The organism is Streptosporangium sp. NPDC004379 (assembly GCF_042873875.1).
Taxonomy (GTDB): Bacteria; Actinomycetota; Actinomycetes; order Streptosporangiales; family Streptosporangiaceae; genus Streptosporangium.
In genome coordinates this window covers 56147-111659 of record NZ_JBIAMC010000022.1, presented here as the reverse complement: position 1 = coordinate 111659, position 55513 = coordinate 56147, and the positions used below count along the sequence as shown (strand labels likewise).

The window sequence follows — 55513 nt, the reverse complement described above, 5'->3', positions numbered from 1 at the left end:
TCCCGGGAGATCGCCCGCATGGCCTGCTCGTGCGCCCATCCGGCGTCGCGGCCGGGCAGCCCGAGTAACACGTCGCCCGCGAGGCTGTCCATGATCCGGCAGATCCGCCCGGCGAAGTCCTCCGGGTCGTCCAGCGGGCGGAACACCCCCTCCCCCGCCCCCCGGACCGCGAGGGCGGCCAGTTCGCGGACCCAGGTGCCGGTGAAGGAGGCGATCCGGGTCAGCGTCTCCTCGTCCCGGGGCGGCTGGGCGACGATCTGGGCCCACAGCCGCCAGCGGACGTCGCCCGCGCCGCCGGGGAGGTACAGCTCCACCAGCCGCCGGACCGCCTCGACCGGGTCGGCGACGGCCGTGAGCTCGGCCGTGCGGCGCTCGGCCAGCTCGTCCTCGCTGAGCAGGAGGGTCGAGACGATCAGCCGGTCGCGCCTGCCGAAGTAGTACATGACGTGGCCGCTGCTCATGCCGGCCCGCTCGGCGATGTCGCGGACCCGCAGCCGCTCCGGCCCCACCTCGTCGATCGCCTGCAGCGCCGCCCGGAGCACGTGGGCTCGCACGTCGGGGCGCGCCGGCTTCGCAGTCATGGCTCATCACCGTACCTGTTTAGAATGCCGTTCTAAGTTTGAAATCCGTTCTAAGGGAGATCGCGTGCGGCTGACACCGACGGAACGCGACCGGCTCCTGCTGTTCACCGCGGCGGAGCTGGCGCGGGCGAGGAAGGCCAGGGGCCTGCGGCTCAACGTGCCCGAGGCCACCGCGCTGGTCGCCGACGCGGTCTGCGAGGCCGCCCGCGACGGCGCCCGGCTGGCCGAGGCCGTCGCGGCGGGCCGCGCCGTGCTGGGCCCGGACGACGTGCTGCCCGGGGTGGCCGACGTCGTCACCGAGGTGATGGTCGAGGCGGTCTTCGACGACGGCACCCGGCTGGCCGTGGTGACGGACCCGTTCGGCGGCGGCTCCCTCGGGGACGCCGCCCCCGGCGCGGTCATCGAGGCGCCCCGGGAGGCGCCGGCGGAGGAGGACGCCGTCGAGGTCGAGGTGGTCAACACCGCGACCGTGCCGATCAGCGTCACCTCGCACTTCCACTTCTTCGAGGTGAACCCGCGGCTGCGGTTCGACCGGGCGGCGGCCTACGGGCGGCGCCTGGCCGTCCCCGCGGGCTCGACCGTGCGCTTCGACCCGGGCGAGGGCCGTACGGTCCGGCTGACGCCCATCGGCGGCGCGCGGGTGGCGATCGGGTTCGCCGGGCTGGTGGACGGGCCGCTGGACGCGCCCGGCGCCTTCGAGCGGGCCATGGACAAGGCGCGGGCCTGCGGGTATCTCGGCGGCGAGGAGACGGGCGGGGCCGGCGGCCCCGCACACCCCCGGCCGGCCGGACCGGCGGGAACGGGCGAGGGGGGCGGCAGGTGAGCGTGTACGGCCCGCGCAGGGGCGACCGGGTCAGGCTGGGCGACTCCGGCCTGGTGGTGGAGGTCGAGCACGACGCCCACCGGCCGGGGGACGAGTTCATCGCCGGATTCGCCAAGACCGCGCGCGACGGGCTGCACCTGAAGGCCGCCTCGGTCCGCGACACCTGCGACCTGGTGATCAGCAACGTCCTGATCCTGGACCCGTTCCTGGGCGTGCGGACCGCCTCGATCGGCGTCCGGGAGGGGCGGATCCACGCGATCGGCCGGGCCGGCAACCCCGACACCCTCGACGGCGTGGACGTGGTGGTCGGCACCGGCACCGCGATCGTGTCCGGCGAGGGGCTGATCGCCACGGCCGGGGCGATCGACACCCACGTGCACCTGCTCAGCCCGCGCATCATGGAGGCGTCCCTGGCCTCCGGCGTCACCACGATCATCGGCCAGGAGTTCGGGCCGGTCTGGGGCGTCGGGGTGAACTCGCCGTGGGCGCTGCGCCACGCGTTCAACGCCTTCGACGCCTGGCCGGTGAACATCGGGTTCCTGGCGCGCGGCTCGTCCTCCGGCGCGGCCCCGCTGGTGGAGGCCCTCGCCGAGGGCGGCGCGAGCGGATTCAAGGTGCACGAGGACATGGGGGCGCACACCCGGGCGCTGGACACCGCGCTGCGGGTCGCCGAGGAGCACGACGTGCAGGTGGCCCTGCACACCGACGGCCTGAACGAGTGCCTGTCGGTGGAGGACACCCTGGCCGTGCTCGACGGGCGCACGATCCACGCCTTCCACATCGAGGGCTGCGGCGGCGGCCACGTGCCGAACGTGCTGCGGCTGGCCGGCGTTCCCAACGTCATCGGCTCCTCCACCAACCCGACGCTGCCCTTCGGCCGCGACGCGGTCGCCGAGCACCACGGGATGATCGTCTCGGTGCACGGCCTGCGGCCCGAGCTGCCGGGGGACGCCGCGCTGGCCAGGGACCGGATCCGGGCCGGCACGATGGGGGCCGAGGACGTGCTGCACGACCTCGGGGTCATCGGCATCACCTCCTCCGACGCCCAGGGCATGGGCCGGGCGGGCGAGACGGTGCGCCGGACGTTCGCCATGGCGGGGAAGATGAAGGCCGAGCTGGGCGCCCCGGAGCGGCACGACAACGAACGGGTGCTGCGCTACCTCGCCAAGCTGACGATCAACCCGGCCATCGCGCACGGCCTGGCGCACGAGGTCGGCTCGCTGGAGCCGGGCAAGCTGGCCGACATCGTGCTGTGGCGGCCGGACCACTTCGGCGCCAAGCCGCAGCTCGTGCTGAAGGCCGGCTTCCCCGCCTACGGCGTCACCGGCGACCCGAACGCCTCCACCGACATCTGTGAGCCGCTGGTGCTGGGCCCGCAGTTCGGTGCGCACGGCGCGACCGCCGCCGACCTGTCGGTGGCGTTCGTCAGCCGGGCCGCGGTCGAGTCCGGCGACGACCGCATGACCACCCGCCGCCGCCGGGTCGCCGTGCGCGGCACCCGCGGCATCGGCCCCGCCGACCTGGTGCGCAACGCGCGCCTGGGCGAGGTGCGGGTGGACGCGGCCGGCCTGGTCACCCTCGACGGCGACCCGGTGCGCTCGGAACCCGCCGAGTCGGTCTCGCTGAGCCGCCTGTACTTCCTCTGACCGCCCCGGCCCTCCCGTCCCGTCCCGTCCCGTCCGGGAGGGTCCGGGAGGGTCCGGACACGCGATCCCACGCCCCCCTCCCCGCCCTGGAAGGAGCCCCACGTTGTTCTTCATGCCGCCGGAGTGGCACCCGCACGAGCGCACCTGGATGTCCTGGCCGGTCCCCGGCTACACCCTCGACGCCGGACCTGAGGCCGCGCACCGCGCCTGGTCCGCCGTGGCCAACACGATCGTCCGCTACGAGCCCGTCACGATGGTCGTCGATCCCGGCGAGCGGGACTCCGCCGCCCGGTGGCTGGCGCCGGAGGTCGAGGTGATGGAACAGCCGCTGGACGACTGCTGGATGCGCGACAACGGCCCGACCTTCCTGGTGGACGGCGCCGGCGGCCTGGCCGGGGTCGACTGGACGTTCAACGGCTGGGGATGGCACGCCCACGCCAAGGACGACCTGGTGGCGGCGGCCGTACTGGAGCGGGTGGGCGCGCGGCGGTTCCGCTCGGAGATGGTCAACGAGGGCGGCGGCATCCACGTCGACGGGGAGGGCACGGTCATCGTCACCGAGACCGTCCAGCTCGACGAGAGGCGCAACCCCGGCTGGACCAGGGAGCGGGTGGAGGCCGAGCTGCGCGACCGGATCGGCGCGCGGAAGGTGATCTGGCTGCCGCGCGGCCTGACCGCCGACTACGGCCGGTACGGCACCGGCGGGCACGTGGACCTGCTGGCCTGCTTCGCCCGGCCCGGCCTGGTGCTCTGCCACGTCCAGCCCGACCCGGACCACCCCGACCACGAGGTGACCCGGGAGAACCTGCGGGTCCTGCGGTCGGCGACCGACGCCCGGGGCCGGGCGCTGGAGGTCGTCGAGCTGCCCGCCCCGGAGACCCGCGAGGTGGACGGCGAGCCGGTCGACTACTCCTACATCAACCACTACCTGGCCAACGGCCTGGCGCTGCTGTGCTCGTTCGGCGATCCGCGCGACGCCGCGGCGGCGGAGGTGTTCGCCCGGCTCTTCCCCGGGCGCGCCATCGAGACCGTGGACGCCCGGCCCATCTTCGCCCTCGGCGGCGGGATCCACTGCATCACCCAGCAGCAGCCGCGCCCGTGAGCCGTGGAACCTTCCAGGGGCCTTTTGTCCAGTGAGTGTCCTGATCCGGCCACCATAAGAAAAAGATCTTGTCAGCCTCGGTGATCAGTGCGAATACTTGCGGTTTGTTCTTGGTATCGAGGAAGGCCCCGCGCAATGAAACTCATCATTGTTCACAAGCCCGGCACAGTGGCGCTGACGGGGGCCGCGAGCCCCAAGCACGTAGGCTGACGCCGGAAAAATCCGAAAAAACGTGGAACCGGCGCCCAGAGACGGGTGCCGGTTCCCGAAGAACGCGCAGAGGAGAACGGTGAGCCGGGGACAGTCACCGCCGGAGAACACGCCCCTTCCGCCATTGCTCCTGCCCCCCGTCGACGCCGACCGGCGCCTGCGCGGGCCGTACACCGCCGGGGGCGCGATCGTCGCCGCGCTGGTGCCCGCCGCCCGGCCGGAGCTGGTCGCCCGCTACGACATCGAGCTGCGGGCCATGGCGCCCGACATGGGCGAGCTGATCCCGGAGAGGCGCCGGTCGCTCGCCGCCCACCTGCCGCGGGCCGAGCGGATCCTGGTCCACGCCCCCCGGCGCACGCTGCGGCTGGCCAACGGGTTCGCCGAGTTCGTCCGCGAGCACCTGGCGGAGACCGGGCCGCGCACGCTGGTGGTGGAGAACGTCCACCTGGCCGACCCCACCGATCGGGAGCTGCTGGCGGTGCTGCGGCGGCGGATCGACCCGGGATCGCTGACCGTCATGACCGGCGAGCCCCCCGGACCCGCGGAGCCGACCGGGCCCGGGGATCCCAGGGATCCCGGGGATCCCTGGAAGGCCCTCACCCCCGCCGAGCACGACGCCATCGCCGACGAGCTGGAGCGGGAGGGCACCGTCGGCGCCCGCCTCGGCGCGATCCCCTACCACCGCGAGCGCGGCGCCGACCCGCGCCGGGCGGTGGAGGCGCTGCGGTTCGCGGTCCGATGGTGCCTGGACGCCGGCTGCCACGACGCGGTGGCCGAACTGGGAACCCGCGCGCTGGCGCTGACCGACCCGGCCGCCGAGCCGGAGGTCTGGTGGCGCTTCCTGCACAGCACCGCGACCGCGCTCGGCGCGCTGAACCGCGAGGAGGAGGCCGAGGCCCTGTTCGACCGGGCCAGACGTGAGAGCGTCTCCCCCGCCGTCCACGCCGCCGCCGCCTACTCCACCGCGATGCTGAAGGTCCGCCACCACGACCCGGCGCGCCGCGACCCGGAGGCCGCGCTGGCCTGGGTCAACCAGGCGATCGCCATCTCCACGCTGCTGCCCGACCCGCGCGAGCGGGCTTTCAAGCTCGGCTTCGACCTCAACGGCAGGGCCCTGGTGGAGGTACGGCTCGGCCGCCCGGCCAGGGCCCTGGAGCTGGTCCAGGAGGCCGTCGAACTGGCCGGGCGCGACCTGGGGCCGGACGAGCACCCGATCCACCGGCTGGTGCTGCTGGCCAACCGGGCGCAGCTCGCCGTGATGCTGGGCCGCCCGGAGGAGGCGCTCAGGGACCTCGACGCGGTGATCGCGGCCGACCCCGGCTACCCCGACTACTACATCGACCGGGGCAACCTGCTGCACCGGCTGGGCCGGGAGGAGGAGGCGGTCGCCGACTACGAGACGGCGATGCGGGCCGGCCCGCCGTTCCCCGAGCCCTACTACAACCGGGCCGAGATCCGCTTCGCCGCCGGCGACCACCGCGGCGCCCTCGACGATCTGGACCACGCGCTGGAGCTGGACCCGGGGTTCGTGGACGCGCTGGCCAACCGGGCCGGGCTGCTGGCCGCGCTCGGCGAGTACGGCGGGGCCCGCGCCGATATCGAGGCCGGGCTCGCGATCGATCCGGGCAACCCGTACCTGCTGTGCGCGCTGGGGCAGGTCGAGGCGGCCGGGGGACGGCCGGACCGGGCGCGGGCCGCGTTCGACGGCGCCCTGGAGCGGGCGCCGTCGCTGGCGGCGGCGTGGGCCGGGCGGGGGGCTCTGGCGTTCGAGACCGGCGACCCCGCGGGCGCGATCGCCGACTTCACCCGCGCGCTGGAGTCGGGGGACGACCCCGCGCTGCTGTACAACCGGGCGATGGCGCTGCGCGCCGCGGGCCGTGCCGGGGAGGCGTCCGCCGACCTGCGGCGCGCCCTCGAACTGGCGCCGGACGACGAGGACGTCCGCCGGGAGCTGGAGGACTGACGGCCCGGCAGGGGCCACACCGTCATGGAGCGGCCCGCCACGGACCGGCCCGCCACGGTGGGGCCGGGCCGTGACGGCCCGCGGCGGTCAGGCGAGCGTGCCGCCGAGGTAGCGTTCGGCCAGCTCGCAGGTCCCCCGGGTGTAGCCCGCACCCAGTTCGGCGGCGATGTCCACGCCGGAGTGGGTGCCGATCCAGGCGACCAGCAGCAGGCGGCGGAACATGACGAAGGTCCAGGCCTCCGCCTCGTCCTCGGCCGGCAGGCGCAGCACGTCCCGGTAGCCGCGCAGCCAGGAGGCGATCATCTCGGGGACCAGCGGGTCGTGCTCAATGAAGCTCAGCGCGGCGGCCAGGTCGTACAGGTACCAGCCGAAGCCGCAGTCGTCGAAGTCGATGACGCTGGGCGGCCCGTCGCCGGTCACCAGCAGGTTGGCCAGGCGCAGGTCGGCGTGGATCAGGCCGTAGCGGTCCGGGCCCCGGCCGAACCGGCGCAGCCTGCGGCGCAGCTCCGCGTCGAGCCGCCCCAGCACGGCGCGCGCCTCGGCGTCCACGCCGGGGCCGTCCTGCCAGCGGCCCCAGCGCGACCCGGCGCCCAGCGCGGCGGCGTGGTCCCAGTGGAAGCGGGTGAAGCCCGCCGGGCGCCGCCAGGCGCGCGCGTGCCGGTGCATCCGCGCGGTGACCGCGCCGAGCCGCCCGAACCCGGCCACCAGGCGGTCCCGCGGCGGCTCGGCGCCGGGCAGGAACTCGAACCGCACGCAGGCGCGGGGCGGCGCGCCGGGGACGGTCAGCACCCGGGAGCCGTCGGGGGCGGGCAGCACCCGGGGGGTGCGGACCCCCGCCTCCTCGCGGAGCGCCTCCAGCCAGGCCAGCTCGGAGCGGATCGCCGCGACGGAGTGGTAGCCGGATCGGTGCACCCGCAGGATCGACCGCTCCCCGGTGTCCGGGTCGTCCAGCCGGAAGGTGGCGTTCTCCGACACGTTGATCAGCGTGACCCCGGCGCGGGGCATCCCGTGGAGCCGCGCCGCCTCGCGGGCGGCCCGGTGCGCGGCGGCCAGCGCACCGTCGCCGGCCGACAGGTCGTGGACCCGCTCCGGCCGGTCCGGGTACGGCGGGCGGCCGTCGTGCATGGATCCTCCGTAGGTCCTGTTCTGTGGATCTTTCGCCTACCGCGGTCGCCCAGGCGGCCCCTCGCCACGGCGAAGATCCACGAAACAGGACCTGGCGGTGCGCGGGAGCCGCGCTGCGAAGGCTTCGGATCCCGTATGGGATCTTGCACCGCCGGGCGGTGGCGGATACAAACCGAATTGTCCCGCAAAAGGGTGCCACGGCCGAAGGAGCCCGGTGAACATCGAACTCGCGCTGCGGATGTGTGAGGCGTCGGTTCGGCAGGCGGGGCGTGAGGGCGCCCTCGTCTCGGTGGCCGTGGTGGACGCGGGCGGCCACCTGGTGGCCTTCCAGCGCATGGACGGGGCGGAGATCGCCGGGGTGACGCTGGCCCCGGGCAAGGCGTACACCGCGGTGGCCCACCGGATGACCACCGCCGACCTGGCCCGCCTGGTCCGGCCCGGCGGGGAGCTGTACGGCCTCCCCGGGGACAGGTACGTCTGCTTCGGCGGCGGCGTGCCGCTGCGCCACCCCGGCGAGGAGCGGCGGGTGGCCGGGGCGGTCGGCGTCAGCGGAGGCACCGTCGCCCAGGACGTGGCGTGCGCCGAGGCCGCCGCCGCGCTCTGGGAGGACACCCCCCTGTTCCGAAAAAGGGATATATAGCCATTAATAGCTTCCAGGGCTTTTTAGGAAACTGATTAGCGATACAAGCGGAAGCCCTTTATGTCGTCCTACTTTTGTCATTAGATTAACTCTCACGCACTGCCCCTGACGAATAGCCGGGTAAGCCCCGGATCGGCCGTCCGTCCGGAACGGACGGCGGCGGGCGCAGAGGCCGCCGCCTCCGGACGGCCCGGCCCGGGAAAATTCACGGGAGAACGGCCGTATTCCGCGCGCCTTCCCCGCTCATCCGCTGATGCGGCGCGAAGCCGCCATTCAGCCATGCGCTAATTCCTCGGGAGGAATCGTGCGGTACTCACCACGACGCGCGCTGCTGGCAGCCGCCCTGAGCACCATGGGCGCCTTCGCCACGGTGTCCGGCGCCGCCGCGGCGGCACAGGACGACACCCGTTCCGGCGCCGCTCCCGCGCCCGGCGGGGCGTACTGTCTGCCCGCGACCGGCCGGCCGGCGCCGGCGGGCGGGACGGCCGCTTCGGCCCCCGGCGTCCCGTGCGCGGACCCGGTCGCGGCTCCGCGCTCCGGACCGGCCACGGACACCATGTCCCCGGCCTCGGTCCCGGCCGTCCCGCCCGCCGCCCCGGCCGGGGCGGCCGCGCCGCGGGCGGACCGGGCTCCGGTGACCGTGCCGGCGCCGCGGACGGACGCCGTCCAGGCCCCACCGGCCGTCGCCGGCGCGAACGCCGCCGGCACCGGCACCTGGCCCGTACCGCCGCCCCACACCAGGCCCGGCGTCAGGCCCGGACCGCCGCCCGGACCACCGCCGGGCCCGCAGCCGCGACAGCTCTGTGGCCCGCCGTACATCGCCGACAAGCCGGAACTGGGGCCGGTGTACCTGCCCAGGAGAGGGCTGCTCGGCAGCATCCTGCGCGGCTACACCCCGCTGGGCGGGCTGCCGCCGTGGAAGTTCCTCTACCGCTACCAGGACGAGACGACCGGGTTCTACCGCTACCCACCGTACTTCGGCTTCGCCACCTCCGGCGGCTGGCCCAACGGCAGGCCGCTGGTCACGACCGTGACGCTGCCCGTGGGCCGGAAGCTCGACCGCTTCGGCGGCGAGGGCGGCTCGTTCCTCGCGCCCTTCGGCGGCTCCTACGTCGGGCGCGCGCTGCCCCCGAGCAACCTCAACACCTTCCCGGCGGCGCCGGAGTACCCGTGCAGCTACCACGCCTACCAGGTGCTGAAGGCGTTCCGGGTGGACGCGGGCCCGGCGGCCCCGGCGTTCCAGCTGCGGGGCGGGGGGATCCAGTACCACCTGCTCAGCAAGTACATCCCCGAGGCGCCGCAGGACCCTGCGGAGCTGCCGGTGAGCTGGCTGGTCGCCAACGGCTACCTGGAGCGGATCTACGTGCCGGCGTGACCCGGGGCCGCGAAACCGGATGAGACGGCGCGGCCGGACCGGGTGAGACCGGTCATGCGGGGCCGGATGAGGCGGAACCACGTCGGGCCGCCAGGACCGGAGCCCCGGCCGCGGCGTCAGGAACGCAGGTAGGCCAGCACCGCCAGGACGCGGCGGTGCTGGTCGCCGTCCTCGGCGTACAGGCCGAGCTTGGCGAAGATGTTGCGGATGTGCTTCTCCACCGCCCCCTCGCTGATCACGAGGTGCCGTCCGATGGCGGGGTTGGATCTCCCCTCCGCCATCAGGGACAGCACCTCGCGCTCGCGGGGGGTGAGGGAGCCGAGCGGGTCGTCGCGGCGGCGCCGCACCATCAGCTGGGACACCACCTGCGGGTCGAAGACCGTCCCGCCGGACGCCACCGCGCGCAGGCCGCCCATGAAGTCGTCCACGTCCACGACGCGGTCCTTGAGCAGGTATCCCACCGCTCCCCTGGCGTCGGCGAGCAGGTCGTCGGCGTAGGACACCTCGACGTACTGCGACAGGATCAGCACCGGCGCGCCGGGCACCCGGCGGCGGGCCTCGACCGCCGCCCGCAGTCCCTCGTCGGTGAAGCCGGGCGGCATCCGGACGTCCACCACCGAGACGTCCGGCCGGTGCTCCACGACGGCCCGCACGAGGGCGTCGCCGTCCCCCACCGCGGCGACGACCTCGCAGCCGAACTCCTCCAGCAGCCGGATCAGGCCCTCCCTGATGAGCACCGCGTCATCGGCCACCACTACCCGCACGGAACCTCCGCCACGATCACCGTCGGCCCGCCCACCGGTGAGTCCACCGTCAGTTCCCCGTCCACCGCCCTCAGGCGGTCGGCGAGGCCGGACAGGCCGTGCCCCTTGGCGACGTGTGCGCCGCCCACCCCATCATCCCCGATCGTGAGCATCAGGACGCCGCCGGTCCGCGCCAGCGTGACCGAGCACACCGTGGCGTGGCTGTGCTTGGCGGCGTTGGCAAGGGACTCGGCGACCACGAAGTAGACGGTGTTCTCGATGGCGGCGGCGAAGCGCCCGGTCACCTGGACGTCCAGCTCGACGGGGATCGTGCAGCGGCCGGCCAGCGCCGCCAGCGCCGGGGCCAGGCCCCGGTCGGTGAGGATCGGCGGCGCGATGCCGCGCGACAGGGCGCGCAGCTCGTCGAGGGTCTCGCGGGTGGAGGTGATGGCCTGGCCGAGCATCTGCTCGACCGCCTGGGGGTCGCGCCTGAGCTGGCGCTGTGCCCGGGACAGGTCCATGGCCAGGGAGACCAGGCGCTGCTGCGGCCCGTCGTGGATGTCGCGCTCCAGCCGCCGCAGCGCGTTGGCCTCCGCCGACACCGCCGCGGCCCGCCCCTCGGCCAGGTCGTCGATGCGCTCGTGCAGTTCGGCGACGCTGACCAGCATCGCCCGGCCCAGCCCGGCCCGGACCAGCGCGCAGCCGCGCAGGACGAGCGGCAGGGTGAGGGCGAACAGCACGCCGATGCCGGTGTTGAACGCCACCTCCAGCCAGATGGCGTCGCCCAGCCCGAGCAGGTAGGGCAGTCCCTCGTTGCCCGGGATGGCGGCGATGACCCACCCGTAGATCGGATAGGTCAGGCCGAGGATGGTCCCGGCCCACCAGGTCACCGTGAAGACGAAGGTCACGATCGCGATGGGGAAGGACACGATGCCGTAGAGCAGGTCCAGCCATGACTGCCCGCTGGTCAGCGGGTTGACGATCCGGCGGAGCCGCCCGGCGCCCTCCGGGGCGGGCCGGTAGCGGGGCCGGGCCAGCGGGCGGCCGAGCACCTCCGGCAGCATCCTCCGCTCGGTGTCGGCCAGCCCGCGCGCCGCCAGCAGCGTCGTGGCGAGGATCGGCACGCCGATCCACACCACCGCGGTGCCCACCCCCGCGGCGAAGCCCGCGACCATGAGGGAGAAGAAGACGATCGAAATGGGGAAGCCGGCGAGCAGGTAGCGGGTGTCGGCGCCGGCCCGGCGCAGGAGCGGTCTCATACGGCCAACGGTAGGTGCGGGGGGCATGGCCGATCGAGCCGGTGTGCAGGTGTACGGGGGTGGGGCCTGCCCTACCCCCGGCGCGGAGGCGGCCCGCACCCGAAGACTGCTGCGGGCGTCACTGCGCCGGGCGGGGGCCGCGCGGGAGGGTCGGGACATCCCCTTTTCGAGGAATCGAGGCCCTCCCTTGACCGCCGTGATCCCCCTCCTCGCGGGCCGTACGGCGCCGCGGACCGCCCCGGCGACGGCACCCGCGGCCGCGCCGGTGACCGCGCCGGCCGGTCGTCCCGCACCCGGTCCGGTGCCGCCCCGGCGCACGGCGTCCGGGCCGCCGCCCGGTCGCCCCGCGCCCGGCGCGGAGCCCGGCCGCGACCTGTTCGTCGACGTGCTGCGCCTGCTCGGCATGGCGCTGGTGGTGCTGCAGCACTGGAGCATGCCGGTGCTGTCCTTCGGCGACGGCAGGATCACCACCGGCAACGCGCTCGCGTCCGGGAACATGTGGCTGGTCACCTGGGTCAGCCAGGTCATGCCGCTGATCTTCTTCGCCGGGGGCGCGGCCGGTGCGATCTCCTTCGGCCGCGCGGCGCGGCGCGGTCTTCCGGCCCCCGCCTGGGTCGCCGCCCGGCTGCGCCGCCTGGTCCTGCCGGTGGTGCCGCTGGCCGCGGTCTGGCTGCCGCTGCCCCACCTGCTGCTCGCGATGGGCCTGCCGGAGCAGCCGGTGCTGACGGCCGCGCGGCTGGCCGGGCAGCTGCTGTGGTTCCTGGCGGTGTACGTGGCCGTGGTGGCGCTGACCCCGCTGCTGGTCAGGCTGGACGCGGCGTACGGGCTCCGGGTGCCCGCGGCGATGGCGGCGGGGGCCGTCGTGGTGGACCTCGTGCGCTTCGCCGGCGGCCTGGAGGCGGCCGGGTACCTCAACATCGCGTTCGTCTGGCCCGCGATCCACCAGCTCGGCCTGCGGTACGCCGCGGGCCGCCCGCGCCGCCCCTGGCTGATCGCCCTGGCCGGGTACGGCGCGGCCGCGGTGCTGGTGGCCGCCGGCCCCTACCCCGGCAGCATGATCGGGATGCCGGGCGCGGCCGTCTCCAACATGGCGCCGCCCACCCTCGCGCTGCTGGCGGTGGGCGCCGGGCAGGTCGGCCTGACCCTGGCCCTGCGTCCCTGCGCGATGGCGTTCGCCCGCCTCCCCGCGGTGTCCAGGGTGCTCGCCTGGACCGGCCCGCGGATGATGACGGTCTACCTGTGGCACATGAGCGCCCTGTGCGTCGTCACGGCGATGGTCGTGGTGGGCCTGGGGATCTCCACCCCGGAGCCGGGCGGCCCGGCCTGGCTGGCGGGCTGGCCCCACTGGCTGCTGCTGCTCGTCCTGGCGCTGTGGCCGCTGCTGCGCGCCTTCTCCCGGTTCGAGACGCCACGGCCGGCCACGCCGTACACCGGGGGGACGGTCCGGATCGCGGTGGCGGCGGGGCTGGCCACCGCGGGCCTGCTCCTGTTCACCGCGTTCGGCTTCGTGCCGGGACCGGCGCCGCTGGCCGGCGCGGGGCTGCTGCTCTCGGCGCTGCTGCTCGGCCGTACGGCCGCGCCCGCCCGGCGGAACGCGGCGCCCGCCCCCGGGACCCGGCGGTGATCCGCGGGGCCCGTACGGCCGGCGTTCCCGCCGAAACGTGACCCGATCCGCCCCCCACTGGTCCGACCACCGCCGGTTCTTCGGCAGTATTGAACCGTGAGCCTTGTAGATCGCCTGCCAGAAGAGATCGACGCCGACCCCGACACCATCTTCGACGCGTTCGTCGCGTGGAACTCCGAGCGGGGGCTCACCCTCTATCCCGCCCAGGAGGAGGCGCTGATCGAGGTCGTCTCCGGGAACAACCTGATCCTGGCCACGCCCACCGGGTCGGGCAAGAGCCTGGTGGCGGCCGGCGCCCACTTCACCGCCCTCACCCGGGACGTGCGCACCTTCTACACCGCGCCGATCAAGGCGCTGGTGTCGGAGAAGTTCTTCGACCTGTGCGCGGTGTTCGGCACCGAGAACGTCGGCATGATGACCGGCGACGCGAGCGTCAACCCGGGCGCGCCGATCATCTGCTGCACCGCGGAGATCCTCGCCAACGTCGCGCTGCGCGACGGCGCGGCGGCCGACATCGGCCAGGTCGTGATGGACGAGTTCCACTTCTACGCCGAGCCCGACCGGGGCTGGGCCTGGCAGGTGCCGCTGCTGGAGCTGCCGCACGTGCAGTTCATCCTGATGTCGGCGACGCTGGGCGACGTCAGCATGTTCGAGGAGGACCTCACCCGGCGCACCGGCAGGCCCACCGCGGTCGTCAAGAACGCCGAGCGGCCGGTCCCGCTGGTGTACTCCTACCGCCTCACCCCCCTGCACGAGACGCTGGAGGAGATGCTCGCGACCGGCCAGGCCCCGGTCTACGTCGTCCACTTCACCCAGGCCTCGGCCATGGAGCGGGCGCAGGCGCTGATGAGCATCAACATGTGCTCCAAGGCCGAGAAAGAGGCCATCGCCGCGCTGATCGGCAACTTCCGCTTCACCACCCGCTTCGGCCGCGCCCTGTCCCGCCTGGTACGGCACGGCATCGGCGTCCACCACGCCGGGATGCTGCCGAAGTACCGCCGGCTGGTGGAGCGGCTCGCCCAGGCGGGCATGCTGAAGGTCATCTGCGGCACCGACACCCTCGGCGTCGGCGTCAACGTGCCGATCAGGACCGTGCTGTTCACCGCGCTGAGCAAGTACGACGGCACGAAGGTGCGCCGGCTGCGCGCCCGGGAGTTCCACCAGATCGCCGGGCGGGCCGGCCGGGCGGGCTTCGACACGATCGGCTACGTCGTCTGCCAGGCCCCCGAGCACGTCATCGAGAACGAGAAGGCGCTGGCCAAGATCGGCGACGACCCGAAGAGGCGGCGCGGCTACGCCCGCAAGAAGCCGCCGGAGGGCTTCGTCGGCTGGAGCGAGGAGACGTTCGAGAAGCTCCAGCAGGCCGAGCCGGAGCCGCTCGGCTCCCGTTTCAAGGTCACCAACGCGATGCTGCTCGCGGTGATCAACCGCCCCGGCGACTGCTTCGCGGCGATGAAGCACCTGCTCACCGACAACCACGAGGACCGCAGGTGGCAGCGGCGGCACATCAGCCAGGCCATCGCGATCTACCGGTCGCTGCTGGCCGGCGGCGTGGTCGAGCAGTTCGCCGAGCCCGACGAGCAGGGCCGCCGGGCGCGTCTGACCGTCGACCTGCAGGAGGACTTCGCGCTGAACCAGGCGCTGTCCACCTTCGCGCTGGCCGCCCTCGACCTGCTGGACCTCGAGTCGCCGACCTACGCGCTGGAGGCGGTCTCGGTCATCGAGTCCATCCTCGACGACCCCCGCCAGATCCTGTCGGCGCAGCTCAACAAGGCCCGCGGCGAGGCCGTGGCGCAGATGAAGGCCGACGGCATCGAGTACGAGGAGCGGATGGAGCTGCTCGCCGAGATCACCCACCCGATGCCGCTGGCCGACGAGCTGCTGGGCGCCTACGAGACCTACCGCCGGGGCCACCCCTGGGTCGGCGACTACACGGTCAGCCCGAAGAGCGTCGTGCGCGACATGTACGAGCGGGCGATGACCTTCTCCGACTACGTGCAGTTCTACGACCTGTCCCGCTCCGAGGGCACGATCCTGCGCTACCTCGCCGACGCCTACCGCACGCTGTCACGGACCATCCCCGAGCACCTCAAGACCGAGGACCTCGTCGACCTCATCGAGTGGCTGGGCGAGCTGGTCCGCCAGGTCGACTCCAGCCTGATCGACGAGTGGGAGAAGCTGGCCAACCCCACCACCGAGGAGGGCGCGGAGCAGGAGATCGAGACGAAGCCGCGGCCGGTCACCGCCAACCCGCGTGCGTTCCGGGTGCTGGTCCGCAACGCGATGTTCCGCCTGGTCGAGCTGGTCGCCCTGGAGAAGGAGGAGGAGCTGGCCGAGCTCGCCCCCGACGTCGACTGGCCGGCCGCCCTCGACGCCTACTACGACGACCACGAGGAGGTCGGCACCGGCCCCGACGCCCGCGGCCCGGCGCTGCTGCGCATCGAGGAGGAGAAGGAGCTGTGGCGGGTCCGCCAGGTCATCGCCGACCCGGCGGGCGACGGTGACTGGGGCATCGACGCCCAGGTGGACCTCGCCGCCTCCGACGAGGAGGGCCGCGCCGTCGTCCACGTCACCGGCCTCAACCGGCTCTGACCCGGCCCTGACCGTCTCCGGCGGCCGGTCCCGGTCCTCCGCGTGGGTCCTCCGGCCGTTCCGGGGCGGCCGGAAACACCCGGCGGGGCCGAGAGAATAGGGGCATGAGTGACGACGCGATCAGGCAGGTGCTGGGCCTGCTCTACCAGGAGGACACGCTGCGGACGCTGGCGGCGCTGACGCTGAACGGCGAACCCGAGGATTCGGGACTCGGCAAGGAGGCGTTACGCCGGGCGCTGGACCGGCTGGAACGCGGGGGCCTGGCCGTACGGGACGACGACGGCCGGTGGACGGTGCGCAGGGAGCGGTTCCGCGAGCTGCTGCACACCACGGCCAGGCCCGCCGAGCCGTCCTCCCCCGAGGAGAAGGTGCTGCGGTCGTTCCTGGTGGACGGGCGGCTGCGGGCGATCCCCACCAAGCGCGACAAGCAGATCATCGTGCTCGACTACATCGCCCAGGTCTTCGAGCCGGGGGTCCGCTACCCGGAGAAGGAGGTGGACGTCGCGCTGCGCGCCTTCCACGACGACTTCGCGGCGCTGCGCCGCTACCTGGTCGACGAGGGGATGCTGGGCAGGGAGAACAACGTCTACTGGCGCACCGGCGGCTCGGTCGAGCCCTGAGCGGCGTCCGGCGGCTCCGCCGTACGGCCGGCCGGTCCCCGCACCCGGCCGGTCACGCCTCCTCCGCGGAGGCTCGCACCCCGGCCGGGTCCTGCGGGGGCGTCCCCGCCTCCGCAGGACCCGGCCCGCAGGGCCCGTCCCCGCCGGACCCGTCCCCGCCGGACCCCGCGGGGACGCGCAGCCGGTCGGCCAGCCGCCGCATCCGGCCGATGAGCTCGGGCGGCTCGTGAACGGTGAAGTCCAGGTCCAGCAGGCCGATGACCAGGGCCAGCCACTCCAGTGAGTCGCCCCCGGTGCGCAGCAGGCAGCTGTGCTCGTCGATCGCCTCCAGCCGTACGTGCTCGGAGGGCCACATCCGCTCGGCGGCGACGGCCAGGGGCGCGTACAGGGTGACCACCGCCCGGTGGCGGCTGATCGGCGCGACGACGGAACGCTCGACGTAACCCTCGGGCGGCTCCCGCGGGGTGAAGCGGACGCCGACCGCCCGCGCGCCGCTCATCCGGTCCACCCGGAAGGTCCGCCAGTCCTCCCGCCCGGCGTCCCAGGCGACGAGGTACCAGCGCCGCCCGGTGGACACCAGCCGGTACGGCTCGGCCAGGCGGGCGCTCTCGGCGCCGTCGCGGCCCCGGTAGCCGAAGCGCAGGCGCTCGCGGTCCCGGGCGGCCTGCGCCAGGACGGCGAGGGTCTCGGCGTCGACGGTCGGCCAGGGACGGGGCAGCGCGCCGGGCAGCGCCACGGTCTGGGTGTGCAGGGCGGCGACCCGGCGGCGCAGCCGGGAGGGCAGCACCTGCTCCAGCTTGGCCAGGGCGCGGGCCGAGGTCTCCTCGATCCCGGCCACCGTACCGGCCGCCGCGGTCCGCAGGCCCACCGCGATGGCCACCGCCTCCTCGTCGTCGAGCAGCAGCGGCGGCATCGCGGTCCCGGCCTCCAGCCGATACCCCCCGGCGGGGCCGCTGACGGAGCGGACCGGATACCCCAGCTCCCGCAGCCGGTCCACGTCGCGGCGCAGCGTGCGCGGGCTGACCCCGAGCCGCCCGGCGAGCTCGGCCCCGGGCCACTCCCGGTGCGCCTGGAGCAGTGACAGCAGCCGGAGCGTCCGTCCCGTGGTGTCGCTCATGCCTCCACGATCCCACCGATCGCGGCCGGAATCTGACCGCGACCCCTCGTAGCGTCGTCCGCATGAGTCACATCGAGATCACCGGCGCCCGGCAGAACAACCTGCGGAACGTCTCCCTGAAGATCCCGAAGCAGCGGATCACGGTCTTCACCGGCGTCTCGGGGTCGGGCAAGTCGTCTCTCGTGTTCGGCACGATCGCCGCGGAGTCGCAGCGGCAGCTCAACGAGACCTTCCCCGCGTTCGTCCGCAACCGCCTGCCGAAGTACGGCAGGCCGGACGCCGACCACATCGAGGGCCTGTCGGCCGCCGTCGTCATCGGCCAGCAGCGCATCGGCGGCAGCTCCCGCTCCACCGTCGGAACGGTCACCGACATCCACCCCCTGCTGCGCCTGCTGTACTCCCGGATCGGCACGCCGCCCGCGGGCTACTCCAACGCGTTCTCCTTCAACGACCCGGCCGGGATGTGCCCGGAGTGCGAGGGCGTCGGCCGGAAGGTGGCGCTGGACCTCGACCGGGCGCTGGACCGGACGAGGTCCCTCAACGAGGGCGCGATCCTCCTGCCGGGCTTCGGAGTCGGCACGTGGTACTGGAAGACCTACACCGCCTCCGGCCTGTTCGACAACGACAGGCCGCTGACCGGCTACACCCCCGAGGAGTGGGACCGGTTCCTGTACGGCGGCGGGACGACGGTCTCCATGGAGATGCGGAGCGGCACGGCCCCGCAGAGGTTCGAGGGACTGGTCGTCAAGTTCGACCGCCTCTACGTCAACCGGGACGGGGAGCAGACCTCCAGGCGGGAGGAGGTGATGGCGTTCACCTCCTCCCGGCCGTGCCCGGCGTGCCGGGGCGCCCGGCTCAACCCGGCGGCGCTGGCCTGCCGGATCGACGGCCGCAACATCGCCGAGCTGTCCGCGATGGAGGTCCGCCACCTCGCCGGGGTCATCGAGAGGATCGACGGCCCCGTCGCGGCGGCGGTGGTCCCGCCCCTTCTGGACCGGCTGCGGCACATGGCCGGCATCGGTCTGGGCTACCTCACCCTGGACCGGCCCACCGCGACCCTCTCCGGCGGGGAGTCGCAGCGGATCAAGATGGTCAAGCACCTCGGAAGCAGCCTCACCGACATGACGTACGTCTTCGACGAGCCCACCATCGGGCTGCACCCGCGCGACGTGGCGAACATGAGCGCGTTGCTGCGCGCGCTGCGGGACAAGGGCAACACCGTCCTCGTCGTGGAGCACGACCGCGACGTCATCGAGATCGCCGACCACGTGGTGGACGTCGGCCCGCGCGCGGGGACGCACGGCGGCGAGATCGTCTACGAGGGCGGCGTCACGGGCCTGCGCGAGGCGGACACCGTCACCGGACGGCACCTGCGCCGCGTCCGGCCGCTCAAGGAGAGGTTCCGCGCGCCGACCGGCGAGCTGACCGTCACCGGCGCGAACGTGAACAACCTGAGGGACGTCACCGTCTCCTTCCCCGCCGGGGTGCTCACCGTCGTCACCGGCGTCGCCGGGTCCGGCAAGAGCAGCCTGGTCAACGAGGCGTTCCTGACCGCGCACCCGAAGGCGGTGGTCGTCGACCAGTCCGCGGTCGGCACGTCGGTCCGCTCCACCCCGGCCACCTACACCGGTCTGATGACCGAGATCCGCAGGCTGTTCGCCGCCGCGAACGGGGTGAGCCCGGCGCTGTTCAGCTTCAACTCCGAAGGCGCCTGCCCGGCGTGCCGGGGCCTCGGCGTCGTCCACGTCGACCTGGCGTTCATGGACGGCGTCACGTCGGTGTGCGAGACCTGCCACGGGCGGCGCTTCCAGGAGGAGGTGCTGCGGCACACCCTGCGCGGCAGGTCGATCTCGGACGTGCTGGAGATGACGGTGAGCGAGGCCGCGGGGTTCCTCACCGAGCCGAAGCCGCGGCGGGTGCTGCGCTCGGTCGAGGAGGTCGGGCTGGGCCACCTCACGCTCGGCCGGCCGCTCAGCACCCTGTCCGGCGGCGAGTGCCAGCGGATCAAACTCGCCGGGGAACTCAGCAGGAGCGGCGGTGTCTACGTGATGGACGAGCCCACCACCGGCCTGCACATGGCGGACGTGGACCGGCTGATCGGAATCGTCGACGGGCTGGTGGACGCGGGCAACACGGTCATCGTCATCGAGCACGACCTCGACGTGGTCAAGAGCGCCGACTGGGTCGTCGACCTCGGGCCCGGCGGCGGCGACCAGGGCGGCGCCGTCGTGTTCGAGGGCACGCCCCGGGCGCTGCTGGAGGCGACCGGCTCCGTCACCGCGGAGGAGCTGCGCCGCGACCTGGCCCGATCGCGCTGACGCGCCGCCGCCCGCGGGTGCGGGCCGTACACCGGACCGGCCGGCCCGCCGTACCGCGAGCCGCCCGCCGTGGGTACGGCCCGCCGTACCGTGGGCCGGTCAGCCGTAGTACTTCTTCGCGCCGTCGTGCAGCGGCACGGGGTCGGTCTTCGGGGCGTTCTCCCGGGTGATGGCCTTGGCGGCCGGGTGGACCCTCTCCAGGTCGGCCTTGTGGTCGAACAGCAGCCTGGCCAGGTCTCCCGCCAGCTTGGCGTCCATCTTCTCGTTCACCACGAGGAGGTTCGGCACGACGATCGTGGACACGTCGGCCGGGGTGGCATAGACGTCCTTGGCGATGGTGCCCGCGGCGTAGACCGGGCCGTGCTCGGCCCGCATCGGCTCCAGCACGGAGTCCAGCGGGACGAAGACGACCTCGCCCTTCATACTGGTCAGCAGGTCGGTGATGCCGGGGGTGGGCAGCCCGCCGGACCAGACCAGGGCGTCGAGGGTGCCGTCCTTGATGCCCTGCACGCTCTCGGGCAGGCCCAGCGACTGGCGGGTGACGTCCGCCTCGGGATCGAGGCCCGCCGCCTTGAGCATGCGCAACGCGATGACCTCGGTGCCGGAGTTGGGCGATCCGGTGGAGACCCGCTTGCCCTTGAGGTCGGCGACGGACTTCACCCCGGAGTCGGTGGTGGCCACGACCTGCGTGTAGTTGTCGTACAGGCGGGCGAGCGCGCGGATCGGCTGGGGGGAGGTGAACGCCCCCTTACCCGCCACCGCGTCGGCGGCCGAGTCGGCGAGACTGAAGGCGATGTCGGAGTCGCCCTTGACCACCCGCTGGATGTTCTCCACCGAGGCGCCGGTCGCCTCGGCCGTCGCCTGGTAGCCGGGGAGGTTCTTGCCGATCTGGTCGGCCAGTCCGCCACCCAGGACGTAGTAGACGCCGGTGGTGTTGCCGGTGGCGATCGACAGCCGCCCGCCCTGGGCGGCGGTCCCGCCCGTCCCCCGCTCGGCCGACCGGTCGCCGCCGCAGCCGCCGAGCGTCAGCGCCAGCGTCCCGGCGGCCAGCACGGCCGCCACCCGTCTGAATGTCATGATCGTCTCTCCCGTGCTCGTGTGACGAGATGCAGTGCGATGGCGAGAGCGAGGACGCCCGCCCCGGCCAGGGCCGGGAGAGGCGACAGGAACAGCAGCAGGACCGCGGCCACCCCGCACAGCGCCCGTTCGACCGGCCCGGCTGGACCGGCCAGCCAGCCGCCGGTGGCGGCGGCCAGCGCGGCCACGGCGAGCGCCGAGACCGCCGCGGCGGCCAGGATCTCCCCTGCTTCGCCCTGGGCGAGCAGCGCCGAACCCGCCGGGGTCAGCACGAACGCGAACGGCACCAGGAACGCCGGAAGCGTGTACTTCCAGGTGGCCAGCATGGTCCGGTGCGCGTTGCCGCCGGTGATCGCCGAGGCCGCGAAGGCCGACAGCGCCGTGGGCGGGCTGACCTCCGACAGCACCGCGTAGTAGAAGATGAACATGTACGCCTCGGCCGGGGTGACCCCGAGGCCGGTCAGCGCGGGCCCGATGATCACCGCCGCGATGACGAACGACGCGGTCACCGGCACGGCCAGACCCAGGATCAGCACCGCCAGCGCGCACAGCAGCGCGGTGAGGAGGAGCTGCCCGCCGGAGGCGCCGACGATCAGCGAGCCGGCCTTGAGGCCCAGCCCGGTCAGGGTGACGACGGCGACGATCAGCCCGGCCGCGGCGCAGGTGGCCGCGACCGGCAGCACCCCCGTGGTGCCCGCGGCCAGCGCGTCGGCCGCCCGGCGCGGGGTCAGCCGGTGCTCGCGGTCCAGGAACGACAGCGCGAACGCCAGCAGGGTGGCGTAGACGACGGCGCGGAACGGCGACTGGCCCAGCGCCATCAGCACGACGATCACGAACAGCGAGCTGAAGTGGTAGCCGAAGCGGCGCAGCAGCGGCCACAGCCGGGGCGCGTCCACCTCGACCGTCCGCGTGCCGTACCTGCGGGCGTCGATCTCGATGGCCAGGAAGATGCCGAGGTAGTACAGGAGCGTGGGGATCGTCGCGTAGACCAGCACGGTCAGGTAGCTCACCCGCAGGTACTCGGCGATGATGAACGCCGCCGCGCCCAGCGTGGGCGGCGACAGGATCGCGCCGATGCCCGCCGCGGCGAGCACACCCCCGCCCTGCTCCGGCGGGTAGCCCGCCCGGCGCAGAATAGGCCAGGCGACGCTGCCCACGCTCACCGTCGTCGCGACGCCCGAGCCGCTGACCGTGCCGAGCAGGAACCCGGCGAGGGTGACCGTACGGCCCGGCGCCGAGCGGGAGCGGCGGAAGGCGGCCAGGGAGACGTCCACGAAGAACCTTCCCGCGCCGGAGTGGTCGAGGACGGCCCCGTAGATCGTGAACAGGATGATGTAGGTGGCCGCCACGTCCAGCGGCACGCCGTACACGCCGTCGGTGCCCATCACGGAGGCGACGATGATCCGGTCGATGTCGTAGCCGCGGTGCCCGACGACCCAGTCGATCGGCAGGTAGCCGCCGTAGTAGGCGTAGGCCAGGAAGAGCAGGCAGACGACCGGCAGGATCCAGCCGACGGTGCGCCGGCACGCCTCCAGCACCAGCAGCACGACGACCGCGCCCACCGCCACGTCGAGGCTCGTGGGGTCGGCGGCCCGCCGGATGAACCCGTCGAACACGACCAGCGGGTAGAGGCAGGCGGCGAGCGACAGCGCGGCGAGCGTCCAGTCGGCGATCCCCGGGCGGGCCCCGCCGCGCCGCCCCGGCCGGTAGCAGACGAAGGTCAGCGGCAGCGCGACCGCGAGGAAGAGCATCCGGTACGGCAGGACCTGCCCGGGACGGAACACCTGGTACAGCGCGTAGAGCGACAGGCAGAGCGCGACGACCGTGACGGCCGCGGCCAATCGGCCGGTCAGGCGCCGGGCGGGCCGCTCGGCGTCGAATTCGGCGATCAGGTCGTCGGTCGTGCCGGTCCCCGTGGGCGTGGTCTCCGTCAAACGCCGTCTCCAGCCGTGAGCCGCCGGGTCACTGACAGTGGATACCCGGGGAGCCGACGGCGGCCAGTCAAGGGAAGATCACATTATGATCACTTCCTCCGTCCGCGGCACGGCGAGGACCTTCGGCCGGCGGCTTCGTACGGCGGGCGGACGGTCGCACGCGCGCGAACGGGGAGGCAGGGGACGGAGCCGGGCGGACCCGGGGAAGGCGGGCGGTCGGTCAGCCGCCGGAGGTGTCGGTCTCCGCGTCGGCGCAGGGGACCGCCATCTCGTACGGGTCGTCCAGCCAGCCCGCGGGCAGGTGGACCCGGTCGCGCGGGTTGGTCTTGCCGCGCGGGGTGTCGGCCCCGTCGGGCCAGGGCTGGGCGGCGTCGAGCCCGGCCAGCCCCTCGCGCAGACCGGCGAGGGTGGAGGAGGTGGCCAGGCTGCGGCGCAGGTCGGCGCCGACGACGAATCCCTTGAGGTACCAGCCGACGTGCTTGCGGAAGTCCGCCACGGCGTGCTGCTCGTTGCCGAACGCCTCGGCCAGCAGGGTCGCGTGCCGGTCCATGGTCGCGGCCACCTCGCCCAGCGCGGGCCGGACGCGGTCGTCGCGGCCCTCGCAGGCCGCCGCCAGGTCCGCGAACAGCCACGGACGGCCCAGGCAGCCCCGGCCGACGACGACGCCGTCGCACCCGGTCTCGGCCATCATCCGCATCGCGTCGCCGGCGCTCCAGATGTCACCGTTGCCGAGCACCGGGATCTCCGGAACCGCCTCCTTCAGGCGGGCGATGGCCGACCAGTCGGCCGTCCCGCCGTAGTGCTGGACCGCGGTGCGGCCGTGCAGCGCGATCGCCGCGACGCCCTCCTCAACGGCGATCCGCCCGGCGTCGAGGTAGGTCAGGTGGTCGTCGTCGATGCCCTTGCGCATCTTCATGGTCACCGGGAGCGTCCCGGCGTTGCGCACCGCCTCGCGCAGGATGGCCCGCAGCAGGTTGCGCTTGTACGGCAGCGCCGAGCCGCCGCCCCGCCGGGTCACCTTGGGCACGGGGCAGCCGAAGTTGAGGTCGACGTGGTCGGCCAGGTCCTCGTCGGCGATCATGCGGACGGCCCGCCCGACGGTCACCGGGTCGACCCCGTACAGCTGGATGCTGCGGGGCTTCTCCCGCGGGCCGAACCGGATCATCTTGAGCGTCTTGGCGTTGCGCTCCACCAGCGCCCGCGTCGTGATCATCTCGCAGACGAACAGCCCGCCGCCCTGCTCACGACAGAGCGTGCGGAACGGCGCGTTCGTGATCCCCGCCATGGGCGCGAGCACCACCGGCGGCCAGACCTCGAGCGCTCCCAGCTTCAACGACTCCACCTCGTGTTTCTACCGTACGGCGCGCGGCGGTACGAATCGGCTCCGTTCTCTGCCCGGCCGCGACGGCTCCCGGCCGGGCAGAGGCCGGCCGGGAGCCGTGGGATGACGGTTACGCAACCACTCGGAAAACCCGCTAGAGTTCTCTCGTCGCCGCGGGGCGGAGAGCCCCGGCGGAAACACGCGGAAGTGGCTCAGTGGTAGAGCATCACCTTGCCAAGGTGAGGGTCGCGGGTTCGAATCCCGTCTTCCGCTCGGAAGCCTCCCCCTCCGGGGGCGAGGCGGCGGATCCGGGAGACCGCCCGATGTTCCGACCACGGCACGGACGATTAGCTCAGCGGGAGAGCGCTTCCCTGACACGGAAGAGGTCACTGGTTCAATCCCAGTATCGTCCACTCAAGAAATCCCAGGCCGATGGCCTGGGATTCTCTGTTTTCCCGGCCGATCCGCCAGGTCTCCCGGCCGGTCCGCCACGGCGACCGGCCGGCTCGACGCTCCCCTCGTACCGGCGGGCGACCGGCCGCTTCGGCGGCCCGCTCACACCGGCGGGCGACCGGCCGGCTCGGTGGACCGTCCGGAGTCCCATCGCCCGGCGAACCACCGGAGCGCGATGTTCCACGAGTAGCCGCGGCGGATCCGGTCGGCCACGTCGGCCGGCAGCGTGTCGAGGCCGTGGTGCAGCAGCCGCACCTCGGTGCCGTCTTCGACGGGATGGAAGGTCACCTCGATCTCCATCCGCCCGCCGGGGTTGACCAGGTCCGCCCACACGAGGCGATGCGGCGGCTCCCAGGCCACGAGCCTGCCGAGGTCGACGTGTCCGCCGTCCGACCACAGCTCGCGCAGGAAACCGTCCTCGAAACGGATGCCGACCGCCCGGCCGGGATCGACCCAGCTGTGCGGTCCGCGGACGTACCAGCCGTCGATCTCCTCGGTGAAGATCCGGAACGCCGCGGCCCGGTCCACCGGCACGGTGACCCCGGCCTGGACGGAGCCACTCACCGGCCGCCCCCCGCGCCGTCTTCCGCCCTGTCCTTCACGCCGTCCTCCGCGTCACCTTCCACGCCGTCCTCCGCGCTGTCCTCCGTGTCGTCTCCGGCCGGATTGGGCCGCCCGGCGGGCTCACAGCGCCCACCCGACTCGCCGGGCGAACGCCCATCCGGGAGGTACTCGGTCGAGGAGCGCTCGGCCGAGGAGGCGACGCGCTCCACATGATCCCGGAACGAACCGAGTTGCTCGGCCCAGAAGGCCTGCACCTGGTCCAGCCATGACTGCAGGTCCGTGAACGGCTCGCGGCGCAGCGCGTACAGCCGCACCCGGGCGTCCGCGTCACCGGACTCGGCGTGTACCAGGCCGCTCGCCCGCAGCACCCGCAGGTGCCTGCTGAGGGCGGGCGCGCTCATCCGGACGGCCTGCGCCAGTTCCCCGGCGGGCCGGGGCCTCTCACGCAGCAACTCGATCACCTTGCGCCTGGTCGGGTCGGCCAGCGCCGCCAGGGTGGCGTCCAATTGGTTCACGGTACTGTTAATTATTGCCCACTTTCGTTAATCTGTTAACAGTTAACGACAACGACGATTATCACGGAGGCCGGCACATGGCCGTCGAACTGGGGTACTACACGCTGTCCGTCACGGACCTCGACCGGGGAGCGGCCTTCTACGGCCCGCTGTTCGGCTGGGAGTTCAGGCGGGAACACGAAACGTACCTGCACGTCACCAACACCGCGGTCCCGATGGGCCTCAACGCGAACGGACCCTCATCGCAGCCCAACCTGTACTACTCCGTCGAGGACGTCGAGGCGGCCGTGGAGATGGTCCGTAAGCTCGGCGGCACCGCCGAGGAGATCTTCGACAGTAAGTCGGGGCGGGGCTGCGCCATCACCGACGACCAGGGCACCGTGATCAGCCTCTGGCAGTCCGCCCCCGGCTTCGGCTGAGCCGGACCCCACGGCCCGGCGGACGCCCGCCGGACACCCACCCGTCCCCGGGCCGCACCGGACCGGACCGAGCCGGACGGCCAGCGCGCCGAACGGGTCGTGAGCAGGCCCGCGCGGGGGCACGAGCCGTATCATTCACAGCGTGCCCCCAGCCAGCGGTCCCTCGGTCCCCCACCACGGCGACGCCGACGAACGCGCGCCCGGCGGGCCCGTACCCGGCCGCCCCGGTGGACCGGGACCCGATGCTTCCGGTGGACCGGTGCCCGGCGGTTCCGGCGCTCCCGGTGGACCCGTGCCCGGTGGGTCCGGCAGGCGGAACATGCCCGGCGGGCCCGCGCCGCGGATCACCCCGCTGAGCTTCGCGTGGGCGTTCGCCCCGCTGTACACCTGCGGGCTCGCGACCCCCTTCGTCATCGGCCACGCCGCCGTCAGGCTCCGGAGCCGCACGGCGGCCCTCGCCGCGGGCGCGTACGGCCTGCTGCTGTTCGTCTACGTCGTCGCCGCGGGCCTCCCCGGCAGCGGAGGCTCCCGGTACGTCCTGGCCACGGCGATCTGGGTCCTCGTGGGCTGGCTGGGCGGCACGGCGCACGCGCTGGTCCTCCGGCCCGCCGTCTTCGCGCCCGGCCCGGCTCCCACGGCTATCCGGCGACGTCCGCCGGGTTCCCGCCCCTCGGGTCCGGCACGCTTCGAACCTCCGGGCCGTCCTGGACAGGCCGGCCGCCCCGGGCAGCCCGGACAGCCTGATCTCTCCCGGCCCCTCGACGACTCCGGGCATCTCAGCCGCCCCGGATCCGCGGCGCGTCGCCCCGCGCATCCCGGCCAGACGTATCCTCCGCCACCGCGCCGGCCTCGTCCCCCGTCGCCGCAGGCCCAGACACCGCAGGCCAAGACACCGCAGCCTCCGCGGGCACAGCCCCAAGCACCCCGACCGCCGTCGGCGCGGCCCCAAGCGCCCCAACCGCCGTCGCCGGCGCCCCGGGCATCCGCCGTCCCGCCTCCGATGGCTTCCCTGGCTCAGGCCGCTCCGGCGCCTCCGCCGGCTTCCTCACCTTCGCCGGCTCCTCCGCCTCCGATGGCTCCCCCGGCTCAGGCTGCTCCCGCGCCTCCCCCGGCCTCCCCGGCTCCGCCTCCGCAAAGCGCACCCTTGCCGCCGCAAAGCGCGCCCGGCGGTCCGGTGCACGCCCCGTTCCCGCCGATCGGGCCGTACCTGCCGACGCGGCTGCTCGGCTCGGGCGGCCAGGGCTCCGTCTACCTGGCGAAGGGCCCGAACGGCGGGCCTGTGGCGGTCAAGGTCCTGCACGGCAGGCTGGTCGGCGGCCCGGACCAGCGCGAACGCTTCCTCCGGGAGGCGGAGATGGCCAGGCGGGTGCGCCCCTTCGCGACCGCGCGGATCCTCGACGCCGGGGTCATGGACGATCTGGTCTACATCGTCACCGAGTACGTGCCCGGCCCCTCCCTCGCCAAGCTGGTCTACGAGCAGGGCCCCCGGAACGGCGACAGCCTGACCCGGCTGGCGATCGGGACGATCGCGGCGCTCAAGGGGATCCACGCCGCGGGCATCGTGCACCGGGACTTCAAGCCGGCCAACGTCCTGCTCGGCCCGGACGGCCCCCGGGTGATCGACTTCGGCTTCGCCGGGGCGCTGGACCGGATGGCGATGGCCTCGGCGGACAACCTCAGAGGCACCCTGCCGTACATGTCGCCGGAGCAGATCTCCGGCGAGCGGGTCGGTCCGGCCTCCGACATCTTCAGCTGGGCCTCGACCATGCTCTACGGCGCCACCGGGCGGGACGCCTTCGAAGGCGGGTCGCTGCCGCAGGTCCACCGGATGCTCGTCAGCCACCATCCGGACCTGTCGGTGCTGCCTTTGGCCCTGCGCGGCGCGGTGGAGCGGTGCCTGGCGAAGGACCCACGGCAACGGCCGACGGCGGCCGAGGTGATGATGGCGATCACCAGCTGACCCGGAGCGTCCTCGGGCCGCGTCTCACACCGCCGCGGCGGCTACTCGGCGTCGGCCTCCTCGGCCCAGTAGGTGGTGGTCCATGCGGCGCCGCACCGGCAGCGCGACAGCCGGACCAGTTCTCCCTCCTCGCTCATGGACAGTCCATGACTGAGGCGGACGTGAACGTGTGTGCTCATGACGGATCGACTTCCGGTTGGTCATTGGACACCCCGGCCGGGCGCGGGTTCCTCCGTGCCTTCGGCGGATGCCGGACCACGGATACGGGCTCTTCCACGCCTGTCGGCGGATGCTGGGCGGTGGCCGTGGGCCGGACGGGGGAAGCTGCCTCTCCTGTCTACCTCATTCATGGGTCGAAAGTCACATTCACCTGGGCATTCAGCCTCTGGCCGGGGGCTACGGAGGCGTCGGGGAGGATTCCGCATTACGGCGCGCCCGGTTCCGGCTCACCTTCCCATGGGAAGAAGGCCCCGCACCGGAACCGTCACGACGCCTTCCGCGGGACGAGCCGTCTGATCAGCGGCCAGGCCAGGAGGACCACGAGAACGACGTAGATCGCGATGGACAGCGGGCCGCCGACCAGACCCGACAGGTCGCCGCCGGACAGTTGCAGCGACCGGCGGCCCTGGAGCTCCGCACGCGGACCGAGGATCACGCCGACGATCAACGGCAGCACCGGCAGCCCGAAGCGCCGCATCGCGAAGCCGAGCAGGCCCAGGAGGAGCAGCAGGACGAGGTCCAGCGGCTGGGAGTTGACCGCGTAGGCCCCCATGGACGCGAAGAACAGGATGCCCGCGTACAGGTAGGGCCGGGGGACGCGCAGCAGCTTCGCCCAGGCCGGCGCGAGCGGCAGGTTCAGGACGAGCAGCAGTAGGTTGCCGACGAACAGGCTCGCGATCAGCGTCCAGACCAGAGCCGGCTGCCGCTCCAGCAGCAGCGGCCCGGGCTGGATGCCGTACGACTCGAAGGCCGCGAGCATGACCGCGGCCGTCGCCGTGGTCGGCAGGCCGATGGCCAGCATCGGCACCAGCGTTCCCGCGGCGGAGGCGTTGTTGGCCGCCTCGGGCCCGGCGACGCCTTCGATGGCGCCGTGACCGAACTCCTCGGGCCGCCTGGCGAGCCTCTTCTCCGTCACGTACGAGAGGAAGGTCGGGATCTCCGCCCCGGCGCCGGGCAACGCCCCGAAGGGGAATCCCAGCGCGGTGCCGCGCAGCCAGGGCTTCCACGATCTGCGCCAGTCCTCGGCGCCCAGCCAGGGCCGGCCGACGGGGATGACCGGCATGTCCGTGCGCCGCATGTGCGCGGCCACCCACAGCGCCTCTCCCACGGCGAAGATCCCGACCGCGACGACGACCACGTCGATGCCGTCCGCGAGCTGCGGGATGCCCAGCGTGAGCCGCTGCCGGCCGGTGACCCCGTCGATGCCGATCAGGCCGATCACGAGCCCCAGCAGCAGCGAGGCGAAGCCGCGCACGCGCGAGGAGCCGAGCGTCACCGACACCGCGACGAAGGCCAGCAGCATGATCGCGAAGTAGTCGGGCGCGCCGAGGCCGATGGCGAACGCGACCACCAGCGGCGTCACGAACACGAGCAGCAGCGTGGCGATGGTGCCGGCGACGAACGAGCCGATGGCCGCGGTCGCGAGCGCCTGCGCCGCCCTCCCCGCCTTGGCCATCCTGTTCCCCTCGATCGCGGTGACGACCGAGGACGACTCGCCGGGCGTGTTGAGCAGGATGGAGGTCGTCGAGCCGCCGTACATGCCGCCGTAGTAGATGCCGGCGAACAGGATGAACGCCTGGGTCGGGTCCATGCCGTACGTCACCGGGAGCAGCAGCGCGACCGTCATGGCCGGGCCGATGCCGGGAAGCACCCCGACGGCGGTCCCGGCGACCACGCCGAGCAGCGCCATGAGCAGGTTGCCGGGGGACAGCACGTTGACGAACCCGTCGAGCAGGTTGCCGAGGTTGTCCATCACAGGATCCCCTGCAGCACGCCGGCCGGCAGATTGACCCCGAGGCCGATCGCGAACGCGTAGAACGTGGCCAGCGACAGCACGATCGCGATCACCAGTCCGCGCACGTGGTGCCTGTTGCCCAGGGCGAAGGCCGCCCCCCAGAACAGGACGGTCCCGCTGATGACCCAGCCGAGGGGCTCGATCAGTACGGCGTTGGCCACGAAGGCGCCCGCCAGCAGCAGGACCGTCCGCCAGTCCACCGCCGTGGACAGGTCCACGTCCTCACCGGCCTCGGGTTCGCCGCGGCCTCCCCTCGCGACGTCCACGCCGTACACGACCGCGACCGCCAGAAGGGCCACGCCCAGGAGCACCGGCACCGGGCGGGGGCCGATGGGATCGTTGCTGCTGGTCAGAGGGGCGATCCTGAGAGCGTCGACGATCACCAGCGCGCCCAGCAGGGCGAGGAACGCGCACACGCCGTACTGCGCGCGGTCCCCGTCCCGGGGCCCGCCGTCCGGCGAGGGCCTCTCGCTCAGCGAGAGCCGTTCACCTGCCCGCACGCCGACGTGGCCGTCCTCGCGCCCCTCCCCGGGCTCGCGGGCGGGCTCGTTTCCCCCGCTCATGCCAGTCCGAGCTCTGCGAGGATGGAGGCGACGCTCTTGTCCTGCTCGGCCAGATAGGCGGCGAACGCGTCACCGGTGACGAAGGAGTCGGTCCAGCCGCGCTTGGTCAGCTCGGCCTTCCACTGCTGCGAGTCGTGCATCCGGATGAGCGCGTCGGTCCACATCCGCCTGTCGGCGTCGCCGATGCCGGGCGGGGCCACGATCCCGCGCCAGTTCGTGAAGACCAGGTCGATGCCCGACGCCTTGAGGGTGGGGACGTCCTTCAGCACCGGGACCGGCTCCGTGCTGGTCACCGCCAGCACCCTCAGCTGACCGGCGTTCACCTGGTCCAGGAACTCGCTGTAGCCGCTCGCGCCGAAGCCGACCTTGTCGCCGAGGATCGCCGGCAGCAGTTCGCCGCCGCCGTCGTAGGAGACGTAGTTGACCTGCCGGGGGTCGATCCCGACGACCTTGGCCAGCCGCATCGGCAGCAGGTGGTCCGGCCCTCCCGGCGATGAGCCGCCGCCGACCGTGACCTTCTTCGGGTCCTTCTTCCAGGCGGCGACGAGGTCCTCGATCGTCCGGTACGGCGAGTCCTTCGACACGACGATCGCCCCGGCCTCCTCGATGAGCTTGGCGAGGGGGGTGGTCTGGGACAGCGTCGCCTCCGACTTGGACGTGTACGACGCGCCGACGACCCCCAGGCCCATCTGCATGGCCAGCTTGCCGTTGCCCTTCTCGTTGATCATCCGCTGGAGGCCCACCGTGCCGCCCGCGCCGGGAAGGTTGAACACCTGGACGCCCGAAGCGATCTTCGCGTCCTCCATGACCTTGGCCGCCGTCCGCGCGGTGGTGTCGTATCCCCCGCCGGGGGTGTTGGGCACCATGAGGCGCAGCCCGGTGACCGGGCCGCCGCCCGCCGCCGCGCCGGTTCCCTTCTCCGCCGTCGCGCCGCAGCCCCCCGCCGCCAGGGCCGACAGCGCCGCGAGGGCGGCGAGGAGAACGCTGATCCGGTTTCTCACAATCGTCTCTTTCCTGGTGAGAGGTTTCGGGCCATGATTATGCGAGTCGGGCGGCAGGCCGTCTTCCTTCTGTGAGCAGCGGAGATTGAGTTCATTGTGGTCGTCAACGACCCCCTCCTGAGGGAGGGGGCTTCCAGATGCGGCACCGTGCCTGGAAGCCCTGTGTTGACCAGCCCGTGTCGATCATGGTGAAGGAGGTGCCTTCGGTTGACGGCGTTTCACGCAGGTGAGCGGACCCACCAGGCCGTGCTTCCTCAGCGGCCTGCTCTGGAATCCGCGGGAGCAGACAACCCCCGGGGTGGGGACGAAACGGCTCGCGGACTCCCGGCTGTGCCGGGCACCGGCGTGGAACAGGGGCGAGGGGAGATCGGTCCGGGTGGCACCCGCCCGGACCGGCGTCACCCCGACGGCATTTCAGCGCCGGAGGGAGCGAACCGTGAGGTTCACCCGGCCGTGTTCGTTCTTGATAAGCACGGTCGTCCGCTTGATCCGTGTCATCCGGCCCGAGCTCGCCGCCTGCTGGCCGCGGGGCGGGCCGTGGTGATCCGGCTGAAGGATCGGACCCGCGCCGAGTCGGCCGTCCAGGGCGTCGCGGTCGGAGTCGATCCCGGCTCCCGACACACCGGTATCGCGGTGTTCACCGAACATGGCGGGAGAAGAGCCGGGAAGTACAGCATCCGGCTCGGCCATCGGGGATCGGCGATTCGTGACAAGCTCGCCACCCGCGCCGCCTACCGGCGGGGGCGACGTTCCCGCAACCTGCGCTACCGCGCCCCCCGTTTCCTCAACCGCACCAAATCCACCGGGTGGCTGGCGCCGTCGCTGCGCCACCGGGTGGAGACCACGATGTCGTGGGTGGGACGGCTGACCCCCTGGGCGCCGGTACGGGCCGTCCACGTCGAGCGGGTCTGTTTCGACACCCATGCTTTGTCGGCGGGCCGGCCGCTGGAGGGGGCGGAGTATCAGCGGGGCGCCCTGGCCGGATACGAGGTACGCGAGTATCTCCTGGTCAAATGGGGCCGAATATGCGCCTACTGCGGCGCGAGCGGTGTGCCGTTGAACCTCGACCACATCCATCCGCGCAGCCGGGGCGGCTCCGACCGCCTCAGCAACCTCACCTTGGCCTGTATCGCGTGCAATCAGGCCAAGAACACCACCCCGATCGGAGAGTTCCTCAAGACCAAGCCCGCCCTCTTGGCGAGGATCCTCGCGCAGGCGAAGACTTCGCTGCGGGACGCGGTGGCGGTCAACGCGACCCGGTGGGCGCTGTGGCGGGCGCTGGAGACGACCGGGCTGCCGGTGCACGCCGCCTCGGGTGGCCGTACGAAGTGGAACCGCTCCCGCACCGGCGCGCCGAAGTCCCACACCCTCGACGCCTTGCACGTCGGCGACCTGGAAACCGTCATCACCTGGCCGTCGATGGTCCTCATCGCGCGCGCGACCGGCCGTGGCGTCTACTGCCGCACCCGCACCGACCGCTACGGCTTCCCCCGGCTGCGGCTGCCCCGTACCAAACGCTTCAAGGGTTTCGCCACCGGCGACCTGGTCCGCGCCGCCGTGCCGAGTGGCAGAAACACCGGGACGCACATCGGCCGGGTCGCGGTCCGCTCCACCGGCAGCTTCAACATCACTACCCGGCACGGCACCGTGCAGGGCATCAGCCATCGGCATGTCCGGTTGCTCCAGCGCGCCGATGGCTACGGCTACACCGCTGAGCCCGAAGCGCGGCACCGTGCCACGTTTCCCATCGGCCCTGAAGGACCGGGTCTTCACGCTGAAGGTAGTTGATGAGATCGCGTGGCCCGACCCTGGCGGGCGAGTTGCTGGCCCTGCAGCTCGTCATCGTCGTGGTGGTGCTGTTCGCCGTCGGCGCCATCTCGCTGGCCCAGTCCGAGGCGACCTTCGACCGGGTCGAGGGGCGCCGGGTGACGGCGCTGGCCGAGCAGCTGTCGTGGAACCCTCTGGTCCGCAGCCAGATCGACCAGCCGGCGCCCGCCGAGGTGCTCGCCCCGCTGGTGCAGTCGACGCTCACCGAGTCCGGCGTCACCTCCGTCTCGATCGCCGACGTCGGCGGCAGGATCGTCGGTTCCTCGGACGCCACGCTGCTCGGGACGCCACTGCCGCTGAGCGCTCCCGGAGCCGCCCGGACCCGGGGCTGGTCCGGTTACCTCCCGGTCGGCGGGACCCGTGAGCTGGTCGCCCAGGTCCCGGTGCTGGGGGCCGAGCCGGAGGACCACGGCCGCCACCTCGGGACCGTGATGATCGGGGTCGCCGCTCCCACCGCATGGCAGCGTCTGGTCGGCGCGTCGTCCTACCTGCTGGTCCACCTGGGGGTCGCCAGCGCGCTGGGGGTGCTGGGCTCCTGGCTGCTGGCCCGGCGCATCAAACGGCAGACCCTCGGCATGGAGCCGCGCGAGATCGCGGGGCTCGCCGAACACCGGGAGGCCATGCTGCACGGCATCGCCGAAGGCGTCGTCGCGCTCGACCCGCAGTTGCGGCTCACGCTGGTCAACGACATGGGCCGGACGCTGCTGGACCTCCCCGGCCACTGCGTGGGGATGACCCTGCGGGCGCTCGGCGTCGAGGGGCGCCTGTACGACGTGCTCGCCGGGAACGAGGAGGCCCGCGACGAGATCGTCATCCACCGTGGGCGGGTGCTGGTCATGAACCGGATGAGCGTCGTCAAGGACGGACGGCGCCTCGGCTCGGTGACCACCCTGCGCGACCGGACCGAGCTGGCCCAGCTGGAGCGCGAGCTGGGGTCCTTCCGCAGCTCCACCGAGCTGCTGCGCGCCCAGGCCCACGAGTTCGCCAACCAGCTCCACGTCATCTCGGGACTGATCCAGGTGGACGAGCACGACGAGGTGGTCCGGTACATCCGGGCGCTGAGGAAGCACCGCGAGTCCCTCGACCTGGCCCTGGCCACCAGGGTCCGTGACAACGCGGTCGCCGCGCTGCTGACGGCGAAGTCCGCGCTCGCGGCCGAACGCAGGGTCGAGCTCCGCCTGTCCGACCGCACCACCCTGGACCGGCTGGACCCGGTGGACGCTGCCGACGTGGCGACGGTGACGGGCAACCTGGTCGACAACGCCATCGAGGCCGCGGTCGACGTGGCGGGCGCCGCGGGCGGCGAACCGGAGGCGTGGGTGGAGGTCGAGCTGCGTCAGGACGCCTCCAGTGTCGAGATCGTGGTGCGCGACTCCGGTCCGGGCGTCGCCCCCGAGCTCGCCCGGGAGGTCTTCACCCGGGGTTTCACCACCAAGGCCGCGCTGGGGGGCGAACGAGGGATCGGCCTGGCGCTCACGCAGCTCGTCTGCCGCCGCCGCGGCGGTGAGGTGGCCGTCACCAACACCGCCGACGGGGCGATGTTCACCGCCCGGATGTCCGTCGGCCGCGTGCCCCGGGAACTGCTGGAGGCGTCCCTGTGATCGACGTGCTCGTCGTCGACGACGATTTCATGGTCGCGAGGATCAACAGCGGGTTCGTCGGCAGGGTCGGCGGGTTCCGCGTGGTGGGTACGGCCGGCACCGGGGAGCAGGCCCTCACCCGCGTCGGTGAGCTGCGTCCGGACCTCGTGTTGCTCGACCTCTACCTGCCCGACGTCTTCGGGCTGGACGTCATCAGCCGGATCCGTGCCGGGGGCCACGACTGCGACATCATCGTGATCAGCGCGGCGCGCGAGATCGAGGCGGTCCGCGGCGCCGCCCGGCGGGGGGTGAACAACTACCTTCTCAAGCCGTTTGACTTCGACGACCTGCGCGTACGGCTGGAGCGGTACGCCGCCCGGCGGACCGAGCTGGGCGGCGTGGTCATCAGCAGCCAGGCCGACGTGGACCGGGTCCTCGCCGGGGCCGGGCCGTCGCCCTCCCCGGTCCTGCCCAAGGGCATGAGCGTGGAGACGGCGGAGCTGGTCCGGCGGGAGCTGTGCGCGGCGGACGGCACGTTGTCGGCCGGTGAGTGCGCCTCCCGCGTGGGCATCTCCCGGGTCAGCGCCCGCCGCTACCTGGAGCACCTCGTCACCCTGGGACACGTCCACGTCTCCCTGAAGTACGGTGCCGCGGGACGCCCGGAACGCCGCTACCGGTGGGACCGCCCCCGGTGACCTCCCTGTCCCCCTCCCGTCAGCCCCCTCCGGCGTCGGAGGCGTCAGCGGTCGCCCGGGATGACGGCCAGGGGTCCGTCACGGGTTCGCCCAGGCTCAGGAGTCGAGAGCTCAGGGAGAGTCGAGAGCTCAGGAGCAGTCGAGAGCTCGGGAAGGATCGAGGGTGACGCTCACGTCGAGCCCTCCCGCCGGGAGGGGCCGGATCTCCAGCGTGCCCCGGTGCGCCTCGACGATGGCGGCCACGATCGACAGGCCCAGCCCCAGGCCGTCGCCACCGGCTTTCCTGCCGGCGTCCAGGCGCTGGAAGGGCTGCAGGAGCACGGGAAGCCGGTCGGCCGGGATCACCGGACCGCTGTTGGCGACCCTGAGGGCGGGTCGTCCGTACCGTACGGCGGTCTCCACCCTCACCCACCCGCCGGGGACGTTGTGCCGCAGAGCGTTGTCCAGCAGGTTGCCGGCCAGACGTTCTACCAGGGCGCGATCGCCGGAGGCGGGTGCCCGCCGGAGATCGGACTCGACGCGGGGGTCCGGACCCTCACGGTGGCCGACGGCCCGACCGGCGATCTCGGCCAGGTCGAAGGACTGCCGGTGACGCAGTCCCTGATGGCTGCGGGCCAGCGTGAGCAGCGCCTCGATGAGCCGCTCCTGATCCATGCCCGCGGCCAGCACGCGTTCCAGGACCTTCCGCAGGGACTCCGCGTCGGCCGCCGGGTCGGCGAGCGCCACCTCGGCCATGGCCCGCTGCAGCGTCAACGGGGTGCGCAACTCGTGGGAGGCGTTGGCGACGAACCGCCGCTGAGCGGTGAACGCGGCCTCCAGCCGGTCCAGTAGCTCGTCGAAGGTGTCGGCCAGCTCTTTGAGCTCGTCGTCCGGTCCGGACGCGGCCAGCCGCCGGTCGAGCCGGTCGGCCGTGATGCGCCGGACCGTGGCGGTCATCTCCCCCAGCGGCCGCAGCACGCGGCCGGCCATGTGCCAGCCCAGCGGCACCGCCGCGAACGCCATGACCACCAGTGCGATCAGGGAGTTGACCAGCAGCCGGCGCAGGTGCCCGGCCTGCGCCGTCGTGGACGCCTGGGCCGGCGGTACGGGTCCGCCGGGCGACGCGGGGGCGACGGGCGCCCCGGGAAAGGGGGAGAACTCGACCAGGACGTAGATGAGGGCGACCAGCAGCACCCCCGCCACCAGGAACAGGCCGGTGTAGAGCAGGGCCAGGCGCAGCCGTACCGTCCGTCTCATATCCGGTATCCGGCCTGCGGGACCGTCTCGATCAGCGGCGGGTCGCCCAGCTTGCGGCGCAGCCTGCTGACCGTCACCTTCACGGTCTGCGTGAACGGGTCGGCGAACTCGTCCCAGCACCGCTCCAGCAGTTGCTCGGCGGAGACCACCGCGCCTCCTGCGGCCATGAGCAGCTCCAGTACGGCGAGTTCCTTGGGGCTCAGCGACAGCCGGCGCCCGTCACGGGTGGCGATCCTGGTGGCCGGGTCCAGCCGCAGGTCACCACGGACGAGCACCGGCGGGAGCGCCGGGCCCGCCCGTCTGACCAGCGCCCGGATCCGGGCGACCAGCTCGGCGAAGGCGAACGGTTTGGGAAGGTAGTCGTCGGCTCCGATGCCCAGCCCGGTCACCCTGTCCTCGATCGTCCCCGCGGCGGTGAGCATCAGCACCCGCGCCGGATGGCCTGTGCCGACCAGCGACCTGCACACCTCGTCGCCGTGCAGACCGGGCAGGTCCCGGTCCAGGACGACCACGTCGTAGTGGTTGACCGAGGCGCGGTCGAGCGCGGCGTGGCCGTCCAGCGCGACGTCGACGGCCATGCCCTCACGGCGCAGCCCCGTGGCCACCGTCAGGGCCAGCTCCTCGTGGTCTTCGACGATCAGCACCCTCATGATCTCCAGCATCCTCGTCGCCCGGTTACAGCGGGGTGACCGTCACCGTTGCGGTCCTGTAACCGGCCCTCGGCTTGTCTGGACCCATCGATGGAGACGAAGGGAGCGATCATGTTCGGTTCGACGATCGGAAAGGTGGTCCTCGCCGCCGCGGTGCTCGCGGCGGGAGCGGGCTGGGCGGTGGTCACCTCCGCCGAGGATCCCGCGGACGGCGGCGGGACGTTCACCGCGTGCATGCGTTCGCACGGGTCGCCCGGCTTCCCGGAGGTCTCGTTCTCCTCCGACGGGCTGGTCAACCTCGACATCAAGGGAGAGCGCGTCGACGCCGTGTCCCAGAAGTACGGGGCGGCGGTGAAGGCCTGCGAGCCGCTGCTGCCGGCCGGTTCCCGGCTTCCGGGGGCGCCCGCCGCGCCCGCCGCGCCGTCCGCCCCGGTGCCGCCCTCCTGAGGTTCCGCGAGAGGAGCCGGCCCGCGTGCCGGCGCGACGGCGGGTGCCGGGGCGGCGGGCGTCATAACCGGTGTGATCCAGGATCATGATCCGTTAGCGTTCGTACCCGGCACCCGTCCTGAACCCCCTGGAGGCCCGATGTTCGCCCTGCCCCTCACCGAGCACGCCGAGCTGCGGCCGCTCGACCCCTGGAGGGCCGAGGAGTTCCTCGCCCATCTGGATCGGGCGCGCGAGCACATCACGCCGTGGGTCTCGCCCCTGTTCGCCGCCTCCGACGTCGCCGGGGCCCGCGCCCTGTTGCAGCGCTACGCCGACAGATGGGCCCAGGACGCGGGCGGCATCTGGGGGATCTGGCTGGAGGGAACGCTCGTCGGCGGCGTGCTGTTCGTGTCGTTCGACGCGGCGCTGGGGCTCTGCGAGGCGGGCTGCTGGCTGGAGCCCGCCGCCGAGGGGCGCGGGCTGGTCAGCCGCGCCGCCGGGCAGATCATCGACTGGGCGGTGACGGAACGCGGCATCCAGCGCGTGGAGTGGCGGACCAATGCCCGCAACACCCGCAGCGTCAACGCGGCGAAGCGGCTGGGCATGTCGCTCGACGGCACCCTGCGCCAGGTGTATCCCGGCGACGGCGGCCGCATCGACATCCAGATCTGGTCGGTACTGGCCGAGGAGTGGCGGACGCGTGAGGCACGGGCGACCGCGGAACGGGCCGGTTCAGCGAACTGACGACGGTCCCTCGAACCCCGGAGCCAGGGCTCGCCTCCGGGGTCACGACCCGCTTCCGTACGGCGCGAGGTCCGTGGAGAAGACCCGCCTGTACCACTCCAGGTCGTCGAAGCTCCTGGAGTAGAGGGTTACGTTCCCGTCGAGCGCGTCGTCCAGGGCGGCCCGCACATCGGCCACGCCGACGAAGGTCCAGGTGACCGTCTCGCCGTACTCGTTGGCGTAGGACGTCTCCTCCTCCCGCCCCTGCGCCTCCGCCGCCGCGCGCGCCAGGTCGAGGGATCCGGCACGGATCAGCGCGATGTCCTCGCTGAACCGCGGAGGGTCGTAGCCTCCGCCGACCTCGGTCCTAAAGACCAGAACCGCGATGTACGGACCATCAGAACCGCCGTTCACGGACACGTCCCATTCCTCCACGACGACAACGCGCTCCACTTCGGGAAACGCGGTCCGGTGAGAAGCCGCCGATGTCCGGTCACCTCATCGAAGCCGAAGACGTCGGCTGACACCCGTCCACCTCATCACGAACCACCATTTGATCCCCTGCATCCGCTCCCGCCTGCTCAGCCAGCCCGGCAGACGGGAGTGCGACACGAAGATCCAGACGTCGGAGAGGACGGTGCCGGTGTACTCGCGGACCTCCCGGGCGGGGTCACGCAGCAGTCCGCGGACGGTCTCCAGCGTCGTGTCATCGATCTCGCCCGTACGGCGGACCATGTGCGACACGGCGGTCAGCCCCAGGCAACGGAGTTCACGCTGATCGGAGGCGAGTGCTCTTCGGGCCCGAGGGGCGATGGCCTCGGCGTCGGGATGGCACAGGGACAACCCGACCACGACCCTGCCGATCTCGGGGTCGCTCCGCTCGAAGGCCGCATCGACCCGCGCCGCGCACTCCACCGGATCATGCGGGAGATCTCCCCAGTCCATCGGCCCCCTCCCACGATCTTCCTCTGAGTTCAGGCTGCACGACGACCGGGCTGAAGACCACCGAATTCCGGGTACGGCCCCCGCCGCATTCGTCCCGGCCGGGCCGCAGGGCCCGGACCTGGGCGGAGGCTCAGATCAGGCGCCTGATCTCGCCGTAGGTGCGGTAGAAGCCGCCCCGGCCGGAGGGGCGCACGTCCTCGACCAGGTAGCGGGCGCCCGCCTCGCGGATGGCCTTGGGGAACTGCACGTTCCACGACTCGTAGCCGGGGCTGACCACGTGGACGCGCAGGCGCTCGCCCTCGCGCACGCACTCCACGACCACGCCGTCCCCGGGGTGGGTGACCGTCTCCAGCACGACGGACGGCTCCACCGCCGTGAGCGAGGCGGCCGCCTTCACGTCGACGCGCTCGGGCACGCTGCCCCCGCAGGCGGCGGCGATCGCCGCCTCGCTCGCGTCGATGCACGCCAGGGAGCCGTCGGTGGTGACGATGTACAGGCGCTCGTCGAAGAACTGCATGGAGAAGGCCGACCCGCAGCCGGTGCCGAGCTTCCACAGCCGCTCCCCCGACGCGGCGAAGCAGTACACCGACGAGTGGCCGTCACCGGCGAAGACGTAGCGGCCTCCGGGCGAGGTCGCGCAGGAGTAGACGGGACCGTCGCACCGGTAGACGGCCTCGACGCGGCCGTCGCTCTTGGCCAGCCGGTGGACGGTACGGCGCGCGGTGCCGGCGTAGACCGCGTCCCTCTCCTGCCAGCCGAACAGCACGTCCCGCACCTCCGGCGTCTGCCACACGAGGGTGCCGTCGGCGTCGTAGCGCGCCACGCCGTCCGAGTGACCGTGGTAGACCGCGTCCTCGTCGCACCGGACCATCCAGGCGGAGTCGCCGCGGCCCGCGCGCGCCCACTGGAGCTCGTCCTCGTAGTCGATCGTGGTGATCCGCCCGGCCCGGTCGGAGACACCGAGGACGCCGTCGTGGATGTCGAGCCAGTAGATGTCGACGTCGGCGGCGATCTCGTAGGCCGCCCTGGGCACCTTGCCGCTCAGGTCGTACACCGTGCCGTCATCGCACCCCGCGTAGATCCAGAAGTCGTCGGCCACGATGCACTTGACGCCCTCCGGCAGCCGGAAACGGCCGGTCACGGTGCCGGAATGGGTGACGGTGTAGACGTCGCCACGCTGGTTCCCGACCCAGCAGCGCTCCTCGTCCACGAAGATGCCGAACGCGGCGGAACCGCTGTCGAAGCGCCACAGGACCGGCGCCTGCCGGGCGGTGGAGCGGGTGCTGACGATGATCCTCCGGGTGACGGGCCTGCGCTGCCGCATCCCGCGCACGGCGGGCGCGTAGCCCTTGCGCATCTTCTCGCCGACCTTCTTGGCCGCCGCGGCCCGGGCCTTCTCCGCTGTCGGGAAGTCGGTGACCCTGGTCTGCCCGGCCTCGCCGATGCGCCCGTACGTGATCGTCACCTGCGTCCCGGACACGGTCGCTTCGTAGAACTTGTGCGCTCCGCCGCCGTCCTCGGACAGCTCAAGGTACGTCATAGCCGTTTTCTCCAGGTAAGCCCAGTTCGATCAACCGGTCAGGAGGCTAGGGCACCACGACGACAGTTTTCCGGCCGCGAACCCACGGAAGGGACGCCCCAGATCTCCGGTGGGGCCCGAGGGGCGTCACCCGGAAACGCCGCCGAAGCCGATCTCGTTGCCCTCCGCGTCCCGGTAGGTCACCTTGGTCACACCGCCGTCGTACGTCTCACGCCTGGCGGGCTCGACGCCTCGCCGCGCGATCTCGGCGACCCGGTCATCCAGGTCGTCGACGAACGACAGCACCAGGGCGTTCCCCGCCCGTTCCGGGTCCTGAACGATGTAGACGTACCGGTTCTCGGCCACCTCCCACACCGCCTCGACGTCGTTCGGCAGGAACGAGGGCCCCCGGCCGAAGAGCCGCTCGTACCACGGCAACGCCGCGGCGCAGTCGGTGACGGGGATGCCGACGAAGAGGTCACGTGCCATGCCGTCCTCCGTACGGGGCCGAGGTGTCGTCGGCACTGATTCTGACAGCGCCGGAAACCCCTCGGCACCCATCCGCGAGGCAGGGAACTCCGAGGGGGCCGGTGCCCGGCCTCACCCGCCGAGTTGCCGGCGGGCCTCCTTCTCCATCATCGCGGTGAAGCGCGCGTCGCGCTCGCCCTCCGCGCGCCGGGCCGTGTAGACGACGGTGTACCCGTCCGGGTCGGTGACGCGCAGGTCCCTGGTGTTCCAGGGGGTGTCGACGGGACCCTCGACCGTGCCGCCGCCGTGTGCGCGGGCCCGGTCGGCGAGGGCGTCGAGCTGCTCCAGTTCGGCCATCACGCCGATCGTCCAGCGCTCCCCCGGCTCGGCCTTGCCGGGACGCACCAGGATGTCCTGGTACCGCCAGCGGCGCAGGTGCACCAGCGCGGGCTCGCCGCCGGGTCCGGGCATGGTGAACAGCGATATGAAGTCCAGCCCGTTGACGTACCAGTCGACCGTGCGGTCGAGGTCGGCGACGGTCAGTGAGACGAAGGCGGGCATGCCGTAGATGTCGCGGGTGATCTCCGCGGGAATCGAATCCATGCGGCCCATCGTCGAGTCTCCAGCCGCTGGAAGGTCAAACGCTCCCCCGGCTCCTCTCCTCGCCGGGCGGCGCGCGGGGTTTTCGGACACGCGCCTCGCCCGGTACGGCGCGTCCGGGGAGCGGTCTCCGGCCAAAACGTGGTGCGGCGTCGCGGGAGACCGAAGTATCGTCGGCGGCCATGACCCTTCCCCGCGTTCGTCCTCCCTTCGTCGCCGATGAGCGGACCCAGCTCGTCGGCTGGCTCGACATGCAGCGCGCACTCGTCCGATGGAAATGCGAGGGGCTGCCGGAGGAGGACGCGTACCGGCCGGTGCTGCCCACCTCGCCGCTGATGACGGTGGCCGGGCTGGTCTCCCACATGCGCTGGACCGAGCACTGCTGGTTCGAGGTCCTCTTCCTGGGCCGCCCGGCCGACGGCAACCCGCAGTTCGACGAGGACGTGGACGACGCCGACATGCGGGTCGAGGGAGTCCCGCTCGCCCGGCTGCTCGACGAGTTCGAGCGGCAGTGCCGGATCTCCAACGAGATCATCGCCGCCCACGCACTGGACGACGTGGGCAAGCACCCCGAATACCGGTCGGCCGGCGCGACCCTGCGCTGGATGCTGATCCACATGGTCGAGGAGACCGCCCGGCACGTGGGCCACCTCGACACCGTCAGGGAACTGCTCGACGGCACCAAGGGTTACTACTGAGCCCCCGCCGTCGATCGCCGGCTCTCCCGCCCCGCGCCGGTGAGGTCCTCTTCCCTCGCTTCAGGCAGCCGTCACGCCGCTGCGAGGGCGGCCAAGGGGCGAAACCGTCCTACGAGGCCGCACGCCGCAGACCGCGGAGAACCCACGGCGGGCAGTCCGCGGTCGACTCGGCCTCGGCGACGGTGAGCCAGACGAACCCGGCCACCTCCTCCGCCGAGGCGGCCACGGGCTCGGCGTGCGCCGGCAGCTCGCCCCGGAACACCACGTTGATCACCGGGTCGCCGTCGTCGGTCACGAAGAATCCGCTTCCCGCATAGACGAGCGCGGCTCCCGTCATGTCGACGCCGATCTCCTCCGCCACCTCCCGGCGCGTCGTCTCCTCCAGCACGTCGGCTCCGGCTCCGTCGAGTTCGACCTTGCCGCCGACACCGGCGAGGGCACCGGGAGCATGGGACTCCCCCATCCCACGCCGGATGAGCAGCCAACGGCCGTCCCTCTCCAGGAAGACCTCGACGTTCACGACGAAGGCCGGCCGGCCTCCTCGCGTCGTGCAGGCCGACACGCCGGATGTGTGAGTGCTCATGCTCGGAACTGTACGCGTGAAGGAGAACGAGAGGTTCGTGGATTCGGAGGAGGCCGTCCCGCCCCGCGGCCCTCCGGCCGGTGTCATGCGCGCGTTCCCCCGAGCGCGGCGGTGAGTTCGCCGGTGGTGGTGATGGCGTGGGCGAACGTGGGGCCGTTCAGCTCGTGGGCGGCGTGCATCATCTCGGGGAGGAACGCCGCGGTGGCGTCCCGGACCAGCGTGACGTGGTATCCGAGCTCCATGGCGAATCGGCCGGTGGACTCGATGCAGGTGTTGGCCAGCAGGCCGACGAGCACGACGTGGGTGACGCCGTGCTGCTTGAGCTGGAAGTCGAGGTCGGTGTTGGCGAACCCGCTCTGCGCCCAGTGCTCCCCGGTCACCACGTCGCCGGGCTGCGGCTGGAACTCGGGGTGGAACTCCCCGCCCCAGGTGCCGCGGGCGAAACTGTGCCGCTCCATGATGGCGCGCTGGGTGGGGTTGGGGTGGTTCCAGGTCTCGTAGTCGCCCGGCTCCCAGCGGCGGTGCGGGACGAACACCACCCGTACGCCGGCGTCCCGGGCCGTTTCGATCACGGAACGCAGATGGTCCAGCAGCCCGACCTGCCTGGCCACGGACTCCACGCGCGGCCAGATCTTGCCGCCTTCGGACAGGAAGTCGTTGTAGGGGTCGACCAGCAGGACGGCGGTGTGGCGGGGGTCATATGTCCGGGACATTGATCCGCTCCATTTCGGATGACGAAAACATCCGCAATCAAGGCTATTCCCCTCCCCCGCGGATCAGGGCGTCGGGTGAGGCATGACGTCATGCCGCCGCGCGCGGAGCACCTCACGGCCGCGAGCGCCTCGGCGACGCCCTGCCGGTACCGCCACCAGGTCTCGACTTCCCGGTCTCACCCGGAGGTGCAGTCGCTGCCCGGTGAGAGGCGGCCGCACCGTTCCCGGCCAGGTCATCCGCTCGCGGTGGCGGACGTCCTCGCCGGGCATCTCCGCAGGAGGGCGTGAATCCGGTGAAGCCTCCCGGTCGCCCCGCTAACGTGATCCGGGTGACGAGACTCCCCGAGCTCTACGTGGCCGTCGACGTGGAGGCGGACGGGCCCATTCCCGGCCCCTACAGCATGATCTCGCTGGGGATGGCCGTCGTCGGCCGTCCCCAGCTGACCTTCTACACCGAGCTCAGGCCCATCTCCGACGACTTCGTGCCGGAGGCCCTCGCGGTCTCCGGGCTCGACCGCGACCGTCTGGTGCGGGAGGCTCCGGCGGCCGAGGACGCCATGGCCGCGGCCGCGCGCTGGGTCAACGGCCTGCGCCGGATCGGCCGGCCGGTCTTCCTGGGCGGCCCCGCCGTCTTCGACGGCATGTTCACCCACTGGTACTTCCTCCGCTTTCTCGGCAAGAGTCCCTTCAACGCCTCGGGAGCCGGTCTTGACCTGCGGAGTTACTGGATGGGGATGACCGGTTGCGAATGGGCCGGTTCGCGCAAGAGCGAGATCAAGCAGCGCCTGAGGATCACGGACCTTCCGCATACGCACCATGCCGGTGAGGACGCCGCCGAACTGGCTCAGGTCTTCGACGCCGTGCTGAGCAGCCGCCGGGACGGCGAAGCCGCTCGGCACGAGGCGCAGCGGCCCTCTTCTCCTTGAGTTCCGGACCGCTTTCCTGGGCTCCGGGGACCGCCCCCTGAGCTCCGGACCGCGCCGCCGGCGTACGGGATCGGCCTTTATCGCGGATGAAGCATGAAAGGAATTCCGTCAGCCGACGGTCAGGCCCACAACGCCCATTTCGGCCCGTAGCTTTCCGTGTAGACGCAATTGTAGGAGGTCCACCATCCCCACTGGATACCGAGGTTTCCGCCGTTGAGGCAGTCGGAGTAGAGGTAATAGACGTACCTGATGCTGTCGGCCTGGGCGGGGGCCGTTCCCACCGACAGCGCCAGGCCGGTGGCCAGTGCCGCGGTGACGGCCAGCGATCGAGCTCTGCCCATTTGACTCTCCCTCGGGTCTCGCGACGGACATCCTGGAAAGAATGACAGCGCCGCCCACCCCCGGCGAGTCCCGGAATTCTCGCGGCGCTCCTGCGAAATCGTGACCTCGCCGGATATCGACGGAGAGCCGCGACGTCTCTGAAACATTCACGCTCAGGACGCCGGCCCGGAACGGGGAGGATTCAAGCCGGTGGGGGCGATGAACAGCGGAAGAGCCATGCCCCGCCGGGGGCGGGCATGGGGATACGCTCGCCTGCGGCGTCCGGAACGACGGGAGAGGTGGTTGTGCCGTGCGGGAGGTGCGCGGGATCGGACCTGGGATGGCGGTGCGCGGGATCGGACCCGGGGAGGCGGCCGAGGCCGCCGGGGTGCTGGCACGGGCCTTCGACGGGTACGCCTGGACGAGCTGGACGGTCGCCGCCGACCGGCACCGGGAACGGCTGGCCGGGTTGTTCCGGATCACGGTCGAGGAGGTCGGCCTGCCGTACGGGGAGGTGTGGGCCGCGGACGGCGGCGACGGGCGGATGGCGGCCGTGGCGGTGTGGCTGCGGCCCGACCGCCCGGTGCCGGGCGAGGTCTGGCAGGGGCTCGCCGACCGGGAGGAGGAGCTGTCCGGAGACCGTCACGCGGCGATGCTCGCGGCGGAGTCCGCCTGCGCGGTGCTGCGGACCGGTGAGCCGTCGTTCGTGCTGGCCACCGTGGGCGTGCTTCCGGAGCGGCAGGGCGGCGGGGCGGGTACGGCGGTGCTGCGCCCCGGCCTGGCCGAGGCCGACCGCGTCGGCCTGCCCGCCGTCCTTGAGACCTCGTCCGAGGGCAACGTGCGCTTCTACCGGCGGCTGGGGTTCGAGGTGACGGGCGAGATCCGGGTGCCCGGCGGCGGCCCGCGCGTCTGGGCGATGCGCCGCCCGCCGGCTCCGCCGTCACGATGAGGCGCCCCGCTTCGTCATCATGAGACGCGCCGTATCAGGCATCGCGTGGTTCGGGCGGGTTCTCCTCCCCGCCGCCGGCAGACGCCACGGGGACACCCGCCGAGTCGCGTAACCGCCGGGTTGGTGGTGAGATCGTGCCCGGTTCCAAAAAGGGCGAATCCCCGGAACCGACACGAAGCTCACGTCCGGCTGTGAAAGGACCCGTCACGTGACCGACGAGACCGCGCTCAACGCGCTGCGCGAGGCGGCCCGCCTCTCCCCGGAGAACCTCCCGCTGCGGCGGCACCTGGCCGGCCTGCTGCTGGCGGCGGACCGCTTCGCCGAGGCCGCGGACGAGCACCGGGCGGCGCTCGCGCTCTCCCCCGGCGACGTCGATCTCACGATCGGCCTGGCGGAGGCGTACGTCGGGCTGGGCGAGTACAACCGGGCGCTGAGAACACTCGACCCGCTGGTGTCCATGCCCGACCGCCCGATACGCGTCGACATGCTCATGGTCAGGGCGGCGCTTCCGGTCAACAGACCGGGCGCCGTCCACTGGTACCGCCACGCCGTCGGCCGTGACCCGTCACAGGCCGACCCCGAGCTCGCCGCCCGGCTCGGCCTGGAGGACGCCCCGCCCGCCGCCCCGGTGCCGCAGGCTCCCGTGCCGCCCGCTCCGGCACCGCGGGCTCCGGCCCCGGCCGCGCAGCCGCCCTCGCTGATCCCCGCCGCACCGGCCCCCGCCTCGCCGTCCGCGCCCCCGCTTCCCCCGCTGATCCCCGCCTCGCCGCCGCCCCCGTACACGCCGCCGCAGCCCGCGGACGGCGCGCCGTACGGCTCGGCGGAGGCGGAGCCGACCGCGGAGGTGGAGCGCTCCCGGGTGGACTTCTCCGACGTGGCCGGGATGGAGGAGGTCAAGGAGTCGCTGCGGATGAAGCTCCTGCTGCCGGTCATGCAGCCGGAGCTGTTCGCGGCGTACGGCAAGCGGGCCGGCGGAGGGGTGCTGCTGTACGGGCCGCCCGGCGCGGGCAAGACGCACCTGGCGCGGGCCGCCGCCGGTGAGCTGGGCGCGGCGTTCATCGACGTCGGGCTGGCCGACATCCTCGACATGTGGACCGGGTCGAGCGAGCGCAACCTGCGCGCGACCTTCGAGATGGCCCGCCGGAACCGCCCGTGCGTGCTGTTCTTCGACGAGGTGGACGCGCTCGCGGCCCGTCGTTCCGACATGCGCCAGGCCCACAGCCGGCAGATCGTCAACCAGTTCCTCGCCGAGCTCGACGGGGTGGACGAGCACGCCAACGAGGGGGTGCTGGTGCTGGCGGCGACCAACGCCCCCTGGTACATCGACGTGGCCTTCCGCCGCCCCGGCAGGTTCGACCAGATGGTGTTCGTGCCGCCGCCGGACGTCGCCGCGCGGGCCGCGATGCTCTCGCTGATGTGCCGCGACAAGCCCCTGGAGAAGATCGACTTCGACAAGGTGGCCAAGGCCACCGAGGGGTTCGTCGGCGCCGACCTCAAGGGCCTGGTGGACCGCGCGGTCGAGGCCAAGCTGCAGGAGTCGATCCGGGCGGGCCGGCCGGTCCCGCTGTCCACCCCGGACCTCATGGCCGCCGCGAGGACGATGCGGCCCACCGCCGTACGGGAGTGGCTGGGCACGGCGCGCAACTACGTGCTGCACGCCAACGAGAGCGGCGTGTGGGACGACCTGCTGCCCTGGCTGCGTGATCTGCGGTGAGCACGACCGGTTTCGAGGGATCCGGCCCGCGGGGCCCCGGTTCACACGGTCCCGGGCCGCACGGCCCGGGACTTCGAGGCTCCGGGGGTCCGGCGGCCTCCCCGGGGGACGGCCCGGCCGCGGCCGTGGAGCGGGCGCGGACCCTGCTGGAGCTGGGCCGCGCCGAGGCCGCCGAACGGGAGCTGCGCGGCGCGCTGGCCCTCGACCCCGGGCACGTGGCCGCGCACTGCCTGCTCGCGCTCGCCCTGATCTCCCGGCGGGCGGTGGACGAGGCCGTCGCCGAGGCCGTCGAGGCGGTACGGCTGGCCCCCGGCCACTGGTACACGCACCACACGGCGGGCCAGGTCCTCTACCACGCGGACCGCTCGGAGGAGGCGCTGCGCGCCGCGCGGGCCGCGCTGGCGATCGACCATGACCAGGCGCAGATCTGGGAGCTGCTGACGCGGGTGCACGGGGACCGCGAGGAGTGGCCGCTGATGGCGCAGGCCGCCCGGCGGGGCCTGGCCCTCGACCCGCACGGCAGCCGGCTCACCGGTCTCCTCGCGGTGGCCCTCGGTGAGCTGGGAGACCGGCCGGGTGCGCTGGCGGCCGCCTCCGACGCGGTGCGGCTCGACCCGGAGTCGCCGGCCGCGCACCTGGTGTACGGCCGGATCCACCTGGCCTTCGGCGCCGCCCTGGACGCGGCGCGGGCGTTCCGGGAGGTGCTGCGGCTCAGTCCCGGGGCGGACCACGCGCGGGAGCTGCTCGTGGTGGCGCTCAAGCGGCGCAACCCGCTGTACCGGGCGGTGTCGCGGCTGCCGGGCGGCCTGAGCGCCCGATGGATGCTCGCGCTGCCCCTGATCCCCCCGCTCATCGTCGTCTTCGTGCTGGCCGCGGTGGCCCACTGGACGATGTGGGTGGCCGAGTCACTGGTCACGCTCGGGCTGGCCCGCGGCTCGTACACCCGGCTGCTGTTCCGGCGCGGCGAGGTGCGGTCGGCGGTCCTGTGCTGCGCCGTACTCCTCGCGGGCGCGGCGCTGCTGGGCACGGGCGTCGCCCTGTCGCAGCCGGTGACGGGCACGGCGGGCGCGGCGCTGCTGGCGCTGGTCACCCCGGTCCAGGAGGCGGCCCACACCGCCGCGCCGCGCGCCCGCAAGGTCCTCGCCGGGTGGGCGGGGCTGCTGGCGCTGACGATCGCGGTGTCACCGGCGCTGCCCGCGCTGTGGCCGGCCCTCCAGCGGCCGGAGAGCGTCCCGCTGCTGGTCATGTGGGCGGGGCTGGGCACGATCTGGGTGGCCGCGGCGGTCCGGCGGCTGCTCGGCCGGGTCCCCTCCCATGAGGTGGCCGGGCTCTGACCGTTCCCCATCGATCACATTAAGTGCCTAATCAGTTACGGAAATCGCTCGAACGCCTGCGAGACCAGCCGTCGTACAGTGAAGATATGGGCATGCTGACAGTCGAGATCGATCCGGACACGGAGAGGGTTCTTTCCGAGCTGACCGCCGACGGCAGGTCCACGAACGAGGTGGTCCGCGAGGCCATCCACATCGCGGGACGGCTTCGATGGATGGAGCAGGCCCGCGCCGACGCGGAAAGACTGGCCTCCGACCCTGACGATCTGGCCGAGATCCGCGCCATCCAACGAGCGCTGGGTGACGCCGATGCGTGGTGACGTCTATCGCCTGCGGGTGCTTCGCGACACCGTGGGTCACGAACAACGGGGTGAGCGCTTCGCGGTGCTGCTGCAGGCCGATTTCCTGTCCGCGCTGTCCACCCAAATCGTCGCACCGACCTCCACGAGTGCCGGCCCCGCCCTCTACCGCCCGGAGATCGAGCTGAACGGTAAGAGAACCCGGGTCCTGGTCGATCAGATCAGAGCCGCCGATGTGTCCCGGCTCGGCGACTTCGCCGGACGTCTCTCCCTGCACGAGCTGGAAGAGATCGGCAGAACCCTGCGCAGAGTCCTCGCCCTGCGCCGTTGAGAGACCGGCCCCGACTCCGGCACGCGCCACGACCGAACCTGACCCGCCCCCGCCCGGCCGCGCGGATCGGCGGGGGTGCATGCTCGTCGGTATGCGGGTGAGTCGGCGCCCGGTCGGGCGATCGGGTGGACCGGCGCCCGGTCAGGAGGGATCCGATGTCCCGCGAGCGCGCCGCCGTCATGGTCGAGCACCAGGCCCGGGCCTGCCGGAGCCTCGGTTCACCGCTGTACGCGTTCCTGCTGGAGCGGGTGGCGGAGGACGTCCGCGAGGGAGGTCCCTGCGCCGCCGCGCTCGCCGGGTACGAGGACGCCCCCGGGCCCGACGCCGTCGCGCTGCGACTGCTGGGCGGCGTGCACGCCCTGGCCCTCACCGGCCGGGCCCCGGACCTGGCGGCCTGTTACCCCAGCACGGGCGGCTCGTTCGACCCGGACGACCCGGAGCCCTGCTGGCGGGCCTTCCGCGACGCCGTCGCCGCCGAGCCGGGGTGGGTCCGCGACTGGATGACCCGTCCGCCGCAGACCAACGAGGTCGGCAGGTCCAACCTCCTGATCGCCGGGCTGCTGGAGGTCACCGGGGCGGCCCCGCTGCCGATCCGGCTGTTCGAGCTGGGTGCCAGCGCCGGGCTGAACCTGCGCGCCGACCGCTTCCGCTACACCGCCGGCGCTTTCGCCTGGGGGCCCGCCGACTCCCCGGTCGTGCTGGACGACGCCTGGGCGGACGCCCCGCCCGTCTGGCTCCTGGACGCCGCGGCCGAGCGCCCGGAGCTGACCTTCATCGAGCGGCGCGGCTGCGACCCGGCGCCCATCGACCCGCTCTCCCCCGGCGGCGCGCTGGCGCTGCGCGCCTACGTCTGGCCCGACCAGACCGCGCGCCTCGCCCGGCTGGAGGGCGCCCTGCGGGTGGCCGCGCGGGTCCCCGCTCAGGTAGAGGCCATCGGCGCCGCCGACTTCCTGGCGCGGGTACGGCCGGAGCCCGGCACGCTCACCGTGGTCTGGCACTCGATCATGCGCCAGTACGTCCGGGGTGAGGAGTGGGCCCGGGTCGAGCGGGAGCTGGACCGGCTGGCGAGGACGAGCACGCCGCGGGCGCCCTTCGCGCACATCTCCTTCGAGCCGCGCCGGATCGGCGACCGGCACCGCTTCCTACTCGCCGTACGGCTCTGCGGGACGGCCGAGACCGTCCTGGCGAAGGCCCGCCCGCACGGCCTCCCCGCCCGGCCCGTCACCGGCTGACGTCCCGGCGTCAGCCGACGGCGGCGGGGCGGGTCCGGCGGCCACGGCGTCGATCGGCGGCGGGGCGAGTTTGGCGGCCACGGCGTCGATCGGCGGCGGGGCGAGTTTGGCGGCCACGGCGTCGATCGGCGGCGGGGCGAGTTTGGCGGCCACGGCGTCGAGGACCCAGTCCAGGCCGGTCGTGAAGGACGTCTCGGCGTCCACCTCCGTGCCGTCGTGCACGAACTTGGCCAGCGCCGGGAAGCGGCCCGTGGCCAGCATCCTCGTCACGTGCGGGCCGGAGGCGCGCTGCCAGTCGCGGTCGGACAGGCCCGTGGCGCGCTCGGCCCGCAGGTTCGCGACCTCGCGTCTGATCGCGCCGATGAAGTAGGCGCTGACGGTCTCCACGGCGCGCATGACGGTGTCGAGGCCGGCGAGGCCGTCGAGGGCGTCCAGCGTGGTGTCGCTCACGGCGAGGGCGTTCGGGCCCAGGGCCGGACGGCCGCCGAGCAGGTCGGCCAGCCATTCGTGGCGGAGGGCGGCCCGCCTGGTGCGGCAGGCGAGGAGGCGCAGCGCCTCCCGCCAGTCACCGGGCCGCTCCTCGGGGAGGATCTCGGCGTAGGCCTCGTCCACCATGAGGTCGAACAGCTCCTCCTTGGTGGAGATGTATCCGTACAGCCGCATCGGGCCGACGTCCAGCCGGGCGGCGACCTTGCGCAGCGACACCGCCTCCAGCCCGCCCTCGTCGGCCAGCGCGATGGCGGCGGCGACGATCCGCTCCCGGTCGAGCGGCACGGGGCGGGCCGGCGGCTCCGGACGATCCCACACGGTCATGGCCACATCGTACTGTTGCGATACAGTGCAACAGATCAATACAGTGTATCGATATGAGACACCGTATCGCTGTGATCGGAGCCGGACCCGCCGGCCTCACCTTCGCCCGCGTCCTGCATCGACACGGTCACCCCGTCACCGTCCTCGAACGCGATCCCGCCCCCGACGCCCGCCCCCCGGGCGGCACGCTGGACCTGCACGAGAAGATGGGCCAGCTCGCGCTGGACAAGGCGGGGCTGCTCGCGGGGTTCCAGGCGCTGTCCCGCCCGGAGGGGCAGGCCATGCGCATCCTGGACACCGACGGAACCGTCCTCCGCGACTGGCGGCCCCGCCCGGATGAGCGGGCCAACCCCGAGATCGACCGTGGGCAGCTCCGTGACCTGCTGCTCGGCCCCCTCGACGTCCGGTGGGGCCGGGAGGTGACGGAGGTGACGCCGGGAACCCGGGACGGCGCGCTGGTCCGTTTCGCCGACGGGCGGCAGGAGACGTTCGACCTCGTGGTCGGCGCGGACGGCGCCTGGTCCCGGGTCCGTCCGGCGGTCTCGTCCGCGACGCCGCACTACACCGGCATCACCGCGGTCGAGACCTCCCTGGACGACGTCGACACCCGCCACCCCGGCCTCGCCCGGATGATCGGCGACGGCGCCGTGGCCGTGTACGGGGTGAACCGCGGCCTCGTCGCCCAGCGCAACAGCGGCGGCCACGTCAAGGTGTACGCCCAGTTCCGCGCGCCGCTGGACTGGCACACGGACCCGGACCGGCACATGGGCCTGAACACCGGCATGGGCGCGAGCCTAGACGGGGGCCTGGACCTGACCGACGCCGAGGCCGTACGGTCGGCCCTGCTGGCGCTGTTCGACGGCTGGGCCGCTCCCGTCCTCGACCTGCTGCGCCACGGCACCGCCTTCTTCCACCGTCCCCTCCACGTCCTGCCCGTGTCCCACACCTGGGCCCACGTCCCCGGGGTGACGCTGCTGGGCGACGCCGCCCACCTGATGCCCCCGCTGGGGGTGGGTGCGAACCTCGCGCTGCTGGAAGGCGCCGAACTCGCCGAGGCCGTCGCCGCCCCCGGCGATCTGGACGAGGCCGTCCGCGCCTTCGAGCAACGGATGCAGGCGCGGGCCGGCAGGTGGGCGGAGATGACGGCGGCCGGGCTGGAACGCCTCGTGAGCCCGGACCCCGCCCAGGCCCTCGCCCTCTTCGACGAGCTCCAGCCCTCCTGACCGCCGGCCACGAGAGCACCGGCGCCGGCGGCCCGCCCCGGCCTCGCGGGACGGCGCCGCACGGCACGAACGGCACGAACGGCACGAACGGCACGAACGGCACGAACGGCACGGGCGGCACGGGCGGCACGGTGCCGTGTGGCGCGGCGCGGTGCCGTGCCGCGCGGTGCGGTGCCGTGCCGCGCGGTGCGGTGCGGTGCGGCCGCTATGGTGTGGCCGTGCCCGCCGCCCCCCGCACCTCCCCGGACACCCCGCCCACCGCCGGCCCTCCCCGCCGGTTCGAGGCGGTCCGCGCGCGGCTGCCCGCCGTCCTCGCGGTCGCCCTCACGGTTGCCGCCGGGCTGGGGGTCCGCGCGCTCACCGGCGGCTGGTTCGGCAAGTACGCCGGGGACGCCCTGTACACCGTGCTCGTGCACGCGCTCGTCGTCGCGGCGGTTCCGCGGGTCTCGCCGTTCCGTGCGGCGGCCTGCGCGCTGGCGTTCAGCTGGGCGGTGGAGTTCGCCCAGCTCACCCCGGTCCCGGCGGCGCTGTCGGAGGCGAGCGTGCTCGCCCGGCTGGTGCTCGGCAGCACGTTCGGCGCGGCCGACCTGGCCGCCTACGCCGCCGGGGCGCTCCTCGCCGCGACGGCGCACACGGCCGCGGTCGCCGTCCACTCGCGCCACGGTCACCGGACCGTCTGACCGGACCGGCCGGACTGATCTGCTCCGGCTCCGGCACCGGCCGGGACAGGCGGGTCCCTCGCCGCGCCGACGGCCCGCGCCGACGGCCCGTGCCGAGTGACCCGTGACATCTGTCGTGGGCCGGTCGTGACAGACGGCCGAGGAGAAGGACCCGTCCGCGGCGGAGGCTTGCGGCATGGAACGAACGCATCGACACGCGGTGGCCGCACACGGCCTCCGCAGACACTACGGCGACGTGCGCGCCGTGGACGGGATCGACCTTCTCGTCGAGCCGGGTGAGGTGGTGGCGCTGCTCGGGCCCAACGGGGCGGGCAAGTCCACGACGATCGACATGCTCCTCGGCCTGACCAGGCCGGACTCCGGCGAGGTCAGGCTGCTGGGGCGGACGCCCGCCGAGGCGGTGCGCGACGGCGCGGTGGGCGTGATGCTCCAGGAGGCGGCGCTGCTCGACGACGTGACCGTCCGCGAGATCGTGGCGATGATCGCCTCGCTGCACCGCGCGCCGCTGCCGGTTGCGGAGGCGCTGCGCCGGGCCGGGGTGGAGGACCTCGCCGGGCGGCGCTCGGCGAGGCTCTCCGGCGGTCAGAAGCAGCGGGTCCGGTTCGCCATGGCGCTGGTGTCCGACCCGGGCCTGCTGGTGCTCGACGAACCGACCTCGGCGATGGACGTGGGCGTCCGCCGGGAGTTCTGGGCCGCGGTGCGCTCCCTCACCGGTGCCGGCCGTACCGTGCTGTTCGCCACCCACCATCTGGAGGAGGCGGAGAAGCACGCCGACCGTGTCGTCCTCGTGCGGGGCGGGAGGGTCGTGGCCGACGGCCCGGTCGCCGCCGTCGTCTCCGAGGCCGGCGGCTGGACGGTTCGCGCCGCCGTGCCGGGCGCCCGACCGGAGGAGCTGCTGGCGCTGCCCGGGGTGACCGCCGTGGAGTTGCGCGGCGACCGCGCCGAGCTGCGCTGCGCGGACTCGGCCGCGCTGCTGCGGGAGCTGATGACGCGTTTCCCCGCCGCGCACGACGTCGAGGTCCGGGCGCTGAGCCTGGAAGAGGCGTTCCTCCGGCTGACCGCGCCTCTCGCGGAGGAGGTGTGACCATGGCGGGATATCTGACGTTCGAGATCAGGCGGGCGCTGCGCGACACGAAGTTCCTCCTGTTCGCCGTGGTCCTGCCGGTCGGGCTCTTCCTCCTGGAGGCCGGCATGTCCACCGGCGCCGCCGGCCGGGGCTCCGCCGCGTACACGATGGGCGGGCTCGCGGCCTTCGGAGCGCTCAAGGCGGCGCTCGACACCGGGGCCCGCACGGCGGTGGAGCGGAATTCGGGCTGGCAGCGCCAGCTCCGCCTGACCCCGCTCTCCGGCGGGGGCTACCTGGTGGCGAAGGCATCGGTGGCCATGCTGGTGGCGCTTCCCCCGGTGGTCGGCGTGGTGCTGGCCGCGTCCGTGTCGGGGGTGGAGCTGCCGGCGGGCGGCCGGGCCTGGGC

The 55513-nt window shown here is 73.1% G+C and carries 54 protein-coding genes and 2 tRNA genes (3 of these 56 running past the window's edge); 32 read left to right on the top strand and 24 right to left on the bottom strand.

Annotation, left to right across the window (positions count from 1 at the left end):
* Positions 1-68, top strand: partial view of an MFS transporter gene (locus ACFYSC_RS33420; RefSeq protein WP_389969560.1) — the 3' portion only. Its footprint begins 1264 nt before the window's first position; 68 of the gene's 1332 nt are visible here — the last part of the coding sequence; its start codon lies beyond the left edge, outside the window; it ends in the stop codon at positions 66-68.
* On the opposite strand, the gene ACFYSC_RS33415 is transcribed toward ACFYSC_RS33420, so the two are convergent.
* Positions 1-581, bottom strand: partial view of a TetR/AcrR family transcriptional regulator gene (locus tag ACFYSC_RS33415; RefSeq protein ID WP_389969558.1) — the 5' portion only. Its footprint begins 13 nt before the window's first position; the window shows 581 of its 594 coding nt (coding positions 1-581); the start codon lies at positions 579-581; its stop codon lies off the left edge, out of view. The two genes, ACFYSC_RS33420 and ACFYSC_RS33415, sit on opposite strands and share 81 nt — an antisense overlap.
* Before the next feature lie 64 nt (positions 582-645).
* On the opposite strand from ACFYSC_RS33415, the gene ureA reads away from it, so the two are divergent.
* The 4 genes from ureA (at position 646) to ACFYSC_RS33395 (ending at position 6325) form a co-directional block, all read left to right on the top strand.
* Positions 646-1404, top strand: a complete 759-nt coding sequence (ureA, locus tag ACFYSC_RS33410) for an urease subunit gamma (RefSeq protein ID WP_389969557.1) — start codon at positions 646-648, stop codon at positions 1402-1404.
* Positions 1401-3050: an urease subunit alpha gene (locus tag ACFYSC_RS33405; RefSeq protein WP_389969555.1), complete on the top strand. Its 1650-nt coding sequence runs from the start codon at positions 1401-1403 to the stop codon at positions 3048-3050. Before ureA ends, ACFYSC_RS33405 begins: the two co-directional genes overlap by 4 nt.
* Positions 3051-3162: 112 nt before the next feature.
* Positions 3163-4152 carry an agmatine deiminase family protein gene (locus ACFYSC_RS33400; protein ID WP_362934321.1) on the top strand — a complete coding sequence of 330 codons (990 nt, stop codon included), beginning with the start codon at positions 3163-3165 and terminating at the stop codon, positions 4150-4152.
* Between the two features lie 334 nt (positions 4153-4486).
* Entirely contained in the window at positions 4487-6325 is a 1839-nt protein-coding gene (locus ACFYSC_RS33395; protein WP_389969553.1) for a tetratricopeptide repeat protein, read from the top strand.
* Positions 6326-6412: 87 nt separating this feature from the next.
* Here ACFYSC_RS33395 and ACFYSC_RS33390 read toward each other — a convergent pair whose 3' ends face one another.
* Positions 6413-7450, bottom strand: coding sequence for a phosphotransferase (locus ACFYSC_RS33390; RefSeq protein WP_362934071.1), 1038 nt, complete (start codon positions 7448-7450; stop codon positions 6413-6415).
* 214 nt (positions 7451-7664) lie between these two features.
* Here ACFYSC_RS33390 and ACFYSC_RS33385 point away from each other — a divergent pair, with 214 nt between their 5' ends.
* Together ACFYSC_RS33385 and ACFYSC_RS33380 are read left to right on the top strand one after the other, a co-directional pair.
* Entirely contained in the window at positions 7665-8090 is a 426-nt protein-coding gene (locus ACFYSC_RS33385) for a heme-binding protein (protein ID WP_389969551.1), read from the top strand.
* A gap of 304 nt (positions 8091-8394) precedes the next feature.
* Positions 8395-9465, top strand: a complete 1071-nt coding sequence (locus ACFYSC_RS33380) for a glycohydrolase toxin TNT-related protein (protein WP_389969549.1) — start codon at positions 8395-8397, stop codon at positions 9463-9465.
* Positions 9466-9581: 116 nt separating this feature from the next.
* Here ACFYSC_RS33380 and ACFYSC_RS33375 read toward each other — a convergent pair whose 3' ends face one another.
* A complete protein-coding gene (locus ACFYSC_RS33375) occupies positions 9582-10229 on the bottom strand; it encodes a response regulator transcription factor (protein ID WP_362934062.1) in 648 nt (215 codons plus the stop codon).
* On the bottom strand, positions 10220-11467 hold the full coding sequence (locus ACFYSC_RS33370; protein WP_389969547.1) for a sensor histidine kinase: 1248 nt from the start codon (positions 11465-11467) through the stop codon (positions 10220-10222). The genes ACFYSC_RS33375 and ACFYSC_RS33370 overlap by 10 nt, the downstream gene beginning before the upstream one ends.
* A 196-nt stretch (positions 11468-11663) precedes the next feature.
* Here ACFYSC_RS33370 and ACFYSC_RS33365 point away from each other — a divergent pair, with 196 nt between their 5' ends.
* From ACFYSC_RS33365 to ACFYSC_RS33355, 3 genes are all read left to right on the top strand, one after another.
* On the top strand, positions 11664-13091 hold the full coding sequence (locus ACFYSC_RS33365; protein ID WP_389969586.1) for an acyltransferase: 1428 nt from the start codon (positions 11664-11666) through the stop codon (positions 13089-13091).
* Between the two features lie 96 nt (positions 13092-13187).
* Positions 13188-15683 (top strand): DEAD/DEAH box helicase, encoded by a 2496-nt coding sequence (locus ACFYSC_RS33360; protein ID WP_389969545.1) that lies wholly within the window; start codon positions 13188-13190, stop codon positions 15681-15683.
* Between the two features lie 104 nt (positions 15684-15787).
* Positions 15788-16303: a DUF2087 domain-containing protein gene (locus tag ACFYSC_RS33355; protein ID WP_362934049.1), complete on the top strand. Its 516-nt coding sequence runs from the start codon at positions 15788-15790 to the stop codon at positions 16301-16303.
* A gap of 52 nt (positions 16304-16355) precedes the next feature.
* Here the strand turns inward: ACFYSC_RS33355 and ACFYSC_RS33350 are convergent, their stop codons facing one another.
* Positions 16356-17420 (bottom strand): helix-turn-helix transcriptional regulator, encoded by a 1065-nt coding sequence (locus ACFYSC_RS33350; RefSeq protein ID WP_389969543.1) that lies wholly within the window; start codon positions 17418-17420, stop codon positions 16356-16358.
* Between the two features lie 62 nt (positions 17421-17482).
* Between ACFYSC_RS33350 and ACFYSC_RS33345 the strand changes: the two genes are divergently transcribed.
* On the top strand, positions 17483-19738 hold the full coding sequence (locus ACFYSC_RS33345) for an ATP-binding cassette domain-containing protein (RefSeq protein WP_389969541.1): 2256 nt from the start codon (positions 17483-17485) through the stop codon (positions 19736-19738).
* A gap of 99 nt (positions 19739-19837) precedes the next feature.
* Here ACFYSC_RS33345 and ACFYSC_RS33340 read toward each other — a convergent pair whose 3' ends face one another.
* The 3 genes from ACFYSC_RS33340 to dusB form a co-directional block, all read right to left on the bottom strand.
* Positions 19838-20815 (bottom strand): TAXI family TRAP transporter solute-binding subunit, encoded by a 978-nt coding sequence (locus ACFYSC_RS33340; RefSeq protein ID WP_389969539.1) that lies wholly within the window; start codon positions 20813-20815, stop codon positions 19838-19840.
* Positions 20812-22749, bottom strand: a complete 1938-nt coding sequence (locus ACFYSC_RS33335) for a TRAP transporter permease (RefSeq protein ID WP_389969537.1) — start codon at positions 22747-22749, stop codon at positions 20812-20814. Before ACFYSC_RS33335 ends, ACFYSC_RS33340 begins: the two co-directional genes overlap by 4 nt.
* A 220-nt stretch (positions 22750-22969) precedes the next feature.
* Positions 22970-24091, bottom strand: coding sequence for a tRNA dihydrouridine synthase DusB (gene dusB, locus ACFYSC_RS33330; RefSeq protein WP_389969535.1), 1122 nt, complete (start codon positions 24089-24091; stop codon positions 22970-22972).
* Positions 24092-24271: 180 nt separating this feature from the next.
* Between dusB and ACFYSC_RS33325 the strand changes: the two genes are divergently transcribed.
* Positions 24272-24343: transfer RNA gene (locus tag ACFYSC_RS33325), tRNA-Gly, on the top strand.
* Between the two features lie 68 nt (positions 24344-24411).
* Positions 24412-24483, top strand: a tRNA-Val gene (locus tag ACFYSC_RS33320).
* Positions 24484-24625: 142 nt separating this feature from the next.
* On the opposite strand, the gene ACFYSC_RS33315 is transcribed toward ACFYSC_RS33320, so the two are convergent.
* Together ACFYSC_RS33315 and ACFYSC_RS33310 are read right to left on the bottom strand one after the other, a co-directional pair.
* Positions 24626-25087: an SRPBCC domain-containing protein gene (locus ACFYSC_RS33315; protein WP_389969533.1), complete on the bottom strand. Its 462-nt coding sequence runs from the start codon at positions 25085-25087 to the stop codon at positions 24626-24628.
* Entirely contained in the window at positions 25084-25602 is a 519-nt protein-coding gene (locus ACFYSC_RS33310) for an ArsR/SmtB family transcription factor (RefSeq protein ID WP_389969531.1), read from the bottom strand. The genes ACFYSC_RS33315 and ACFYSC_RS33310 overlap by 4 nt, the downstream gene beginning before the upstream one ends.
* A gap of 77 nt (positions 25603-25679) precedes the next feature.
* On the opposite strand from ACFYSC_RS33310, the gene ACFYSC_RS33305 reads away from it, so the two are divergent.
* Positions 25680-26021, top strand: a complete 342-nt coding sequence (locus ACFYSC_RS33305) for a VOC family protein (RefSeq protein WP_389969529.1) — start codon at positions 25680-25682, stop codon at positions 26019-26021.
* Between the two features lie 1174 nt (positions 26022-27195).
* Entirely contained in the window at positions 27196-27981 is a 786-nt protein-coding gene (locus ACFYSC_RS33300) for a serine/threonine-protein kinase (RefSeq protein ID WP_389969527.1), read from the top strand.
* A gap of 484 nt (positions 27982-28465) precedes the next feature.
* On the opposite strand, the gene ACFYSC_RS33295 is transcribed toward ACFYSC_RS33300, so the two are convergent.
* From ACFYSC_RS33295 to ACFYSC_RS33285, 3 genes are read right to left on the bottom strand one after another with little or no spacing between them, the layout of a single operon-like run.
* Positions 28466-29953 (bottom strand): tripartite tricarboxylate transporter permease, encoded by a 1488-nt coding sequence (locus ACFYSC_RS33295; RefSeq protein WP_389969525.1) that lies wholly within the window; start codon positions 29951-29953, stop codon positions 28466-28468.
* Complete coding sequence (locus ACFYSC_RS33290; RefSeq protein WP_389969523.1) at positions 29953-30558, bottom strand: tripartite tricarboxylate transporter TctB family protein; 606 nt, start codon at positions 30556-30558, stop codon at positions 29953-29955. The genes ACFYSC_RS33295 and ACFYSC_RS33290 overlap by 1 nt, the downstream gene beginning before the upstream one ends.
* Positions 30555-31559: a Bug family tripartite tricarboxylate transporter substrate binding protein gene (locus ACFYSC_RS33285; RefSeq protein WP_389969521.1), complete on the bottom strand. Its 1005-nt coding sequence runs from the start codon at positions 31557-31559 to the stop codon at positions 30555-30557. The genes ACFYSC_RS33290 and ACFYSC_RS33285 overlap by 4 nt, the downstream gene beginning before the upstream one ends.
* Positions 31560-32012: 453 nt before the next feature.
* On the opposite strand from ACFYSC_RS33285, the gene iscB reads away from it, so the two are divergent.
* The 3 genes from iscB to ACFYSC_RS33270 are packed head-to-tail and all read left to right on the top strand — an operon-like array spanning position 32013 to position 35661.
* On the top strand, positions 32013-33347 hold the full coding sequence (iscB, locus tag ACFYSC_RS33280) for an RNA-guided endonuclease IscB (protein WP_389969520.1): 1335 nt from the start codon (positions 32013-32015) through the stop codon (positions 33345-33347).
* On the top strand, positions 33347-34987 hold the full coding sequence (locus ACFYSC_RS33275; protein ID WP_389969518.1) for an ATP-binding protein: 1641 nt from the start codon (positions 33347-33349) through the stop codon (positions 34985-34987). The genes iscB and ACFYSC_RS33275 overlap by 1 nt, the downstream gene beginning before the upstream one ends.
* A complete protein-coding gene (locus ACFYSC_RS33270) occupies positions 34984-35661 on the top strand; it encodes a response regulator (protein WP_389969517.1) in 678 nt (225 codons plus the stop codon). Before ACFYSC_RS33275 ends, ACFYSC_RS33270 begins: the two co-directional genes overlap by 4 nt.
* A 129-nt stretch (positions 35662-35790) precedes the next feature.
* Here ACFYSC_RS33270 and ACFYSC_RS33265 read toward each other — a convergent pair whose 3' ends face one another.
* Together ACFYSC_RS33265 and ACFYSC_RS33260 are read right to left on the bottom strand one after the other, a co-directional pair.
* A complete protein-coding gene (locus ACFYSC_RS33265) occupies positions 35791-36897 on the bottom strand; it encodes an ATP-binding protein (protein WP_389969515.1) in 1107 nt (368 codons plus the stop codon).
* Positions 36894-37547 carry a response regulator transcription factor gene (locus ACFYSC_RS33260; RefSeq protein ID WP_389969513.1) on the bottom strand — a complete coding sequence of 218 codons (654 nt, stop codon included), beginning with the start codon at positions 37545-37547 and terminating at the stop codon, positions 36894-36896. The genes ACFYSC_RS33265 and ACFYSC_RS33260 overlap by 4 nt, the downstream gene beginning before the upstream one ends.
* 111 nt (positions 37548-37658) lie before the next feature.
* On the opposite strand from ACFYSC_RS33260, the gene ACFYSC_RS33255 reads away from it, so the two are divergent.
* Together ACFYSC_RS33255 and ACFYSC_RS33250 are read left to right on the top strand one after the other, a co-directional pair.
* Entirely contained in the window at positions 37659-37994 is a 336-nt protein-coding gene (locus tag ACFYSC_RS33255) for a hypothetical protein (RefSeq protein WP_389969511.1), read from the top strand.
* 138 nt (positions 37995-38132) lie between these two features.
* Complete coding sequence (locus ACFYSC_RS33250) at positions 38133-38717, top strand: GNAT family N-acetyltransferase (protein WP_389969509.1); 585 nt, start codon at positions 38133-38135, stop codon at positions 38715-38717.
* A gap of 42 nt (positions 38718-38759) precedes the next feature.
* Here ACFYSC_RS33250 and ACFYSC_RS33245 read toward each other — a convergent pair whose 3' ends face one another.
* The 5 genes from ACFYSC_RS33245 to ACFYSC_RS33225 form a co-directional block, all read right to left on the bottom strand.
* On the bottom strand, positions 38760-39116 hold the full coding sequence (locus ACFYSC_RS33245; protein WP_389969507.1) for a DUF4288 domain-containing protein: 357 nt from the start codon (positions 39114-39116) through the stop codon (positions 38760-38762).
* A 78-nt stretch (positions 39117-39194) separates the two neighbouring features.
* Complete coding sequence (locus tag ACFYSC_RS33240; RefSeq protein ID WP_389969505.1) at positions 39195-39641, bottom strand: hypothetical protein; 447 nt, start codon at positions 39639-39641, stop codon at positions 39195-39197.
* Between the two features lie 130 nt (positions 39642-39771).
* Positions 39772-41181 (bottom strand): WGR domain-containing protein, encoded by a 1410-nt coding sequence (locus ACFYSC_RS33235; protein WP_389969503.1) that lies wholly within the window; start codon positions 41179-41181, stop codon positions 39772-39774.
* Positions 41182-41307: 126 nt separating this feature from the next.
* The gene (locus ACFYSC_RS33230; protein WP_389969502.1) at positions 41308-41649 is read right to left on the bottom strand and encodes a VOC family protein; all 342 of its coding nucleotides are present in this window, start codon (positions 41647-41649) and stop codon (positions 41308-41310) included.
* A gap of 111 nt (positions 41650-41760) precedes the next feature.
* On the bottom strand, positions 41761-42231 hold the full coding sequence (locus tag ACFYSC_RS33225; protein WP_389969500.1) for a VOC family protein: 471 nt from the start codon (positions 42229-42231) through the stop codon (positions 41761-41763).
* Between the two features lie 179 nt (positions 42232-42410).
* Here ACFYSC_RS33225 and ACFYSC_RS33220 point away from each other — a divergent pair, with 179 nt between their 5' ends.
* Positions 42411-42926 (top strand): DinB family protein, encoded by a 516-nt coding sequence (locus tag ACFYSC_RS33220; protein WP_389969498.1) that lies wholly within the window; start codon positions 42411-42413, stop codon positions 42924-42926.
* A gap of 109 nt (positions 42927-43035) precedes the next feature.
* Here ACFYSC_RS33220 and ACFYSC_RS33215 read toward each other — a convergent pair whose 3' ends face one another.
* Entirely contained in the window at positions 43036-43509 is a 474-nt protein-coding gene (locus tag ACFYSC_RS33215; protein WP_389969496.1) for an NUDIX hydrolase, read from the bottom strand.
* A gap of 83 nt (positions 43510-43592) precedes the next feature.
* Positions 43593-44222 carry an isochorismatase family cysteine hydrolase gene (locus ACFYSC_RS33210; protein ID WP_389969494.1) on the bottom strand — a complete coding sequence of 210 codons (630 nt, stop codon included), beginning with the start codon at positions 44220-44222 and terminating at the stop codon, positions 43593-43595.
* A 329-nt stretch (positions 44223-44551) separates the two neighbouring features.
* Here ACFYSC_RS33210 and ACFYSC_RS33205 point away from each other — a divergent pair, with 329 nt between their 5' ends.
* Positions 44552-45148, top strand: coding sequence for an exonuclease (locus tag ACFYSC_RS33205; RefSeq protein WP_389969492.1), 597 nt, complete (start codon positions 44552-44554; stop codon positions 45146-45148).
* 119 nt (positions 45149-45267) lie between these two features.
* On the opposite strand, the gene ACFYSC_RS33200 is transcribed toward ACFYSC_RS33205, so the two are convergent.
* Positions 45268-45489 (bottom strand): hypothetical protein, encoded by a 222-nt coding sequence (locus tag ACFYSC_RS33200; RefSeq protein ID WP_389969491.1) that lies wholly within the window; start codon positions 45487-45489, stop codon positions 45268-45270.
* A gap of 290 nt (positions 45490-45779) precedes the next feature.
* Between ACFYSC_RS33200 and ACFYSC_RS33195 the strand changes: the two genes are divergently transcribed.
* The 6 genes from ACFYSC_RS33195 (at position 45780) to ACFYSC_RS33170 (ending at position 51325) form a co-directional block, all read left to right on the top strand.
* Complete coding sequence (locus tag ACFYSC_RS33195) at positions 45780-46418, top strand: GNAT family N-acetyltransferase (RefSeq protein ID WP_389969489.1); 639 nt, start codon at positions 45780-45782, stop codon at positions 46416-46418.
* Between the two features lie 208 nt (positions 46419-46626).
* Entirely contained in the window at positions 46627-48132 is a 1506-nt protein-coding gene (locus ACFYSC_RS33190; protein ID WP_389969487.1) for an AAA family ATPase, read from the top strand.
* A gap of 125 nt (positions 48133-48257) precedes the next feature.
* Positions 48258-49466: a tetratricopeptide repeat protein gene (locus ACFYSC_RS33185; protein ID WP_389969485.1), complete on the top strand. Its 1209-nt coding sequence runs from the start codon at positions 48258-48260 to the stop codon at positions 49464-49466.
* 86 nt (positions 49467-49552) lie between these two features.
* Complete coding sequence (locus ACFYSC_RS33180; protein ID WP_389969483.1) at positions 49553-49783, top strand: hypothetical protein; 231 nt, start codon at positions 49553-49555, stop codon at positions 49781-49783.
* Positions 49773-50093 carry a type II toxin-antitoxin system PemK/MazF family toxin gene (locus ACFYSC_RS33175; protein ID WP_389969584.1) on the top strand — a complete coding sequence of 107 codons (321 nt, stop codon included), beginning with the start codon at positions 49773-49775 and terminating at the stop codon, positions 50091-50093. Before ACFYSC_RS33180 ends, ACFYSC_RS33175 begins: the two co-directional genes overlap by 11 nt.
* A gap of 155 nt (positions 50094-50248) precedes the next feature.
* Positions 50249-51325, top strand: a complete 1077-nt coding sequence (locus ACFYSC_RS33170; protein ID WP_389969481.1) for a DUF2332 domain-containing protein — start codon at positions 50249-50251, stop codon at positions 51323-51325.
* Here ACFYSC_RS33170 and ACFYSC_RS33165 read toward each other — a convergent pair.
* Positions 51236-52138 carry a TetR/AcrR family transcriptional regulator gene (locus ACFYSC_RS33165; RefSeq protein ID WP_389969479.1) on the bottom strand — a complete coding sequence of 301 codons (903 nt, stop codon included), beginning with the start codon at positions 52136-52138 and terminating at the stop codon, positions 51236-51238. The genes ACFYSC_RS33170 and ACFYSC_RS33165 overlap by 90 nt on opposite strands.
* A gap of 53 nt (positions 52139-52191) precedes the next feature.
* Here ACFYSC_RS33165 and ACFYSC_RS33160 point away from each other — a divergent pair, with 53 nt between their 5' ends.
* From ACFYSC_RS33160 to ACFYSC_RS33145, 4 genes are all read left to right on the top strand, one after another.
* Positions 52192-53361, top strand: coding sequence for an FAD-dependent oxidoreductase (locus ACFYSC_RS33160; protein ID WP_389969477.1), 1170 nt, complete (start codon positions 52192-52194; stop codon positions 53359-53361).
* A 218-nt stretch (positions 53362-53579) separates the two neighbouring features.
* Positions 53580-54041 carry a DUF2809 domain-containing protein gene (locus tag ACFYSC_RS33155; protein ID WP_389969475.1) on the top strand — a complete coding sequence of 154 codons (462 nt, stop codon included), beginning with the start codon at positions 53580-53582 and terminating at the stop codon, positions 54039-54041.
* A gap of 175 nt (positions 54042-54216) precedes the next feature.
* The gene (locus ACFYSC_RS33150) at positions 54217-55125 is read left to right on the top strand and encodes an ABC transporter ATP-binding protein (RefSeq protein ID WP_389969473.1); all 909 of its coding nucleotides are present in this window, start codon (positions 54217-54219) and stop codon (positions 55123-55125) included.
* Between the two features lie 2 nt (positions 55126-55127).
* On the top strand, positions 55128-55513 hold the 5' portion of the coding sequence (locus ACFYSC_RS33145; protein ID WP_389969471.1) for an ABC transporter permease. 334 nt of this gene lie beyond the right edge of the window; 386 of the gene's 720 nt are visible here — the first part of the coding sequence; its start codon is at positions 55128-55130; its stop codon lies off the right edge, out of view.

Bases quoted from the DNA above. Each gene is read 5' to 3' on its own strand.
- ACFYSC_RS33400 (WP_362934321.1), top strand. From the start codon at position 3,163: ATGCCGCCGGAGTGGCACCCGCACGAGCGCACCTGGATGTCCTGGCCG.
- ACFYSC_RS33390 (WP_362934071.1), bottom strand. From the start codon at position 7,450: ATGCACGACGGCCGCCCGCCGTACCCGGACCGGCCGGAGCGGGTCCAC.
- ACFYSC_RS33370 (WP_389969547.1), bottom strand. From the start codon at position 11,467: ATGAGACCGCTCCTGCGCCGGGCCGGCGCCGACACCCGCTACCTGCTC.
- ACFYSC_RS33355 (WP_362934049.1), top strand. From the start codon at position 15,788: ATGAGTGACGACGCGATCAGGCAGGTGCTGGGCCTGCTCTACCAGGAG.
- ACFYSC_RS33350 (WP_389969543.1), bottom strand. From the start codon at position 17,420: ATGAGCGACACCACGGGACGGACGCTCCGGCTGCTGTCACTGCTCCAG.
- ACFYSC_RS33345 (WP_389969541.1), top strand. From the start codon at position 17,483: ATGAGTCACATCGAGATCACCGGCGCCCGGCAGAACAACCTGCGGAAC.
- ACFYSC_RS33340 (WP_389969539.1), bottom strand. From the start codon at position 20,815: ATGACATTCAGACGGGTGGCGGCCGTGCTGGCCGCCGGGACGCTGGCG.
- ACFYSC_RS33305 (WP_389969529.1), top strand. From the start codon at position 25,680: ATGGCCGTCGAACTGGGGTACTACACGCTGTCCGTCACGGACCTCGAC.
- ACFYSC_RS33295 (WP_389969525.1), bottom strand. From the start codon at position 29,953: ATGGACAACCTCGGCAACCTGCTCGACGGGTTCGTCAACGTGCTGTCC.
- ACFYSC_RS33290 (WP_389969523.1), bottom strand. From the start codon at position 30,558: ATGAGCGGGGGAAACGAGCCCGCCCGCGAGCCCGGGGAGGGGCGCGAG.
- ACFYSC_RS33275 (WP_389969518.1), top strand. From the start codon at position 33,347: ATGAGATCGCGTGGCCCGACCCTGGCGGGCGAGTTGCTGGCCCTGCAG.
- ACFYSC_RS33265 (WP_389969515.1), bottom strand. From the start codon at position 36,897: ATGAGACGGACGGTACGGCTGCGCCTGGCCCTGCTCTACACCGGCCTG.
- ACFYSC_RS33260 (WP_389969513.1), bottom strand. From the start codon at position 37,547: ATGAGGGTGCTGATCGTCGAAGACCACGAGGAGCTGGCCCTGACGGTG.
- ACFYSC_RS33255 (WP_389969511.1), top strand. From the start codon at position 37,659: ATGTTCGGTTCGACGATCGGAAAGGTGGTCCTCGCCGCCGCGGTGCTC.
- ACFYSC_RS33250 (WP_389969509.1), top strand. From the start codon at position 38,133: ATGTTCGCCCTGCCCCTCACCGAGCACGCCGAGCTGCGGCCGCTCGAC.
- ACFYSC_RS33240 (WP_389969505.1), bottom strand. From the start codon at position 39,641: ATGGACTGGGGAGATCTCCCGCATGATCCGGTGGAGTGCGCGGCGCGG.
- ACFYSC_RS33235 (WP_389969503.1), bottom strand. From the start codon at position 41,181: ATGACGTACCTTGAGCTGTCCGAGGACGGCGGCGGAGCGCACAAGTTC.
- ACFYSC_RS33230 (WP_389969502.1), bottom strand. From the start codon at position 41,649: ATGGCACGTGACCTCTTCGTCGGCATCCCCGTCACCGACTGCGCCGCG.
- ACFYSC_RS33225 (WP_389969500.1), bottom strand. From the start codon at position 42,231: ATGGATTCGATTCCCGCGGAGATCACCCGCGACATCTACGGCATGCCC.
- ACFYSC_RS33220 (WP_389969498.1), top strand. From the start codon at position 42,411: ATGACCCTTCCCCGCGTTCGTCCTCCCTTCGTCGCCGATGAGCGGACC.
- ACFYSC_RS33215 (WP_389969496.1), bottom strand. From the start codon at position 43,509: ATGAGCACTCACACATCCGGCGTGTCGGCCTGCACGACGCGAGGAGGC.
- ACFYSC_RS33210 (WP_389969494.1), bottom strand. From the start codon at position 44,222: ATGTCCCGGACATATGACCCCCGCCACACCGCCGTCCTGCTGGTCGAC.
- ACFYSC_RS33200 (WP_389969491.1), bottom strand. From the start codon at position 45,489: ATGGGCAGAGCTCGATCGCTGGCCGTCACCGCGGCACTGGCCACCGGC.
- ACFYSC_RS33180 (WP_389969483.1), top strand. From the start codon at position 49,553: ATGGGCATGCTGACAGTCGAGATCGATCCGGACACGGAGAGGGTTCTT.
- ACFYSC_RS33175 (WP_389969584.1), top strand. From the start codon at position 49,773: ATGCGTGGTGACGTCTATCGCCTGCGGGTGCTTCGCGACACCGTGGGT.
- ACFYSC_RS33170 (WP_389969481.1), top strand. From the start codon at position 50,249: ATGTCCCGCGAGCGCGCCGCCGTCATGGTCGAGCACCAGGCCCGGGCC.
- ACFYSC_RS33165 (WP_389969479.1), bottom strand. From the start codon at position 52,138: ATGACCGTGTGGGATCGTCCGGAGCCGCCGGCCCGCCCCGTGCCGCTC.
- ACFYSC_RS33160 (WP_389969477.1), top strand. From the start codon at position 52,192: ATGAGACACCGTATCGCTGTGATCGGAGCCGGACCCGCCGGCCTCACC.
- ACFYSC_RS33150 (WP_389969473.1), top strand. From the start codon at position 54,217: ATGGAACGAACGCATCGACACGCGGTGGCCGCACACGGCCTCCGCAGA.